The sequence below is a fragment of the Cupriavidus sp. UYPR2.512 genome (assembly GCF_000379565.1).
GTDB lineage: Bacteria > Pseudomonadota > Gammaproteobacteria > Burkholderiales > Burkholderiaceae > Cupriavidus.
In genome coordinates this window covers 1-56,271 of sequence record NZ_KB902909.1, presented here as the reverse complement: position 1 = coordinate 56,271, position 56,271 = coordinate 1, and the positions used below count along the sequence as shown (strand labels likewise).

Here is a 56,271-nt window from a genome sequence, read left to right as displayed (position 1 = left end):
CGCCGCGGCCCGGGGCTGCGGGCCGCGGCGGGCGGGGTTACTTGGCCAGTTGCACGTTGACCTTGTAGCGGCGCAGCGTGTCGACCAGGGTCTCGTTCTCGGGATCGGTGCGGACGGCCTCGGTCCAGGTCTTGCGCGCTTCGTCGTGCTCGCCGAGCTGCCACAGCACCTCGCCCAGGTGCGCGCCGATCTCGGCCTCGGGCGCCTTGGAATAGGCGTTGCGCAGCAGGTCGGCCGCCGGGCGCAGGTCACCCATGCGGAATTTGACCCAGGCCAGGCTGTCCATGATGTACGGATCGTCCGGCCCCAGCTCGGAGGCGCGCTCCAGCAGCTTGAGCGCCTCGGGCAGGCGCTCGTTGCGGTCGGCCAGCGAGTAGCCCAGCGCGTTGTAGCCCTGCTTCTGCTGCGGCTGCAGCGCGATCACCTTCCGCAGGCCCTTTTCCATGCTGTCGTAGCGCTTCTGGCGCTCGTCGAGCATGGCCAGCTCGTAGATCCAGTCGGCGTTGTCGGGCTCGGCCGTGACGCGGTCATTGAGCAGCTTGCGGGCGCGGTCATAGGCCTTGCTTTCCATCAGCGTGGCCACCTCGGCCTGGCGGATGGCGGTCACGCGCTGCGTGCGCTGGCCGGGATCGGGGATGTCCTCGGCGTCGGTGAGCATCTCGCCGAAGAGCGCCTGGGCGTCGTCGAGCTTGCCCATTCGCGCCAGCAGCTGCGCGCGCTTGGCGGTGGCCGCGGGCGCCAGCCGGATGTCCTCGATGCGGTCCAGCCACTGGATGGCGCCGGCGTAGTCCTTGCGCTCCTCGGCGATCTGCGCCAGGTACTGGTAGGCAATGTCGGGGTTGGCGGTGGGCTGCTTCTCGACCAGCTGCAGGTATTCCTTCAGGTACTGCTCGGCCTCGCTGTAGCTCTTGGCCTGCAGGCTGGTCAGGCCCAATGCCAGCGGCACGCGCGGGTCGCCCGGAGCTACCTTGCGCAGTGTCTCGAACTCTTCCCGGGCCGACTGCATGTCGTTGCGCAGCAGGTACAGCCGCGCCAGCGTGATATGGCCGTTGACCGAATCGGGTGTTTTGTCCAGGAAGCGCTTCAGGATGGCGACGGCTTCGTCGGGCTGCTTCTCGGCGCGCAGCTCGGCCGCCATCAGCGCGGCCGCTTCATAGCCCGGGCGCAGCCGCAGCGCCTGGTCGAGCGCGGCGAGCGCGCCGGCTTCGTCGCCGGCGACTTCCCTGGCGCGCGCCAGGGCCAGCTGCGTTTCAGGCAGCTTGGCGTCATTCCTGGTCAGGTCCTGCAGCAGTGTGGCCGCGCCGGCCGGATCGCTGGTGCGCGACAGTTGCTGCTGCAGCTGCAGGATGGCCTCGCCGCGATGGTTGGCCGGCACCGCCGCCAGCTGTTGTTGCAGCAGGGGCCGGGCATCGTCCCAGCGGCCGTTGAGCACCAGCAGCGTCGACAGCACCTGCGTTGCCGCGGGCGAAGTCGGCGAAATCTCCTTCCACAGGCGCGCGGAGTCCAGCGCCTGCTGCGGGATGCGCGCATTGAAGGCGATTTCGGTGGCGCGCTGCGCGAAGCGCGGGTCGCGGGTCTGCCGGGCCAGTTCCATATAGGTCCGGTAGGCCGGGCCGACCAGGCCGCGCTGCATGGAAATCTCTGCGGCCAGCACCATATAGACGATGTCGTCGGTCAGCTCCAGCGATGGCAGCGCGCTGCGTGCCGGCTTGCCGGCGGCGGGGCGCTCGCCTTCGGCCGCGGCCAGCTGCCGTGCCGCTGGCAATGGCATGGCGCCGGCAGGCGGCGCGGCGTGGCTGGCGCCGGCAGCCAGGGCCAGCAATGCCGAGGCGGCCAGTGCACGCGCATGGCGGCGGGGCGCCTGGAAAAACAGGGCCAAGGCGCCAGCCGTGCGCGCTGTGCGGGAAACGGCGCCTGGAAATGCGATCGGGAGGCCGCCCGCGGTGGCTTGCAATGTGGAGTCCGGCATCAGGTCCGGCATGAGGTCCGACATGTAGTGATTGCTCCGGCGCGCGCTGGCGAAGGATGGGAGAAAGCGCATTGATAAGGGCATTGTAGCCTGCCGCTACAATGCGCTGCTTGGCGCCGCAGGGCGGTGCCCGCAGGCGCCGCAAGAGTTTTGAGCGGTAACCAACGGAGAGGTTCGATGCCAGAATTGCCCGAGGTCGAGGTGACCCGGCGCGGCTTGCTGCCGCATGTGGTGGGGCGGCGCATTGCCGTGGTCACGGTGCGCCACCGCGGCCTGCGTTGGCCGGTCGATCCGGAACTGGAAACGCGGCTGGCCCAGCGCGTGGTGCGCCGGATCGAGCGCCGCGGCAAATACCTGCTGCTGGAATGCGTGAGCGAGGCGGCGGGCGAGCCGGCCGGCTGGCTGCTGGTCCACCTGGGCATGACCGGCACGCTGCGGGTGCTGCCCGACGCGCCGCCGCCTGGCGCGCACGACCACCTTGACCTGGTGCTGGCCCCCGGGCCCGGCGCCGCAGCGGACACCATCGTGCTGCGTTTCCGCGATCCGCGCCGCTTCGGCGCCATCCTGTGGAGCACGCTGCCCGAGGCCGAACTGCCGTCGCATCCGCTGCTGCGCACGCTCGGCATCGAACCCTTCGATCCTGCCTTCGACGGCGCCTGGCTGCACCGCCACACGCGCGGGCGCAGCGCCGCCATCAAGACCGTGCTGCTGGCCGGCGGCATCGTGGTGGGGGTGGGCAATATCTATGCGTCCGAAAGCCTGTTCCGCGCCGGCATCCGCCCGACCACCCCGGCCGGGCGCCTGAGCCGCGCGCGCTGCGACCGCCTGGCGCAGGCGGTGCGCGAGACCCTGGCGCAGGCGATCGAGCGCGGGGGCAGCACGCTGCGCGACTTTGTCGGCAGCGACGGCGCCAGCGGCTATTTCCAGCTTGATTGCCTGGTCTACGACCGCGCCGGCCAGCCGTGCCGGGTCTGCGCCACGCCGGTGCGCCAGATCGTGCAGGGCCAGCGCTCTACCTTCTACTGCCCGAACTGCCAGCACTGAGCCTTGGCGGCCGCCCCGGGCAGGCGCCGTGTGGCGCACAATGCGCGTCGCCGGCGATTGTCGATGGGTCGGCGCAACACTCCTTGCGCAAGGCATGAACGAGGGACGTGAATTCCACAAAACTACCGTGGAAACCTGTATCGTGTGCGCAGTTATAAAAAGTTACAAAATCGCCCAGGCGCTTGCAGGTAGACCGTGGTCGGGCCGGCATTGCGCAAACACGGGCGCAGCGCGAAAGCGGCGTGCCCCGAGGTAATACCAAGTCAGCCGAACAGCTCCATGACAACGCTCGCCCACCAATTCGAACAATACGGCGCCTGGAGAACCGGGGTCCTCCAGTCACTGGCCGAATTCCAGTCCTGGCTGCAGGAGCACGACCTGTATGACGCCCAGGCCGATGACCGCGTGCAGCGCATCCAGAGCGTGCTGCGCAGCGACCGCCTCAAGGTCGCGTTCATTGCCGAGTTCTCGCGCGGCAAGAGCGAGCTGATCAACGCCATCTTCTTTGCCGACTACGGGCGCCGCATCCTGCCGTCGTCGGCAGGGCGCACCACAATGTGCCCGACCGAGTTGCGCTATGACGAGGCCGAGCCGCCGAGCATCCGGCTGCTGCCGATCGAGACACGCCTGCAGGAAGCCTCTACCGCTGACTTCCTGGAGGCCGGCACCTCGGCTTCGCACTGGCATTCGGTGCCGCTGGACCCGTCTTCGCCCGAGGGCATGCTGGCTGCGTTCCAGCACGTGGTGCAGACTGTGCGCGTGCCGCCCGCGCAGGCTGAGGCGCTGGGCCTGTACCACGAGAACGATCCCGATGCCGCCTACGCGGTCGATGCCGAGGGCATGGTCGAGATCTCGCGCTGGCGCCATGCCGTCATCAATTTCCCGCACCCGCTGCTGCGCCAGGGCCTGGTGATCCTGGACACGCCGGGCCTGAACGCGATCGGCACCGAGCCCGAGCTGACGCTGCGGCTGATCCCCGACGCCCATGTGGTGGTGTTCGTGCTGGCCGCAGATGCGGGTGTCACCAAGAGCGACCTGGAACTGTGGCGCAGCCATGTCGGCGCCGGCCACCGGCGCGGCTGCCTGGCGGTGCTCAACAAGATCGACGGGTTGTGGGATCCGCTGCGCGAGCCGGGCGAGATCGCGCAGGAGATTGCGCGGCAGGTGTCCACCACCGCGCAGGTGCTGGGTATCGAGCAGTCGCGCGTCTATCCGGTGTCGGCGCAGAAGGGCCTGGTGGCCAAGGTCACGCACGACGACGAGCTGCTCGCGCGCAGCGGCCTGCCCGAGTTCGAGCACGTGCTGTCCGACCAGCTGATCCCGCGCCGGCGCGAGATCGTTTCAGACCAGGCGCACCGGCTGGTGCAGGACATGGCGCGCGCCGCGCAGCAGCTGCTGCAGAGCCGCCGCCGCGATATCGTCGAGCAGCTGTTCGAGCTGCGCGGCCTGCGCGGCAAGAACCACGCGATGGTCAAGCACATGCTGATGCGGGTGCAGGGCGAGAAGGAAGAGTTCGAGCAGAGCATCAGCAAGTTCCAGGCGCTGCGCCTGGTCTTCGGCCGCCACAGCGCCGACATCATCAAGAGCCTGCAGCTGCGCGACGTGCGCCACACCATGCGCAGCGCGCGCGAGCAGATGAAAGAGCGCTTCTTCTCACGCGGCCTGCGCGAGGACATGGACGCGCTGTTTGCGCAGCTGACCAGGCTGGTGACCGATGCCGACAACAAGATCGGCCAGCTGCACCAGCTGATCGAAAGCATGTACCGGCGCTTCAACGCCGAGCACGGCTTCACGCTGCCCGCGCCGATGCAGTTCACTTCCGAGCGCTACGTGGCCGAGCTCGAAGAAACGCTGCGCCTGGTGCATGCGCATTTCGGCACGGTCAGCATGCTGACGCGCTCGCGCCCGCAGCTGGTGCAGAGCGCCTTCAGCACCATGGCCAGCCGCGTGCTGGAGAACTTCCGCGACCTGAACCGCGATATCGAGGTCTGGCTCAAGTCGGTGATGACGCCGCTGGAAGCGCAGGTGCGCGAGCACCAGAAGCAGTTGCGCCGGCGCGTCGATTCGATCGAGCGCATCCACGAGGCCACCGACACGCTGGAAAGCCGCATTGCCGAGCTCGAGGAAGTGCTCAATGGCCTTGACGAGCGCAGCGGCCGCATCGAGGGCTACGCGCAGCGGCTGCTGCGGCCGACGGCCGCCGCCGACAGCGCGAGCCTTGCGGTGGCCTAGCCAGATCCTGAAGCCGGTATATCATGTGGCGCCGCACTTAGCGGCGCCTTTTTCTTTGGTGCGCCGCCGCGCCCCCGCGCTTCAGAACGTTTCACCCAGATGCCCCGCAAACCAGCCCCCCGCGCCGTTCCCGCCATCCCCGACGATATCCGCGTGCCGCCCGGCTTCGGCGCCCGCGTGGTTGACTGGCAGCGCCAGCATGGCCGGCACGACCTGCCGTGGCAGAACACGCGCGACCCGTACCGCATCTGGCTGTCGGAGATCATGCTGCAGCAGACCCAGGTGAGCGCGGTGATCGACTACTTCCAGCGCTTTGTCTCGCAGCTGCCCACGGTGCAGGCGCTGGCGGCGGCGCCTGCCGACCATGTCATGGCGCTATGGGCGGGGCTGGGCTATTACTCGCGCGCACGCAACCTGCACCGTTGCGCCATGCAGGTGGTGAGCGAGCACGGTGGCCATTTCCCGACCGATCCCGCGGTGCTGGCCACGCTGCCCGGCATCGGCCGCTCCACCGCTGCGGCGATTGCCGCGTTCAGCGCCGGCGTGCGCTCGCCGATCCTGGACGGCAACGTCAAGCGCGTGTTCGCGCGCTGCTTCGGCATCCACGGTCATCCGGGCGGGCGCGTGGTGGAAACGCGCATGTGGCAGCTGGCGGAGGTGGCATTGCCGGTGGCAGGCCCGCGCCAGGCCGAGGACATGATCGCCTATACGCAAGGGCTGATGGACCTGGGCGCCACGGTGTGTTCGCGCGGCAAGCCGGCCTGCCTGGCCGATGCCGGCGCGTGCCCGCTGTCGGCCGACTGTGTGGCGCGCCGCGACGGGCTCACCGGCGTACTGCCCACGCCCAAGCCACGCGCGGCCATCCCCGAGCGCAGCACGGTAATGCTGCTGGTGCGGCGCCAGCGCGAAGTGCTGCTGCGCCTGCGCCCCGGCAGCGGCATCTGGGGCGGATTGTGGAGCCTGCCGGAGATGCCGGTCGACACCGTGCCCTTCGACGCGGAAGCTGCCGAGGCGGCGGCGCTCGACTATGCCCGCGCCTTCGGCAAGCCCGCGCGCGCCGCGCTGACCGGCGAGCTGACCCATGTGTTTACGCATTTCCGCCTGCTGATCCGTGCCATCCGGGTCGATGTGAGCGCGGACGGCGCAAGCCTGATGGCGCGGGACAGCGCCGCGGAAGCCGCGCAGCGCTGGATCTCGCTTGATGATCTCGATGCGGTGGGGACGCCCGCGCCGGTGCGCAGGCTGCTGGAGGACCAGGCGCGCGGCGGGCTGTTCTGAGGCCTGGCGGGGTCTCGGGGATCCGCGCCTAGAGCATGTGGTTCTGGCGCATGTAGCGGTGCACGATCTCGATGCGCATGCCGGCATCGGGCAGCGCCATCAGCATCTGCTTGGCCTTGAGCGGAACCGGCAGCAACTCGCACAGCCGGTTGGCGACCCAGCTCGGGTCGTCCCACAGGTAGGGCTCGTCGAACGGCAATCGGTCGGGGTGCTCGGCATGCAGCCGCGTGACAATGCGCCGCAGCGCATCCAGGCATTCGCCCAGCAGCTCCAGCTTGCAGTCGATGATGTCGGGGGGCAGCACCTCGGCGCGGGCGACCAGCAGGCCGTCGTCGCGGGTGTCATGGCTGACAATATGGAAGCGCTCGCGGCCGCGCGCGCGGATCAGGAGCACGCCCAGCTGTTCCATGTTGCAGTCGACGATCTCTGCCAGGCAGCCAACCAGCTCGGGCACGGTGGGCTGGTCCGGCCGGGCCACTTCCTCGCCGCTTTCGATCAGGCAAACGCCAAAGGGTGTGCTATCGCGCAGGCAGTTGCGCACCATGTCGACATAGCGCGCCTCGAACACGCGCAATGGCAGCCGTCCACCGGGAAAGAGCACGGTGTGCAACGGGAACAGCGGCAGGTTGTCGAGCGTCCGTGGCGGATCTTCTGATGCCGTGGGACGGTAGAGGTCGGTCGAGGACATGCAGTGCCAGCTTGGGTATCGCGCAGCAATGGGCCAGCCGGCCAACGCGGCGCGCAGATGCCAGTTGGCAGTCCCGCCTGCGTCAGCCCGCCGGTGCGAGCTCTCGGTGTCTCACTAGCACATTACCATGCGCCCGGAAGTAGTTGGCAAGCCTTTCGGCAATATAGACCGAGCGATGCTGGCCGCCGGTGCAGCCGATCGCCACGGTCAGGTAGCTGCGGTTGTCGGCAATGAAACTTGGCAGCCACTTTTCCACATAGGCGCGAATATCCTCGGCCATTGCCAGCACCATTGGCTGGGCCTGCAGGAAGTCGATCACCGGCGTGTCGCGCCCCGTCAGCGGGCGCAAGGCCAAGTCGTAATAGGGGTTGGGCAGCGAGCGCACGTCGAACACCATGTCCGCATCGCTGGGCACGCCGTGCTTGAAGCCGAACGACTCGAACAGCAGCGTCAGCCGCTGGCTGTCTTCGCGGATCAGCTCCTTGATCCAGCTGCGCAGCGTATTGGTGCGCACATTGCTGGTGTCGATGCGGTGCGCGGCCTCGGCCAGCGGGCTCAACAGCGCGCGCTCCATCTCGATCGCTTCCATCAGCGCGGTGTCGTTGAAGGCGGGTTCACCGCCCGGGCCCGGCACGCCGTCGGTACGCACCGACAGCGGGTGGCGGCGGCGCGTCTCGGAGTAGCGCTGCACCAGTGCGTCGGTGCTGGCGGTCAGGAACACCACCTCGACCTGGTGCTCCGCGGCCAGCGCGCGCACGGTGTCGGGCAACTGGTCGAGGGACTCGCGGCTGCGGATGTCAGTGGCGACGCCCAGGTGCGTATAGCCCTGGCTGTCGAGGTAGCGGGTCAGTTCCGGGATGAACTGAGCCGGCAGGTTGTCCACGCAGTAGTAGCCTGCGTCTTCAAGCACGTTCAGTGCGACGGACTTGCCGGAACCGGATATGCCGGTGATGAGGATGATGCGCATAGCAACTGAAGCATAGCATCACGTGATGAAGGCGTCATGACACCACGCGCAAAGCAAGCATGGCGAACCTTGCGGTTCGCCATGCTCTTGTCGTCAGGTTGCGGCGCTGGCTGCGGCTCAGGCTGCCTTGGACAGGCATTCCTTCATGTAGGCCTTGTATTCGTCGCCCTTCTTGCCCTTGCCCGACTTGCTGCAGGAAGCCATTTTCTCCTGCTGGCTCTTGGACGCGCCCTTGGACAGGCATTCCTTCATGAACGCCTTGCGTTCGTCGCCCTTCTTGCCGGCGGCTTGCGTGTTGCAGGCCTTCATCTTGTCCTGCTGCGTATTGGCTGCCGCGGGCTTGTCGGGGGTAGCCGGGGTGGCGGGCGTGGCGGGCATGGCCGGCGTTGCCGGTGCGGTGGCCGCTGGCTTGGCCGGTGTAGCGGGGCTTGCCGGCGTGGCGGTGGTCTGCGCAAAAGCGCTGGCGGCAATCATCGGGGTGACCAGCGCGCACATCGCGATCAGTTTCTTCATGCTTGCTCTCCTGGCTGTGGAAAACTTCATGGCCGCGCGCCATTGCCGGCGTTGCAGCTTCCATAACGGGCGCCATGCCCATTACAGCACAAAACGGAGCACGCCTGAAGAACGTTGACGTTCTGTGTCAACGCCGTTGTAAGCAAATGAAAACGCTGGCGCTCAGAGCAGGCGGCCCTGGCCTCGCGAAACCGCATCGGCCTGCATCGCGGCGCGCTGCCGGTCCATGAAGTCGCGCAGCGTATCGATGCCGCGCAAGCGCAGGATGGTGTTGCGCACCGCGGCCTCGACCAGTACGGCCAGGTTGCGGCCGGCCGCCACCTGGATCTTGACCATGTGGATCGGCAGGCCCAGCACGTCCAGGTATTGCGAATCGAGCGGCAGCCGCTCGAACTCGCCGTCGTTGCGGCGCACCAACTGCACCACCAGCTTGATCTTCATCTTCCGGCGCACCGCGGTCTCACCGAAGATGGTCTTGATGTCGAGCAGGCCCAGGCCGCGTACTTCAAGCAGGTTCTGCAGCAGCGGCGGGCAGCGGCCTTCGATGAAATCCGGCCCCAGGCGCACGAAGTCCACCGCATCGTCGGCGACCAGCCCGTGGCCGCGCGAGATCAGTTCCAGGCCCAGTTCGCTCTTGCCCAGGCCCGATTCGCCCATGATCAGCACGCCCATGCCCAGGATGTCGAGGAATACCCCGTGCATGGTCACGCGCGGCGCGGAGATGCGCGACAGGTACAGGCGCAGGTGGTCGATCACCGCGGCCGACGACACCGGCGTGGTGAACAGCGGCGTGGACGAGCGCGTGCAGCGCAGCTCCAGGTCGGGCGGCGGCTCCATGCCGTCGGCGATCACCAGGAAGGGCGGCTCCAGCAGGATCAGCTCGCCCATCTGGCGCTTGCGGGTCTCGTCGTCCAGCCGCTGGTAATAAGTGATCTCAGGCTTGCCGAGCACCTGGATGCGGTTGGGGTGGATCAGGTTCAGGTGGCCCACCAGGTCGGCGGCTGAGGTGGCTTCGCGGGCGAACTCCACGTCGAAGGCGCGGTCCGCGCCCTCCAGGCCGGCCACCCACGAGAGTTTGATGTCGGCTGCGTTGTCGTCGAAGATGGACTGGGAGGTGACGCCGGTGAGTTCCATGCGCTATGACTGGTGGGGCGGTTTGCGAAGCGCCTGGCGCCTGCCCGGTCTGGTGCCGGCCCGCTTGGGGATCAGGGGATCAGGGATGCCATGCGATCAGCAACTGATGGACGGCATCGGGCGTGGGCAGCGTGGCCAGCCCTTCACGCATGTCGCGGTCGGAAAGCAGTTGCGCGATTTCTGACAGGATTTCCAGGTGTTGCTGCGTAGCCTGTTCGGGCACCAGCAGGAAGATCAGCAGCGATACCGGCTTGCCATCCGGCGATTCGAACGGAATCGGCTCGGCCAGGCGCATGAAGGCGGCCAGCGGCTGCTTCAGGCCCTTGATGCGGCCGTGCGGGATCGCCACGCCGGCGCCCAGGCCGGTGGATCCCAGCGACTCGCGCGCGAACAGGTTGTCCGTCACGATGGCGCGCGCCACGCCATGGTTGTTCTCGAAGAGGAGCCCGGCCTGCTCGAATACACGCTTCTTGCTGGTGACGCTGACGTCGAGGTTGATGTTGCCGGGTGGCAGCAATTTGGCCAAACGATTCATGGGCGATGCGCAGGATTTCAGTTAGCGGGCGGATCGTTCCGCCGGGCAGGGGCTGGCTCCGGGGCTGCCGTTGGCCTGGCCGGAGGCGTCCGGCCCATTATAGAGCAGCGACTACCCCCGCATTGTGCAGCGCAGCGGAGCAAGCCGGTGCAGAACGATACATAGTGATGCAATCGTGCCTCCGGGCCGGGAGCCGGCGCACCGGTGTGGGGCGCGGCCAGGATTCCCTCTCTTTGTATGGCGCAGCATACACCTTGGCGCCGCGCTTGCGAACACTCTTGCCCATTCGGGTGAAAAGCGTTGGCTCCGGCGCCACAGCCGGGCCGCACCACCAGTGCGGGCGCGGCATGCCGGCGGCAACCCGGATCGCGAGGGCGCAAAAAAGCCGCGCTTGGTGCGCGGCTTGCCTGTTGAATCCTGATTCAGCAGCCCGCTGCGGGGCTGCCGGGCACGGTCATTGCTGCATTTGCGCTGCGGCCATCTGGTACTTGACCGCTTCGCGGTCGTGGCCTTGCACGCGATCCTTGTAGCGGATCACCTGACGGTCCAGCTTGTCGACGAGTGCGTCGATCGCTGCATATAGGTCTTCGTGATGCGCCTCGACAAAGATGTCCTTGCCCTTGAGATGTAGATTGATTTCCGCGTACTGCCGCCGGTCCTTTTCCTTGTGGTTGTCGACAGAGAGCAGCACGCTAACGCCAATGACCTGATCGAAATGCCTGACGATTCGCTCCAGCTTCGTTTCCACGTACTCACGCAGAGGGGGCGTGATGTCCAGGTGGTGTCCACTGATCTTGAAGTTCATAGCGCTTCTCCTTCTGAAAGAGCCTCACCAGGCAGGCGGTGGGCTCGGCTACAAAGACTTGCGGAGATTGACTGCGGGGATCTTCAGGGCTTCGCGATACTTGGCAACAGTGCGGCGCGCAACAACAAAGCCTTGCTCACCCAGCAGTTCGGCAATGCGACTGTCGGAAAGGGGATTCCTCGGGTCTTCGGCTCCTATCAGTTGCTTGATCAAGGCGCGGATGGCCGTTGATGAAGCCGCGCCACCGGTTTCGGTGGACACGTGGCTGCCGAAGAAGTACTTCAGTTCGAAAGTACCCATCGGCGTTGCCATGTATTTATTGGTCGTCACCCGGGAGATGGTTGACTCGTGTAAACCCAGTGTATCGGCAATCTCCCGCAAAACCAAGGGGCGCATGGCGATTTCGCCGTGGCTGAAAAAGTTCTTTTGACGCTCGACAATGGCCTGCGAGACACGCAGGATTGTGTCGAACCTTTGCTGGATGTTCTTGATCAGCCAGCGAGCTTCCTGCAGCTTCTGCTGCAGCCCGGCCGTGCCGGACTCACCCTTCGCGCCACGCAGGATCTGTGCATACATATCATTGATGCGCAGCCTCGGCATCACATCCGGATTGAGCTGCGCGATCCAGCCGCCGCCGCTCTTGCGCACGAACACGTCCGGCACCACGAAGTCGGCCTCCGGGCGGCTGTATGCATGGCCGGGGTAGGGCGCCAGCGAGCGGATCAGTTCGTGTGCGGACTTCAGCGCCACTTCATCGACCTGCAACGCCTTCTTCAGCCGCGTGTAGTCGCGTACTGCCAGCAACTCGAGGTGGTTGGTGACGATGTTCAGTGCCAGTTCGCGCTGCGGGTGCGTCAGGCGCCGCAACTGCAGGCCCAGGCATTCGGCGGCGTTGCGCGCGCCCACGCCGGGCGGGTCGAAGCTCTGCAGCAGCGTAAGAACTGCGTGGACTTCCTCGATCTCGAACTCGAGTTCTTCCGGCAACTCCGTGCAGATCTCCTCAAGCGATGCGCTCAGGTAGCCATCGTCGTCGAGCGATTCGATCAGGAAGATGGCCAGGCCCTTGTCGCGTGTCGAGATCTTCAGCGGCGTGAGCTGCTCCATCAGGTACTCGCGCAGCGTGGGCTCGGCTTCGCGCAGCTGCATCGGTGTTTTTTCGTCCTCGTCGCCCTGGGGGCGGCGGGCAAAGTCGTCCAGGCTCCAGTCGCCGCTGCCATAGTCGTCGCCGTTGCCGCTGTCGCCATAGCTGTCATCGTCACCCGCGCCGTCGGCGCGGGCGTCGCCATTGCCCTGGGGCTCTGCCGGGGCGGGCGCCGGTGCGCTCTGCAGGTTCACCGAGCCGTCGGGCGCAACGCGCAGCGGGCTTTCAATCCAGTCGTTCTCGCGCTCGAGCAGCGGGTTTTCCGTCAGCGCCTGTTCGACCTCTTGCTGCAGTTCCAGCGTGGAGAGCTGCAGCAGCCGGATCGACTGCTGCAGTTGCGGGGTCAGGGCCAGATGCTGGGAAAGGCGGAGCTGTAGCGACGGTTTCATGCGACCTATTCTATGCGCATCTTTCCGTTGTTGGAACGGAAATTGCTATCGCTTGTGCGGTCTGATCGCCGCTGGCTGTGGGAGGTCCCACGCGCGCCCGCGAAGAGGCCTGCCGCTCCGGGCAGGCCGCTGCATCACATGCGGAAGTTCTCGCCCAGGTAGACGCGCCGCACTGCGTCATTGGCGATGATTTCCTCGGGCTGGCCCGCGGCCAGCACCGTGCCTTCGCTGATGATGTAGGCGTGGTCGCAGATGCCGAGCGTCTCACGCACGTTGTGGTCAGTGATCAGCACGCCGATATTGCGTGCCTTGAGGAAGCTGACGATGCGCTGGATCTCGCCCACGGCGATCGGGTCCACGCCGGCGAAGGGTTCGTCCAGCAGGATGAAGCGCGGCGACGACGCCAGCGCGCGCGCGATTTCCACGCGGCGGCGCTCACCGCCCGACAGCGACAGCGCCGGGTTGTTGCGCAGGTGCGCGATCTGCAGGTCGTCCAGCAATGTATCCAGGCGGCGCTCGATCTCGGCCTTGGCCAGAGGCTTGCCCTTGTCCAGCTGCAGCTCCAGCACCGCGCGGATGTTCTCTTCGACATTGAGCTTGCGGAACACCGAGGCTTCCTGCGGCAGGTACGACAGCCCCATGCGCGCGCGCTCATGGATCGGCAGGCCGCTGATGTGATCGCCGTCGAGCACAATATCGCCTTCGTCCAGCGCCACCAGGCCCACGATCATGTAGAACGACGTGGTCTTGCCCGCGCCGTTGGGGCCGAGCAGGCCGACCACCTCGCCGCTCTTCACGTCGAGCGAGACGTCCTTGACCACCGTGCGCGAGCCATAGCGCTTCTTCAGGTGGCGCACGACCAGCGTGCTGCCCCCGGGAAGGATCGAGGAGGCTTCGACGGAAGGCTTGTCGGCGATGGTTGCGGTATCGGTCATAGGCACAGTCAGGCGTTCAGGCGTTTCTGGCGCGGGCAGGCAGGCCGGCGCCAGGCGTCAGGGTTTGTTGGCAGGCGCGGGCGCCGGCTTCAGGTCCAGCGGCGAGCCGCCGCTGCCCGTGGCGCCGGCCTTCTGGTCCTGGCGCGGCGACAGCACCGCGCGCACGCGGCCGGACGGATTGGCGGCCGCGGCGTCGCCACTACCGCCGCCGGCGGCCGTGTAGAACTCCTTGCGGCTGTCGTAGGTCAGCACCGCGCCGCGGATCTCGTCGACCTGCTTGGCACCCTGCAGGCGCGCCATGCGGGCATTGCCGATCAGCTTGGAGTACTCCTGCTTGCCGTCGTACTCGATGCGGTCGCCCCAGCCGTCGATGTATTCGTCGACGCCTTCACGCTTCTGCCGGATGTAGGCCTGCTTGCCCGGCTTGGCGGTGGCCACCGCGAACTGGTAGCCCTCGGGGTCGGTGCGCAGTTCGGCGGCGTCGGACTTCAGAATCATGGTGCCCTTGGTCAGCACCACGTTGCCGCTCAGCGTATAGATCTGCTTGACGTCGTCGTAGCTGGCGTTGTCCGCCTCCAGCACCATCGGCTTGTCGCGGTCCGCGCGCTCGGCCAGGGCGGGCTGGGCCAGCAGGCCGAAGGCCATGGCCAGGGCGAGCAGGGCCGGGGCGGTGCGTCGACGGGACGATGTCGTCAGGGAAGCAGTCATGTTGGCAGGGGTTGCTTGAGGGCGTCTGGGTACGTTGGTGCGGGTTCGTGCGGACCGGCCGCGCATGCCGGCACTGCGTGCGCGGCCCCCGGGCCGGGGCTCAGGACCCCGGCGCGCGGCCCGGGGTCGGCCCGGTGATAATGGTGCCGCGTACATTGCCGAGCAATTGTACTTCGCGCGTGACGTTGTTGAAGATCAGGCCGTTGGCGGTCATCACCGACGGGCCGCGCGTAAGCTTGACCGGCTTGTCGGTCTTGACGATGTCGTCATTGACCAGCAGCTGGAAATAACTGGATGCGGCGGTCAGCTGCGGGTCCTTGGACACGTCCACGCCCTGCTGGCGCATGACGAAGCCGTTGCCGTACAGGTCGATCACCGAGCCCTCGGCGTTCATGCGGCCCATATCGGCGCGGGCTGTGACCGGCGGGCGGTCCGGCTCGTACGCGCGCATGGCGGGCCGGGTCACCTCGTAGGTCTGGTCGTCCTCGAAATGGACCATGCGATCGCCGGTGAAGCGGATCTTGGTGCTGCCGTCCGGCGCCAGCTCGGTGGCCGAGAAGCGGTCCATGAAGTAATCAGGCTCGTGCTTCCTGGTGCTTTGCGCGGCCAGGTCTTCCTTGGGGGAGTTGATCTGGACCAGCCAGAACGTGCTGCCCGCCACGAAGGCCATCAGCAGCAGCGGCAGCAGCCGCATGACGATGCCGCTGAGGGAGGCGAGGAGTGCCTGCATGGTGTCCTTGGCGTTGTGCCGGTTGCGGCGGGCCCGCGCCCGCTCAGATGACCTTGGCGCGGGTCAGGTCGTGGATATGCAGCGCGCCCGTCAGGCGGCCGTCGTCATCCACCACCAGCAGCTGGTTGATGCGGTTGGCTTCCATCACCTGCACCGCTTCGACGGCGAGCTGGTTCTCGTTGACCACGTGCGGGCTGCGGTGCATGACCTCGCCGATGGGCACGGTCTTCCAGTCGCGCGGGGTTTCCAGCAGGCGGCGCAGGTCGCCGTCGGTGAAGACGCCGATGGCGTGTCCGTCCGGGTCCACCACGGCAGTCATGGCCATGCCCTTGCGGGTGATTTCCATCAGCGCCTGGGCCAGCGGCGTGTTCTCACGCACCTCGGGCACGGCGTTGCCGGTGCGCATCACGTCGCGCACATGGGTCAGCAGCTTGCGCCCGAGCGCACCGCCGGGGTGCGAGCGGGCGAAGTCTTCCTCGCCAAAGCCGCGCGCATCCAGCACCGCCACCGCCAGCGCATCGCCCAGTGCCAGCGCCGCGGTGGTGCTGGCCGTCGGCGCCAGGTTCAGCGGGCAGGCTTCTTTTTCGACCGCCGCGTCCAGGTGGACGTCGGCCAGCTTGGCCAGGTTGGAGTCGGGGTTGCCGGTGACCGAGATCAGGCGCGCGCCGATGCGCTTGACGATCGGGATGATCGACAGCAGCTCGCCGGTCTCGCCGGAATTTGAGAAGGCGATCAGCACGTCGTCGCGCGTGACCATGCCCAGGTCGCCGTGGCTGGCTTCGGCAGGGTGCACAAAGAACGCCGGCGTGCCGGTAGAGGCCAGCGTGGCTGCGACCTTGCGTCCGATATGGCCGGACTTGCCGATGCCAGAGACGACCACGCGGCCGGTGCATTGCAGGATCAGCTGCACGGCACGCGCAAAGTCGCCGTTCAGGCGTCCGGAAAGTGCGGAAACCGCATCGGCTTCGGTCTGGAGAGTGTCGCGGGCGAGTCTGAGTGCTCGATCCGCATCGAAATTGGCTATCATGGCGACGAAGTATACCAACGAATGCGATGGCGCCTGGCCCGACCCATGGCGCACGTCGTGCTAGCCGTGCTCGCCGTATTTTGCCGGCAGGGTGCCCGTGCCGGGTCGGACGCGCGCCTGGCCGGTCACCCAGACCGCCTGATGCATTCTCCGCTGGAACTGACCCTGGTGCTGCTGGCCGCCGCCGTCTTCGGCGTGGTCGCATTCCGCATGCTGCAGCTGCCGCCGATGCTGGGCTACCTGGCCGTTGGCATCCTGATCGGCCCGCATGCGCTGGGGCTGGCCAGCGACACCGCGCAGACCAAGTATCTGGCCGAATTCGGCGTGGTCTTCCTGATGTTCTCGATCGGGCTGGAGTTCAACCTGACCAAGCTGCGCTCGATGAAGCGGCTGGTGTTCGGCCTGGGCGGCTCGCAGGTGGTGCTGTCGATGCTGGCAGTGGTGCCGGCCAGCTGGGCTTTCAACTGGCTGTTCCCGCTGTCCTGGCAGGCGTCCGTGGCGCTGGGCGGGGCGCTGGCGATGTCTTCCACCGCGATCGTCTCCAAGATGCTGTCCGAGCGCATGGAGCTGGAAAGCGAGCAGGGCCGCAATATCATCAGCATCCTGCTGTTCCAGGATCTGGCGGTGGTGCCGCTGCTGATCGTGATTCCGGCGCTGTCGCGCGATCCGGGCGACCTGATGGTGGCGCTGGGCCTGGCCACGGTCAAGATCGTGGTGGCCCTGGGCGCCATCTTCTTCCTGGGCCAGCGCCTGATGAGCCGCTGGTTCCACGTGGTGGCGGCGCGCCGCTCGCAGGAACTGTTCATGCTGAACCTGCTGCTGGTGACGCTGGGCATGGCGGCGCTGACCGAGCGGCTGGGCCTGTCGATGGCGCTGGGCGCCTTCATGGCGGGCATGCTGATCTCCGAGACACCCTACCGCCACCAGGTGGAAGAGGACATCAAGCCGTTCCGCGACGTGCTGCTGGGGCTGTTCTTTGTCACCATCGGCATGCTGCTCAATATCCGCGTGGTGCTGGACCACGTGTGGCTGGTGCTGGCGCTGCTGGTGGTGCCGGTGCTGTTCAAGCTGGTGCTGATCGCGCTGCTGGCGCGGGTCTTCGGCTCGCGCCAGGGGGTGGCCATCCGCACCGGGCTGGGGCTGGCGCAGGCGGGTGAATTCGGTTTCGTGCTGCTGAACCAGATCGACGGCCTGAACCTGGTCGACCCGGTGCTGATCCAGGTGATCCTGGCGTCGATGCTGCTGTCGATGCTGGCCGCGCCATTCCTGATCCAGTACAGCGACGCCATCGTGCTGCGCTTTGCCGCCAACGAATGGCTGATGCAGTCGCTGAACATGACCCGCATCGCCGCGCAGAGCCTGCAGACCGAGAAGCACGCCATCATCTGCGGCTTCGGCCGCAGCGGGCAGAACCTGGCGCACATGCTGGAGCGCGAGGGCATCAACTACGTGGCGCTGGACCTGGATCCCGACCGCGTGCGCGAGGCCGCCGCGGCCGGCGATACCGTGGTCTACGGCGACGCGGGCCGGCGCGAGGCACTGATCGCCGCCGGCATCCACCGGGCCGCCGCCCTGATCGTCACCTATGCCAACACGCCGTCGGCGCTCAAGGTGCTGCACCACGTGCAGGAGCTGGCGCCGGCGCTGCCGGTGATCGTTCGCACGGTGGACGATTCAGAGCTCGACACGCTGCAGAAGGCCGGCGCCACCGAAGTGGTGCCCGAGATCATCGAGGGCAGCCTGATGCTGGCCTCGCACGCGCTGGTGCTGCTGGGCGTGCCGATGCGGCACGTGCTGCGCGGCGTGCAGGAAGCGCGCGACGCGCGCTACAGCCTGCTGCGCGGTTATTTCCACGGCCGCGACGATGAGGAGGACATGGTCGAGCGCGATTCGGTGCGGCTGCATTCCGTGTCGCTCGGGCCGCAATCCACGGCGGTGGGGCGGCGCCTTGGCGTGCTGGGGCTGGAGCGGATCGGCGTGGAAGTGACCGCGGTGCGCCGGCGCGGCATCCGCGCCTTCGACCCGGAGCCCGAGACCGTGCTGGAACCGGGCGACATCGTAGTGCTGCGCGGCCCGCCCGAGGCGCTTGAGGCCGCGGAAACGCGCATCCTGAACGGCTGAGCCGGGGGCGCCGGGGCGGCGTCAGTGCGCACGCGCCTCGACCCAGGATTCCGGCAGGTTGTCGAGCACGGCGCGTGGGTCCAGCGAGCGGATCGGCACGCTGGTATCGGCCGGGATACGGCCCTCGCCCTGCAGCATCAGGTAGCGCAGGCAGCACACGCGCAGGAAGGACGAGAAATTGCCCGCCACCGCCTCGCTGCCGCGATGTTCGGTCAGTTCATCGTGCAGGCGCGTGATCAGCTGGTTGACGGACATGTTGTCGCGCCGCGCCAGTTCTTCCAGCACTTCCCAGAACAGGCTCTCCAGCCGGATGCTGGTGGCCACGCCATGCAGGCGCAGCGAGCGCGACTGGCTTTGGTACGACGCCGGGTTGGCGCGGATAAAGATTTCACACATGGATGCTCCCGAGCGGGCGGCGCGGCCGGCGGTCATGGGCACGGCTCGCCTTATGGGGCGGACCGTGCCTTCACGCATGGGGGGGCGCCGCGTGCGGAAAGCTCTAATGTACGATCCGCGTGCCCAGCACGGCAAGGAACTGCGCCAGCCAGGCCGGATGCGCGGGCCAGGCCGGGGCGGTGACGAGGTTGCCGTCGGTATGGGCCTGGTCGACGGGAATATCGGCATAGGCGCCGCCGGCCAGCTTCACCTCGGGCGCACAGGCCGGGTAGGCGGAGCAGGTCTTGCCTTCGAGCACGCCTGCCGCGGCCAGCAACTGGGCGCCGTGGCAGACCGCGGCGATCGGCTTGTCCGCCTGGGCGAAGTGGCGCACGATCTCCAGCACGCGCGCGTTCAGGCGCAAGTATTCCGGGGCGCGGCCGCCGGGGATGACCAGCGCGTCGTAATCGGCAGGGTCGATTTCGGCAAAGGTCGCGTTGAGGGTGAAGTTGTGGCCGCGCTTCTCGGTGTAGGTCTGGTCGCCCTCGAAGTCATGGATCGCGGTGGCGCAGGCGTCGCCCGCTTCTTTGTCCGGGCAGGCCGCGTGGACGGTGTGCCCGACCATCTGCAGTGCCTGGAACGGCACCATGGTTTCGTAGTCTTCGGCGTAGTCGCCCACCAGCATCAGAATCTTTTTTGCCATCGCGGTCTCCTGTATGGTTACGGGTGTCCGGCGGGTGCCGGACGCGGCAGCCGGCCCCCTGGCAGACTGTCGGGCCGGGAGGGCCGGCAGGGCCATTGTGCTGGCCGTCCCGGTGGCGCGGGTGGTAACTGGTTACCGCGCCGGCGGCCACCCTGCCGCGATCCACTGCGGCCCATTTCCGACCGGCGCGCCACGCTGCGCGCCTACCGTTTCCAGATCCCTATGGCAGATTCCATCATCCAGTCCCCCGAGCTCGGCGACGTCACCGGCTACCTGCGCGAGCGCATCCGCACCGTGCCGGACTGGCCCATGCCGGGCGTAATGTTCCGCGACATCACCCCGCTGCTGCAGAACCCCAAGACGCTGCGCGTGCTGATCGATGTCTTCGTGCACCGCTACATGGATGCGCAGCTCGACCTGGTGGCGGGCATCGACGCGCGCGGATTTATCCTGGGCGCGATCGTCGCGTATGAGCTGAACCTGGGCTTCGTGTCGATCCGCAAGAAGGGCAAGCTGCCGTTCCAGACCGTGGCCGAGGAGTATGAGCTGGAATACGGCAGCGCCACCGTCGAGATCCATGCCGACGCCTGCAAGGCCGGCGACCGCGTGCTGCTGGTCGACGACCTGATCGCCACCGGCGGCACCATGATGGCCGGACGCAAGCTGCTGGAGCGCCTGGGCGCGACGGTAGTGGAGGGCGCGGCCATCGTCGACCTGCCCGAGCTGGGCGGCTCGAAGCTGCTGCAGGACGGCGGGCTGCCGCTGTTCACCGTGTGCAAGTTTGAAGGTCACTGAGCCACGCTGACCGGCCTGCAAGATTTCCACGCAAGGAGACCCCATGCCTGACCTGCTGCTGTTCCTGCTGACTTCGATCGCGGTCACCGTGGCCCCCGGGCCCGACAACCTGCAGGTGCTGGCGCGCGGCATGGCGCAGGGACGGCGCGCGGGGCTGGTGGCGGCACTGGGCTTTTCGGTCGGGTGCCTGTTCCACACCGTGATCGCGGCGGTGGGGCTGGCCGCGGTGCTGCGCTCGTCGCCGCTGGCGTTCCAGCTGATCAAGTACGCGGGCGCGGCCTACCTGATCTGGATCGGCATCCAGGCGCTGCGCGCCAGGGGTGGGCTGGCGCAGGGCGGCGATGTCGACGCGGTGCCGCTCGCGCGCGTGTTCCGCCAGAGCGTGCTGGGCAACATCATGAATCCCAAGGTGACGCTGTTCTTCCTGGTGTTCCTGCCGCAGTTCGTGCGCGCCGATGCCGCGCACCCGGGGCTGCAGTTCCTGCTGCTGGGCGTGGTGTTCATGCTGCAGACGGCGGTCGTGTTCTCGCTGTTCGGGCTGTGCGCGGGCTGGCTGGGCGCCTGGCTGCGCCGCCGCCCGGCCACTGGCCGCTGGCTGGACCGCGCCGCCGGGGCGATCTTCGTCGGTCTGGGGATCAAGGTCGCGCTGCCCTGAGCGCCGTCGGCTGGTGCGCACCCGGGAGCTCGTTGCGGCATGCTTTGCCGGTATTGCCCGTGTTGCCCGCACGCTGCACCCATGCCGTTGCCGCTGTCGGGTGACGGGCGCATAATGCCCCATTGACAACTACACGATGACCGGGCCGAGCCTCCAGGGTTTTGCCGGCACTGGTCACACAAAGGCGCACAATGGGCGTACTCCTTCACCTGTTATCAGGCGTTGCCCTGCTCGTCTGGGGCACCAACATCGTCAAGGTCGGCATCCTGCGTGTCTACGGCGCGAACCTGCGCCATGTCCTGTCGACCAGCGTCTCCAACCGCTTCACCGCCTTCCTTGCCGGGCTCGGCGTCACCGGGCTGGTCCAGAGCAGCAACGCCACCGCGGTCATCGTGAGCTCCTTCGTCGGCCAGGGCCTGATCGCCGTGGCGCCGGCGCTGGCCATCATGCTCGGCGCCAACGTCGGCACCGCGCTGATGGTGCAGGTGTTCTCGCTGGACCTGTCATGGCTGTCGCCGTTGCTGATCTTCATTGGCGTGATCTGCCACCTGACCTGGAAGGGCAGCAAGCCCGGCCATGTCGGCCGCGTGCTGATCGGCCTGGGCCTGATCACGCTGGCGCTGGAACTGATCTCCATCGCCACCCGTCCCGTGGTGCAGGCCGCCGGCGTCAAGGTCCTGTTCGCCTCGCTGACCGGCGACTCGGGGCTGGACATGCTGGTCGGCGCCTTCCTGACCATCCTGTGCTATTCCAGCCTGGCCGTGGTGCTGTTCTGCGGCGCGCTGGCCTCGGCCGGCGTGGTGTCGATCCACGTGGCGCTGGCGCTGGTGCTGGGGGCCAACCTGGGTTCGGGCATCTCGGCGCTGCTGACCACCTCGGGCAACAACCAGCCGGGCAAGCGCGTGACGCTGGGCAACCTGCTGTCGCGCCTGCTGGGCTGCCTGGTGGCGCTGCCGCTGCTGGGCCAGGCCGAGGAGCTGCTGGCGCTGCTGGACCATGACCCGCAACGGCTGATCGTCAATTTCCACCTGCTGTTCAACGTCGCGCTGGCGGTGCTGCTGCTGGGCGCCACCGCGCCGCTGGCGCGCCTGTGCGAGAAGGTGCTGCCCGGGCGCAATACCGGCGACAGCCAGGTCACGCCGCGCCACCTCGATACGGCCGCGCTGTCCACGCCCACGCTGGCGCTGGCCAACGCCGCGCGCGAAGTGCTGCGCATCGGCGACCGCGTCGAGCAGATGCTGGACAACATGCTGCGCGTGCTGCGCACCAACGACGCCAAGCTGGCCGATGCCACCTGCCGCATCGACAACGAGGTGGACGACCTCTACACCGCGATCAAGCTCTACCTGACCCGCATCAGCCTGGAAGCGCTGGACGAGCGTGACGGCCAGCGCTGGACCGAGATCATCTCGCTCACCATCAACCTGGAACACGCGGGCGACATCATCGAGCGCATCCTGCTCGATACCAAGGACAAGAAGATCGCCCACAACCTGATGTTCTCCGAGGCGGGCATGCAGGAAATCGCCGAGATGCACGCACGCCTGGTCGCCAACCTGCGGCTGGGCTTGTCGGTGTTCCTCAACGGCGACCTCAAGAGCGCGCAGGCGCTGATGGCCGAGAAAGCGAACTTCCGCGAACTGGAGCGCAAGTACGCGCGCACCCACCTGCAGCGCGTGGCGGTGCAGACTGCCGAGAGCATTGAAACCAGTTCGCTGCACCTGGATGTGATCAGCGAACTGAAGCGGCTCAATTCGCTGTTCTGCGCGACGGCTTACCCAGTGCTGGAGCAGGCCGGTATTCTCAACCGCAGCCGGATGAAGGAAGACGATATGCCGCCGGTGCCCACGGTGCAGGCGGCACAGCACTGACCGGCGCGGCTACAGCTTGTAGCCAAACTTCCGCAACAGCGCCTTGCGATCCGCCACATCTGCGTCGGTCTCGATCCCCAGCGGCGAGGCCCCATCGATCACGCCCACCACGCCGCGCCCGGCATCGGTCTCGGCCACCAGCACCTGGGTCGGGTTGGCGGTCGCGCAGAAGATGCGGCAAACCTCCGGCACCGCCCGCACCGCGGCCAGCACGTTGACCGGGAAAAACCCGTCCCCCAGGAAGATCACGAAGGTATGCCCGGCGCCGATGGCGCGGGCGTTCTCGCAGGCGAGGTCGATCAGGTCTTCATCGGTGCCGGACCAGCGCACCAGGCGCTTGCCCGAGGCCTCGCAGAACGCCAGGCCGAAGCGGATGCCCGGCACGGTGCTTACCAGCGCTTCGTGCAGGTCTTCCACGGTCTTGATGAAGTGCGAATGGCCGAAGATGAAGTTGGTGGCTTCCGGCTTGGTGACCGGCACGACCGACAGTTCCATGGCAGGCTCCCGAATGGCCGCAGGGCTTGCCGCCATCGGGTTCATGGTAGGGCGCGGGGTAGCGAATGCAAGCCGCGCGGCGGCGCCGGCCTGCATGCGCCTACACATGCTTATGCGCGCTTGAGCAGCGGCGCCAGGTACTTGCCGGTAAAGCTCGCCTTGCTCCTGGCGACATCTTCCGGCGTGCCGCGCGCGATCACCTGCCCACCGCCGGCGCCGCCTTCCGGCCCCATGTCGATGAGCCAGTCCGCGGTCTTGATGACATCGAGGTTGTGCTCGATGATGACCACGGTATTGCCCTGGTCGCGCAGCTTGTGGATGACCTTGAGCAGCAGTTCGATATCGTGGAAGTGCAGCCCGGTGGTCGGTTCGTCCAGGATATAGAGCGTGCGCCCGGTGTCGCGCTTGGACAGCTCCAGCGACAGCTTGACGCGCTGTGCCTCGCCGCCGGACAGCGTGGTCGCCGACTGCCCCAGCCGGATATAGCCCAGCCCCACGTCCAGCAGCGTCTGCAGCTTGCGCCGCACCACCGGCACCGCGCTGAAGAACTCATGCGCCTGCTCGACGGTCAGGTCGAGCACCTCGGAGATGCTCTTGCCCTTGTAGAGGACTTCCAGCGTCTCGCGGTTGTAGCGCTTGCCGTGGCAGACGTCGCAGGGCACGTAGACGTCGGGCAGGAAGTGCATCTCGACCTTGAGCACGCCGTCGCCCTGGCAGGACTCGCAGCGCCCGCCCTTGACGTTGAACGAGAAGCGGCCCGGATCGTAGCCGCGCTCCTTGGCCGACGGCACGCCCGCGAACAGTTCGCGGATCGGCGTGAACAGGCCGGTGTAGGTGGCGGGGTTCGAACGCGGCGTACGGCCGATCGGGCTCTGGTCGACGTTGATGACCTTGTCGAAATGCTCCAGCCCCTCGATCCGGTCGTGCGCGGCCGGTTCCGGTGTGGAGCCGTACAGGTGACGCGCGACCGCGTGGTAGAGCGTGTCGTTGATCAGCGTCGACTTGCCTGAGCCGGACACGCCGGTGATGCAGGTCAGCAGGCCCACCGGCACCTCGGCGGTGACGTTGCGCAGGTTGTTGCCGCTGGCGTTGACGATGCGCAGCAGGCGCTCATCGTCGGGCGCGGCGCGTTCCTTCGGCACCTCGATGCGGCGCTGGCCGGACAGGTATTGCCCGGTCAGCGATGCCGGCGACTCCTCGATCTGCCGCGGCGTGCCCTCGGCCACGATCATGCCGCCGTGCACGCCGGCGCCGGGGCCGATGTCGACTACGTAGTCGCAGGCGCGGATCATGTCCTCGTCATGCTCGACCACCAGCACCGAGTTGCCGATGTCGCGCAGGTGCTTGAGCGTGCCGATCAGGCGGTCGTTGTCGCGCTGGTGCAGGCCGATCGAGGGTTCGTCCAGCACATACATCACGCCGGTCAGGCCCGAGCCGATCTGCGACGCCAGCCGGATACGCTGGGCCTCGCCGCCCGACAGCGTATCGGCGCTGCGCTCCAATGACAGGTAGTCCAGCCCGACGTTGTTCAGGAAGTTCAGCCGCGCGGAGATTTCCTTGATGATCTTGTCGCCGATCTCGCGCTTGGCGCCGTGCATGTCCAGCGTCAGGAAGTACGTCAGCGCGTCGCGCAGCGGCCAGCCGTTGATCTCGAAGATCGCGCGTGCCTGCTCGCCCTCGCCCAGCTTGACGTGGCGCGCCTCGGTGCGCAGGCGGGTGCCGTGGCAGACGGGGCAGGGCTGGTTGTTCTGGTACTTGGCCAGTTCCTCGCGCACCGCGACGGAATCGGTTTCGCGGTAGCGGCGCTCGAGGTTGGGGATGATCCCTTCGAACACATGCTCGCGTACGGTGGTGCGGCCGCGTTCGTTGATATAGGTGAACGGGATTTCCTGCTCGCCCGAGCCATGCAGCACCACCTGCTGGACGTTTTCCGGCAGGTCCTCGAACGCCGTTTCGGTGTCGAAGTCGTAGTATGCCGCCAGGCTTTGCAGCATCTGGAAGTAGAACTGGTTGCGGCGGTCCCAGCCCTTGATCGCGCCCGAGGCCAGCGACAGGTTGGGGAAGGCCACCACGCGCTTGGGGTCGAAGAAGGTGATCTGGCCCAGCCCGTCGCAGCTCGGGCAGGCGCCCATCGGGTTGTTGAACGAGAACAGCCGCGGCTCCAGCTCCTGCAGCGAATATGAGCAGATCGGGCAGGCAAACTTGGAGCTGAACGTATGCTCCTTGCCGCTGTCGAGTTCCAGCGCAAGCGCGCGGCCATCGGCCAGGCGCAACGCGGTCTCGAACGACTCGGCCAGGCGCTGCTTGATGTCGGCGCGCACCTTGACGCGGTCCACCACCACTTCAATGGTGTGCTTCTCGGTCTTCTTCAGTTTCGGCAGCGCATCGACCTCATAGACCTTCGCCTCGGCCTCGTGCGCGGCGCCGCCGCCCGAGCGGATGCGAAAGCGCACGAAGCCCTGCGCCTGCATGCTGTCGAACAGGTCCGAGTGCTCGCCCTTGCGGTCGGCCACCACCGGCGCCAGGATCATCAGCTTGGTGTCCTCGGGCAGGGCCAGCGCGGCGTCCACCATCTGCGACACGCTCTGCGCCTGCAGCGGCAGGTTGTGGTCGGGGCAGTAGGGCGTGCCGGCGCGGGCGTACAGCAGGCGCAGGTAGTCGTGGATCTCGGTGACGGTGCCGACCGTGGAGCGCGGGTTGTGGCTGGTGGCTTTCTGCTCGATCGAGATCGCCGGCGACAGGCCTTCGATCAGGTCCACGTCCGGCTTTTCCATCAGTTGCAGGAACTGGCGGGCATAGGCGGACAGCGACTCCACGTAGCGGCGCTGGCCCTCGGCGTAGAGCGTGTCGAAGGCGAGCGAGGACTTGCCCGAGCCCGACAGGCCGGTGATCACGATCAGCCGGTTGCGCGGCAGGTCGAGATTGATGTTCTTCAGGTTGTGGGTACGCGCCCCACGGATCTTGATTTCTTCCATATGCCGAAAAGTCGTCGCCAGACAGGCCGCCCTGCCAGGCTGGCAGGGCTGTCTGAAGAATCGCAGAACCCGAAACAAGCACCTAAATCGGCACTTCCGGCCGCTGGCGACGGCCGGAATGCGCGCCCGGGCACACGCCCGGGGCCCTCTGGCATGGCCAGGTGACCCGGGAAGCGCGAAGGAGCAAACCTGTTAATATACCCAACTTCGGTTTCCGGGGTGGCCCGCGCCATGCAGGCGCCCGGCGAAGCCGCCGCCGGCCCCGGGTTCCGGGCGGCAACTTCCCCCGCGATCCCGATCGAAACTGCCGTTGCGATGCATCGGCAGCCAGCCTGACAGATTCCACGATCCCACGATCGCAATGCCGTCGATCCAGTCTTCTTCCCCGGGTGCGGGTGCCGCTGACGCATCCCAGGCCCCCGCCCGCGAACGCATGACCCGCGCCGAATTGCGCGCCGCCGTGTCGCTCGCCAGCATCTTCGCGCTGCGCATGCTGGGCCTGTTCCTGATCCTGCCCGTCTTTGCCGAATACGCGCACAGCCTGCCCGACGGGCACGACGCCCAGCGCGTGGGCCTGGCCATGGGCATCTATGGTCTGATGCAGGCATTCCTGCACATCCCGCTGGGCTGGTTGTCCGACCGCATCGGGCGCAAGCCGGTGATGGTGGCCGGGTTGCTGCTGTTCATCGCCGGCGGGCTGGTGGCCGCCTTCTCCGACACGCTCAGCGGCATCATTGCCGGCCGCGCGCTGCAGGGCATGGGCGCGATCTCCGCCGCCATCACCGCCTGCATCGCCGACCTGACGCGCGAGCGCCATCGCACCAAGGCGATGGCAATGGTGGGCGGCAGCATCGGGCTGACCTTCGCGCTGTCGCTGGTGATCGCCTCGCCGCTGCTGCACAGCATCGGCATGTCCGGCATCTTCGGGCTGATGTCAGTGCTGGGGTTGGTGGCCATCGGCGTGACGCTGTTCCTGGTGCCGACCCCACCGCCGCCGCATCCGGTGCGCCTGCCGTTCCGCAAGGTGCTGCTCAACGCCGACCTGGCGCGCCTGAACGCCGGCGTGCTGGCGCTGCACGCTTCCCAGGTGGCCATGTTCATGGTGGTGCCCGCAATGCTGGCCGATGCCGGCATGCCGCTGGACCAGCACTGGAAGGTCTACCTGCCGGTGGTGCTGGTGTCCTTCGTGCTGATGCTGGGCCCGATGATGGCGGCCGAGCGCTACGGCCGCGTGCGCCCGGTGCTGCTGGGCGCGGTCGCGCTGATGACCGCGGTGCAACTGCTGTTTGCCGCGGTGCACGGGCTGTGGGCCATCGTCGGCGTCCTGCTGCTCTTCTTCGTCGCGTTCAACGTGCTGGAGGCGATGCAGCCTTCGCTGGTGTCGCGCTACGCCGCGGCGGCACGCGGGGCGGCGCTGGGCGTCTACAACACCACGCAGGCGCTGGGCCTGTTCCTGGGTGGCGCGGCCGGTGGCTGGCTGCTCAAGCACGAGGGGCGCAGCGCCGTGTTCGTCGGTTGCGCGGTGGTGCTGTTGCTCTGGCTTATAATCGCCTGGAGCATGAAGGCGCCGCCGCCGCGCGGGCAGGAAGCAGCACCGGCAACGCCAGCCTGATCCGCATCACATCGTAAAGAATCCGGCCCGGAAAAGGCCTAGCATGATCGCGCCACCCGACGTCTGGCCGGGGGCGCGATGTTCGTTTACGTCACCGCAGTATCGCGTCACACTACATTCGCTTTACCGTCATCGTATTGCCACGCTTTTCAACACAGCGCGTGGCTTTTGGAGAACATTCACATGGCATCGGTCAACAAAGTCATTCTCGTCGGCAACCTCGGCGCAGACCCGGAAACCCGCTACCTGCCCAGCGGCGACGCCGTGACCAATATCCGCCTGGCGACCACCGATCGCTACAAGGACAAGCAGAGCGGCGAGATGAAGGAGGCCACTGAATGGCACCGCGTCTCGTTCTTCGGCAAGATCGCCGAAATCGCCGGCCAGTACCTGCGCAAGGGATCGTCGGTCTATATCGAAGGCCGCATCCGCACCCGCAAGTGGCAGGACCAGTCGGGCCAGGACAAGTACTCCACAGAAATCGTTGCCGACCAGATGCAGATGCTGGGTTCGCGCCAGGGTGGTGGCGGTGGCGGTGACGAAGGCGGCGGCTACGGTGGCGGCGCAGGCGGCGCAGGCGGCGGCGGTGGCTACAGCCGCGAAGCGTCGGGCGGCGGCTACGGCGGTGGCCGCGGTGGTCAGGCGGGCGGCCAGGGTGGCGGCCAGGGCGGTGGCGCTGCGCGCCGGCCCCAGCAGCCGGCCTCGAATGGTTTCGAGGATATGGACGACGATATCCCGTTCTGAGCACGACCTCGCTTTAAGCATCACCCCGAAAGCCCGCTATGCGGGCTTTTTTGCGCCCGCATTCTCCGCGCATACCGCATTTCTTCATGCGCACATTCGTATGCGGATGCGCGGCTGCCCGCTATTTTGCATTCTTATTTTGTATGCAAAATAGCGGGCGGCGCATAAAGGAGCATCACGCCGGTACCGGCATGCCGGCCTCCCGTTCCCACTCCACGCAATTCCTGCCCTTGTTCTTGGCCGCATACAGCACGTTGTCCGCGCGCATCAGCAGCGCTTCCAGGTCTTCGCCGGGCCGCAGCGTGGCCACGCCAAAGCTGGCGGTCACCGTGTGCATGCCCGGCAGTACGTCCATTTCCGTGCTCTCCAGCGTCTGGCGCAACCGTTCGGCCAGATGCAAGGCTGCATCGGGCAGGGTATCGGGCAACAGCATGACAAACTCCTCGCCGCCCAGGCGCGCTGCGATATCGCGCCGGCGGATGCCGGCGGCGATGATCCGGCCGATTTGCGCCAGCACCGCGTCGCCGGCGCTGTGGCCGTAGTTGTCGTTGATGAACTTGAAGAAATCGAGATCGCACAGCAGCACGCTCAGCGGCTTGCCCTGAGGTGGCGGGATTTCCCGCGCGGCCAGCGCCTCCAGGCTGCGGCGCGTGTGCAGCTGCGTCAGCGGATCGGTATCGCGTTCATGCCGCAGGCCGTCGATCACGTCCTGCGTGGCCGCCGCCAGCAGCGCCAGCGCCAGCGTGAGCAGCAGCAATGCCAGCGTGGCCTGCAGCCACAGCCAATAGACCGAGCGGGTGAGGACGGCAGCCTCCTGTGCGGTGGCCGGAGCAATGGTCAGCACCGTGCGCGGCAGGAAATGGAGGGCAAACAACAGGAATACCCAGAACAGCACCCGGTCCGCGGTGCTGCCTGTGCGCAGGCGGGCAAGCGGCGCGATCCCCAGCAGCAGGATCAGCGCGATGCCGATATTCAGGATGTAGATGCGCGCAACCAGCTGGGGCTGCACGAAATCAAACCAGGCAAGCGCGGCAAACAGGGCCAGCGGCAGCGACACCAGCACGCAGGTATCGACACGCGCGCCGATGCGCGCCAGCATGCCACGCAGCATCAGCACGGCACTGCCCAGGTAGAGCGCACCAGTGACCGTGGCGTAGCCGCCGCCATTGCGCGGCAGCCAGACGATCTGCAGGCCGATGGCAACCGCGTACAGCAAATAGCAGGCACTGAGCTGCAGCAGGTAGTGCCGTGTGCGCTCATGATTCCAGGCCAGCAGGAAGCAGAGCGAAAGCAGAATGGCAATGGCGGGATTGACCAGGGCCAGGAATTGACCAGCATCGTGCAACACGGAGAGTCCCCTGTTTTCATGGTTCTCTGGCAGGGACGGGTGCCCGCGTGCGAAGCGCCGTGAACAGGGCGTGAGCCAGGGAACATCGAGGGCGGTGCGCCCGCAGCGGCGAGGCCGCGGCGCCGCGGCCCGCTGACAGACTGAGTAGCGGCCGCCCGTAACAAATTGTTTCTGTCAGGACCCATTCTAGTCATGGGTGACGTCAACGGCTCCCCCTCCAAGGGGTGCCAGCCCGCAAACAATTGTGAACAATCCGCAAGCGCGATGCATCCTCGGTCACATCGAGCGTCGTCGCCATGAATGGCGGATGCCGCAGTTGTCCGTATTTGTGACTAATCTGGTAAATGCTGTCCGGATCCTCCGGCAGTTCGGTTTTCCCGTACGCAAGGAGATCACGATGAAGACCAAGAAAGCGATGCCGGCGCTGTTGCTGGCGGCAAGCGTGCTGGCGGCGCCGTTTGCGATGGCGCAGGGCGGTGCCAAGTCCAAGCCCAAGCCGATGACGGATCCCATGGCCGCCTCCGAGCCGGCGGCGCAGAACTCGCCCTATATGCAGGTGCAGCAATGGAAGAAGGGTGACCGGCTGCCCACCGAGTTCAGGGACCGCCAGTATGTGATCGACGACTACAAGCAATACAACCTGCCCGCGCCGCGCAAGGGCACGCGCTGGGTCGGGATTGGCGCGGAATATTACCTGGTGGCGCCCAACGGCGTGATCCAGCAGGTCGGATCGGGTTCCTGACCCAGCCTGCTGCGGCGACGACCGCGGCAAAAGAAACAAAGCCGCCGCGCCAGGGCGCGTGGCGGCTCTTTTTTTGCGATGGGTATCAGATACCCAGGATCTTCTTCGCTTCGAGCAGCGATTTCATCGCTTCGTCATGCTTGCCGGCCTTGTGATAGGCCTCGCCGTCGGCGCGCAGCTTGGCAACCTTGGCGGAATCTTCCGGCGACAGCGCCGGCTTGGTCGACAGTTTGGCGTCGATGGCCTTCATTTCATTGGGGCAGTTATGGGCCAGCGCCAGGCCGGGGGCGCCGGCCAGCAGCAGTGCCATAAGGACAAGGACAGATTTGCGCATGATGGCCTCCGCGAAGATGCCGTTGTGATTTCCAGCATAGTCCATCGCCGCTCCGTCCTGCACCTGGCCGTGCGACATGAACGGGCTGGTTTGCCGGTCCTGCGCATATCCCCCGCGAACGGGTAAATGGCGATTTTTCGTTTCTTTTTTGAACTGCCCGGAGCCAGGCCAGCTCATCCGGAAATCAACCATTTGGGCGAGATATTCTCGGTATTTTCTGGCCGCACCGACCCGCACGGATGCGGGCGTGTGATGCTCGAATCCGATCGCTCTGAATTGGGACAGGCGTCCGCCGTGTTACCGCCAGGCACGGAAATCCGGGTATTTCCATAATCATTATCACGAGTTATCTTTATTTCAAACAGGCGATGATGTTATCAGGGTGCGGCAGTTTTTTGCTGCCCCGGAAATGCGCTTCATTAATGAAACAGCCCATGCGAATGCACGATTTATCGGAATCGCCGCGATCGCTAAATTGAACTCACCCGGCACCGATCGGGGCATGCCATGCAACCGCAATTTCAAATGGGGCGGCGGGCTGTACGTCAATCTCTCCTGCAAGAGCAGCAGCTGATCCATGCGGCGGCCAGCCGGCCGCCACCAACCCTCTGCCAGGGCTACGAGCACGGCCGCGCGCCAGCCGCACCCTGGTTTTCCTGCACGCCTTCCGGTGTTATTTTGGAGGGCGCTTTTTTTTCCTGCGCTTTTTCCTGATCCTCCCGGACACCGACCAGGCCTGCCGCTGCGCATGGAAACCTCCGCCGAACATTATTCGCTGGCCCTGCTGTGCGCGGCCGTGCTGACTGTGACCGTGGTCGGCATCCACTATGAGGCACTGCGGCTGCTGTCGGCGATTCATCCCCGGCGCTGGTCCGGGCGCATGAACATCGGCGTGCTGATCGTCTGCATCATCGTGGTCCATTGCCTGGAAGCGCTGGTGTTTGCGCTGGGCTTCTGGTTCGCCGACCACGTGCTCGGCCTGGGCGGGCTGACCGCGATGGGCGGCGCCGGCGCGTCCGGCGTCCACACGCAGCCAAGCGCGCTGGTCTACGCCTACTTTGCGCTGGAGACCTTCACCACGCAGAGCCTGGGCGATATCGTCCCGGTGGGCGCCAGCCGCCTGATCGCCAGCATCGAGCCGCTGGTCGGCCTGATCCTGATCGGCTGGTCCACTTCGTTCACCTATGTGATGATGCGCCGCGACTGGGAGCTTGAGCGCGATGAGGGAGGCGGGCGCCGCGCGCCCTAGCGGAATCACCGCTCATGTGGCCCAACCACGGGCCGCCCTCGGCGGCGGCCCGGCAACGGAAGGAGGAAGACCGGACACGGCAAGACTGGTGATGATCCTGCTGGGCGTGGACTACCTGCGCACGCGCTGGCGCGGCCTGCTGCGGCTGGGCTGCCTGAGCGTGCTGCTGGGGGTGGCCATGTTTGTCGTCGTCTCGGCCCGGGTGATACGGTTACGCACCTGGCGCCTGGCGGTAGCCGTGGGCGTGTTCGAGATCGCGCTGGCCATCGCGAGAACGACGTGGTTGGCATGTTCCAGCCGGATTACCAGACTGAATCGCGCGCCTGGTGCCCGTCGACCGTGCAGGTGCGCATCCGCAACTATGACCCCCGGGCGCCTGGACCGCTTCTGGACCGCCTACCGCCAGAACACCACCTACAACCTGACCGACCGCAACTGTTCCAGCACCGTCTCGCACGCGCTGGAAGCGGCGCTGGAAGGCGCGTCGGCCCGGTCTGGCGCCAGGCCAAGGGCTGGCGGCCGCTTTGGCGCCTGCTGACCATGCCGGAGTTGTGGGTGGCGGCGCAGATCCGCAAGCGCGCCAAGACCATGGCCTGGACGCCCGGCCTGACGCTGGACTACGCACGCGCGCTCAGCATGCTGGCCGATCCGCGGCCGTCCGGCTGGGCCAGCATGACCCGGCTGGCGCTGGGGCAGATGCGGCGCCAGCGCCAGGACTGGCGCGAGGCGGCGCGCACCCAGGCAGGCAATGCGGGCACCGGAGCCGTCGCAGGTGGCATCGACGCCACAAATGCTGGAAATGCCAGTAGTGTCAGACAGGCCGCGAGCGATTAAGCTGGCAACCTTTGCTTAAATCCATCGAGCCACAGGAGAGAAGTCATCATGCCGAGCCAGCGAACCCTGATCCGAATTGCCGCCATCGCTGCGCTGGCGATGGCCTGCAGCGCGCATGCGCAGAGGCCGGATGGGGACAGCGCCGCCGCCGCCATCAATGAAGCGGTGCAGCAGGGCACCACGCCCTACCGTCCCGACCCGGCCGCAACGCCGGGCAGCATCCAGTCGGACGAATGCCGCGCCCTGGCCGCGCAGATTGCCGAAGCGCCCAAGCGCGAATACCGCGCCACCCAGCCGGCCATCGAGACCGCCCAGGGCCGCATGATCCCGGAACTGGAGCGTGACCGGCCGAAGAAGTCGCTGCAGCAGGCGTACCGGGAGAAGTGCACGCAGTAAGCCGCGCGCGGCCGGCCGCAGCGGGCCGCAGCCGGCAATACACCCCGCGGGCGGCACAGCCGCCCGCTCCTTTTTCCGCCCAAGCATGCGAACTTCGAGCTGCTGATGAGCGAACCGCTGAAGAAGGCCTGCGCCAACCCCAATGACGAGGCTTTCGATCAAGCGCGGCGGGCCGGCTCAGCCGCGTCCGGCCGCCACGTAGGCGCCGGCCCGATGCAGTTCGCCCTCAGCCTGCTCCAGCGCGCGGATCGCGTCCTTGCCCTTGCGCGCAAGCAGCTGCTCGACCTGGGCTTCGACCACGGCCACGCCGGCGGTGACTGACGGGAAGAACGACGGGCTTTCCACCGAGAACAACAGCGTGCAGTCCGCCGCCAGCGCGATCGGCGCGACCGTGCTGTCGGTCAGCGCGATCACCTTGCAGCCACACTCGCGCGCGGCCGCGGCGACGCGGATGCTTTCCTGCGAGTAGGGGCAAAGCGACCACCAGCACCGCATCCTTGGGCGCCAGGCCGCGCAGCTTCATCTCCAGCGTGCCGGCATCGGCGCGGATCAGGTGCACCGTGCTGCGGAACAGCCGGTAGACATAATGGAAGGTGAACGCGATCGCGAAGCACGAGCGGAAACCCGCCACATGCACGCACTCCGCCCCGGGCGGCTCAGGGGTCCCCTAAGTGACGGATAACGTCCGCCGTGTATCTCCTGAGCAGATCTCGGTAACGCCACTGTCTGTTCGCTACAACGCCGGCCAACCGGCATCATATTTTCCTTACCCACTTAACAGATCGTGACTTACACTCCGCGCCATAACCTCCGGAATCTGGTCATCCGGAACATAATTGGTATCGGAGCGCGAGCATGGGACATAGAAGCCCGGCAGTGCGACACGGCGGGAGGGTCAACCCGTCGTTTCGGGTCATTGGGAAAGTTGGGGCAACCGGCAATCCATGCCGGGGTTGGCGCCTGCGCGGCGCCAGGGCAGCGCATGGCTTCACGCTGATCGAGGTGATGATCACCGTGGCAATCATCGCCATTCTTGCCACTATCGCCTATCCTTCCTACACGCAATATGTCGTCCGCAGCAATCGCTCCGCGGCGCAGAGTTTCATTCTTGGCGTGGCCAACCAGCAGGAGCAGTACAGCCTCGACGCGCGTCAGTACGCCGCATCGATTGGCGCGCTGGGCGTCACCGTGCCTGCCGAAGTCTCGCGCAACTACAACGTTACGCTGACCGCCGACAACACCGCTACACCGCCGTCCTACCTCGTAACGGCAACGCCCATCGGCGGGCAGTTGGTCAATGATGCGCAGTGCCTCAAGCTGACCGTCGACCAGACGGGCGCCAAAGGCATCAGTGGTCCCGGCCCTGTAGCCAACTGCTGGTGAACGCGATCATGGGCGCTTCCAAGCGGTTCTTCACAACAAGCGTGCTGGGATTGCCGGCGCGCCGGATCCTTGGCTTCACGCTGATCGAACTGATGGCGACTGTGATGATCGCAGCCATCCTGCTGTCGGTCGGCACACCGTATTTCCGTGAGTTCGTCGTCGGGCAACGGATACGGGCCGCCGCCTATGACCTGGCTTCAACCCTCACCTACGCGCGCAGCGAGGCGGTCAAGCGCAATGCCAGTGTCAGCATCGCGCCGGCGGCCGGCGGCTGGCAGAACGGCTGGACCGTGACGGCCGGCGCGGCCGTGCTGAGCCGGCATGAGGCGGTATCCGGGCTGACTGTGAGCGGCCCCGCCGGTGGCCTGGCCTACAACAGCAACGGGCGCCTGGCCGCATTGGCATCCCCGTTCGGTATTTCTGCGTCTGACAGCACCGCAACGCCCCGCTGCGTCAGCGTTGAGCTGAGCGGCATGCCGACCAGTCAGACGGGAGCCTGCTGATGCGCAGCAATCTGCGATTCCAGCGCCGCGCCCGCGGCTTCGGCCTGATGGAGGCGCTCGTCACGCTGATCATCCTGCTGCTTGGCCTGTTGGGGCTGGTGAGCTTGATGCTGGCCAGCCAGCGGGCCGAGGCCGAGTCCTACCAGCGCGCGCAGGCGCTTATCCTGCTGCAGGATATGGTCGAACGCATCAATGGCAACCGCTCGGCTGCCGGGTGCTATGCCGTCACCACCGATCCAGCCAACGGAGTGCCTTACCTCGGTATTGGGGCGGGCGCGCTGCCGTCCTGCTCGCTCGGCACGGTGCAGGCCTATACCCTGGCCAACAGCGATCTTGCTGCATGGAGCAGGCTGCTTGCCGGCGCCAGCGAACTCAGCAGCACCAGCAACGTCGGCGCCATGGTTGGCGCCCGGGGATGTGTCAGCTTCAACCCAGTATCGAACGTCTATGTCGTATCCGTTGCCTGGCAGGGCAAGAACAAGACCGCCGCGCCGGTGGCCGGTCTCGCGTGCGGCAAGGGACTGTACGGAGATGAAGCCCAGCGGCGCGTGGTAAGCGCCACGCTGCAGATCGCCAACCTCAACTGATTGCTCCGTGACGACTTCTGCTTCCCTGCGCCCGTTGTCATCCATGCGCCGCCGCCAGGCGGGCATGTCGCTGGTGGAACTGATGGTGGCCATCGCCATAGGTCTTTTCTTGCTGGCGGGAATCACGGTGCTGATCAGCCAGCAAAGCAGCGCGCGCGCGGAACTGGACAAGTCGGCCCGCCAGATCGAGAGTGGCCGCTACGCCATCACCTTGTTGCAAGACGAGATCGAGCATGCCGGATACTACGGCCAGTATGGCAGCGCCATGACGGCGCCGACCGCCTTGCCGAACCCGTGCGCCACGGACAAGGACAGCCTCGATAAGGCCCTGGGATTGCCGCTGCAAGGCTATGATGCCCCGGCGACCGTGCCGGCGCCGCTGTCTGCCTGCCTGGCCGATGCGGACCATGTACCGGGGACCGATATCCTGGTGACCCGCCGCCTGGACACCGGGGATATCCTGGCCACGCCCGCCAATGCCGTTCCCGGCCAGGCCTACGTGCAGACCACGCCGAGCAGCAAGGTCACTGGCATTGGTCCGGACGCGACGCCCGCCACGCCGGGCACCTACACCCTGCTGCAAAAGAACGGCACCACGCCGGCCGGTTTGTGGCGCTACGTGCAGTCCATCTACTTCGTCAGCCCGTGTAGCAAGTACGCAGCCGGCGCCACCACCTGCACGGCCGCGGCCGACGGTGGCAAGCCGGTGCCGACGCTCAAGCGGCTGGACCTGAGCGCCGCGGGCGGCGTGCCGGTCTTCGTCATGACGCCGCTAGTCAATGGCATCCAGGACCTGCAGCTCGACTATGGGATCGACGGACTCAACACAGGGGCGCCGGCCGTGCCGTTCGTCACCGCGCCGGGGCTGGCCGACTGGCCCAATGTCATGGCGGTGCAGGTCAACCTGCTGGCACGCAATACCGAGCCGTCTATCGGCCAGTCCGACAAGAAGACCTACAGCATGGGGATGGCTGGCACCGCGGGGCCGTTCTCGGATGGCTATAAGCGCCACGTCTATACCGGGACCGTGCGCGTGATCAATCCCAGCAGCCGGAGAGAATGAAGATGCGGCGCACTGCAACGCCCAACTGGCGCAAGACGCACGCCGGCCTCAGCCTGGTGATGGGCCTGGTCATGTTGATCGTGCTGACACTGCTGGTGGTCTCCGCCGTGCGCCTGGGCAACTCCAGCCTGCGCATCGTGGGCAACCAGCAGGCCAAGGCCGAGGCCAGCGCCGCGGCGCAGCAGGCCATCGAGAAAGTCGTCAGCACGGCGGCCAACTTCTATACGCCTGCCGCGCAGACCTTTGATATCGACGTCAACAATGACGGCGTGGCCGATTACACAGTACAGACCGCGAAGCCGGCGTGCCTGCAGATGGCGCCGGCCGATGGCTACAGCTATGACTTCGCGGGTTCCGCCCCGCAGGATACCTATTGGGACGTGATGGCCGTTGCCACGGACAAGCGTGGCAGCGGTGTCTCCGTTACCGTGCACCAGGGCGTCAGGGTACGGATGGATTCGACTGCCACCTGCTCATAAGGGCGGCAGCGCGTGGACCAGAACAAAAGAGAACTTATCAGAATCGCCGGGGGTTACGTGATGTCAATGTTCCGACTCTTGCGGGGCTTCGTGCTGGCCGCGCTGGTGGTCATGCCTGTTGTCGGCCATTCCGACGACACGGATATCTTTGCCCCGTCGACGAGCACCGCCCAGGCGGCCCCCAACATCCTGTTTGTTCTGGACAACACGGCGAACTGGTCCAAGGCCTCTCAGCAGTGGGTCGGTTCGCCGACCCAGGGGCAAGCCGAGCTGCTGGCCATCAAGAAATTCGTCGGGAGCCTGAAGAAGCCGACCAACGTTGGCCTCATGATGCTGACGGTCAACGGCTCCAGGCGAGATGGCGGGTACGTGCGATTCGGCATCCGCGACATGATGAACACCGCAAACAACCAGGCCTTCCAGGCTATGCTTGCGGGCGTTGCGAGCGACAACAACGACTACAACGTCAACTCGCCTGACGAGAAGATCGACCAAAGCTCGGGCAGCTACGCCAATGCCTTGTATGAGGCCTGGTTGTATCTGACAGGGGCGGAAAACAGCTGGGCGGGGATGGATCCGCTTGCGGACTACGCGGGCAACCCTGGCACCAGCAAGGACAACCTGACTACGTCGGCGATCGGCAAGCTTTCCAGCGGGTTTGCCTACAAGGGATCAGCCAACGGATCCGGATACAACAGCCCGCTGGGAGGCGGCTGCGCACAGACCTATATCATCTTTATCGGCAACAACCGGCAAGGTGTGATGCCGCCGGTGCCGGCGACCACGGATCCTGCCGTGACTACGCTGCGCAAGTACAACGTCTCGACCTCGCCGGATATCCAGTCGGCTTGGGCGCACTTCCTCAAGACGCGTCCGGATCTTGGCGTCAACACGACAGCAGCCACGAACGGATCGGTCATGACGTTCACGATCGACGCCTACAACGCCCAGAGCAATCCGGACTTCACCACTATGATGAAGAACATGGCGAGGCAGGGCACGGAAACCAACAGCGGCTACTTCCAGGCGGGCAGCGACGTGGAGCTGGAGACCGCGCTGAACAAGATCCGTGACCGGATCCTGGACACCAACTCCGTGTTCGCTTCCGTATCGCTGCCGGTGTCGGTCAGCGTGCGGGGCACCTACCTGAACCAGGTCTACCTGGGCATGTTTCGTCCCGATGCCCTCTCGAAGCCGAACTGGGTCGGCAACCTGAAGCAGTACCAGCTGGGCGTGGATAAATCGACTACGCCCCCCACCGTGTTCCTTGCCGATGCGCTGAATGCCGCGGTTGAGAACGCAAAGACCGGCTTCGTCAATCCCGATGTGACCAGCATCTGGACGACCGCCTCCACTTTCTGGGACGCCACAAACTACCCGGGCTCGCAGGGACGGGGCGGACCCTCGGACGCGCCGGACGGCGATCTGGTCGAGAAGGGGGGGGCGGCGCAGTTCCTGCGCACAACGTTCAAGTCGAGCCAGGCAACCCGGCAGGTCTATACCTGTACCGGCACCTGCATCGCTGGTTCGCAGTTGAAGAGCACGCCGTTCAGTACGGCGAACAGCGATATCGTAGCGACAACATTAGGATTGCAGAGCACCGCGAACAAGGAGCCCGTGATCAACTGGGTGCGAGGCGGCAATACCCTGGTCGATGACCCGGCCGTCGCCAACCCTTCGCCGGCGCCGACCTACAATATCCGCGGTTTCGTCCACGGCGATGTGCTGCATTCACGTCCGGCGGTGATCAACTACAGCCGGACTGCCGACGATGTGGTGGTGTTCTACGGATCCAACGACGGCATGCTGCACGCCGTCAAGGGCGGACCAGCCGGCAGCAGCGAACTCTGGAGCTTCATCCCTTCCGAGCATTTCCCAAAGTTTGCCCGCATGTATAACCATGATCCGGCCATTTCCTCGACATCGCCCAAGCCCTATTTTGTCGACGGCTCGGCAACGGTCTATACCTATTCAAGCAAGAGCGACGGCATCATCGATGCTTCACGCGGCGACAAGGCCTATCTGTTCCTGACCATGCGGCGCGGCGGCCGCTTCATCTACGCACTGGACGTAAGCGATCCCAGCGCGCCCAAGTTCCTGTGGAAGCGTAGCAATGCCAACAGCGATTCGACTGAACTTGGTCAGACCTGGTCGGATCTGCGCGTGGCCAAGGTGCGCACCAGCAACGATCCGGTGCTGATCTTCGGGCTGGGCTACGATCCGGACGCAAACGACCCGGTCGTCCAGACGCAGGCGAAGATGGGGCGCGGCGTGATGGTCCTGAACGCTCTCAGCGGCGAGGTCGTGTGGCAGGCCGGGCCTTCGGCCACGACCGGTGACAAAGGCTTGAACGTACCGGGTATGGCCTATGCGATGCCGGCCAACATGGCCATCATCGACTCTGACCGCGATGGCTATATCGACCGGATCTATGCGGCCGATACCGGCGCCAACATCTGGCGCATCAACATCAGCGATGCAGACACCAAGAAGTGGACGGTGGGCCTGCTGGCTTCCCTGGGCGGTACCGGCGCAGATGCGCGCAAGTTTCTCTATGCGCCCGATGTCGTGCCGCCCCCCGTCGGGACGAATCCTGCCTATGACACCTTGCTGATCGGATCCGGCGACCGCGAGCATCCGTTTGATACCACCATTCGGAACCGCTACTACATGATCCGGGACAATCACGCGCTCAACGATCAGCGCGCCACAGCGATTGCCGAGGGTGCGCTGGGGTCAAGCTCGGTGACTGACGGGCAACTCTATGATGCCACCGCCAACCTGGTGCAGCAGGGCACGACCGAGGAGCGGGCCCAGGCCAAGGCGGCCCTGACCGCGGCAAGCGGGTGGTATATCGTGCTGGGAGCCGGCGAGAAAGTCGTCAGTGGCTCGACCACTCTCTCGGGCACCGTGATGTTCGGCACCAACACTCCCAAGGCGGCTTCCGCAAACGTGTGCACCAGCGATCTGGGCATCGCCCGCATCTACCAGCTGAACTACCTCGATGGCTCCGCCACGGGCGAGCTCAACAAGACCACTGGCCTGACCAGCGACGACCGCTTCCAGGAACGCGCCGGCGGCGGGTATCCGCCCACGCCGGTGCCGGTGTCGGTGAGGATCGGCAACGATGACTACAACGTCGCCATCAGCGGCACGCAGGTGATCAGCCCCCCCGGCCCTAAACTCGGCCGTCGTTATCGCATCTATTGGCGCAGGGGCATTGATTGATCGGCGGGAGCGCTGGTCGCCCGGTCTTCCTCCCACCACCCACCCCCCAACGCCTGCAGCAGCGCCGCCGAATCCGCCAGCCGGTCGGCGCGCGCCTGCGCCAGTTCCAGCGACGCCTGGCGCGACTGCCGCTCGGCATCCAGCACCGCCAGCTGGCTGATGCCGCCGAGCCGGTACTGCTCCGACACCACCGCCAGCGTATCGCGCGCCTGCCGCGCGCTGTCGGCGCGTTCGCGCAGCGCGGCGGCATCGGCTTCTAGTGCACGCAGTGAATCGGCCACGTTCTGCAGGCCCTGCAGCACGGCTTGCCGATACGCGGCCAGCGACTGCTCATAAGCCGCCTCCGCTGCACGCTTGCGCGCCTGCAGCTCGCCGCCCCGGAATACCGGCTGCACCAGCCCCGCGGCCAGGCTCCATACGTTCAGGCTGCTGAACAGGTCGCGCGCCGCGGTGGCCTGCGTGCCGCCGCTGGCGCTCAGCGTGATCTGTGGATAGAGGTTGGCGGTGGCCACGCCGATATTGGCCGAGGCCTGGTGCAGCAGGGCCTCGGCTGCGCGGATATCGGGGCGGCGGCGTGCCAGCGTGGCGGGCAGGCTGACCGGCAGCGTGGCGGGCAGGTGCAAGTCGTCCAGGCGGAATTCGGGCAGGCCGGCCGAAGCCGGCGTCTGGCCGGTGTAGACCGCCAGCTGGTGCCGCGTGGCGTCGAGCTGGCGTTGCAGCGCCGGCACCAGTGCCTGGGTTTGCGCAAGTTCCGCACGCTGGCGCTGCACGTCGACACGCGCCACGCCGCCGGCGCGCAGCCGTTCTTCGGTGATGCCCAACTGGCGCTGCTGGGCTGCGGCGACGGCGACCGTATCGGCCAGCTGCGCGCGCAGGCCGGCTTCGCGGATGGCTGCGGTGGCCACGTTGGCGGCCAGCGCCAGGCGCGCGGCTTCCAGTTCATAGCGCTGGTAGTCCACCGCTGCCTGCAGTCCCTCCAGTTCGCGCCGCTGGCCGCCGAACAGGTCGAGCACGTACGACACCTGCACCGTCGCGCCGTACAGCGTGAACGGTCCCGGGCTGGGGATCGCGGTGATGCCCAGGGACTGGAAATCGACCTGCTGGCGCGTGGTGTTCAGCTTGGCGTCGACAGCAGGCCAGCGCGTCGCGCCGGTGCGCGCGGCCAGGTTCTCCTGCGCCTCGCGCAGCCGGGCGCGTGCCTGCCCGAGCGTCGGGCTGGCATCCAGCGCGCTGCGGATGGTGGCGTCCAGCGCCGGGCTGCGGAACAGCGACCACCACTGCGCGGGCACGTCGGCGCCGGCGGCCAGGGTTTGCACGTGGGATTGCCCGCCCGCGTCGGCGCTGTCGGCCGCAACGGTTGCCACCGGCTGCGGGCCCGGCACGTAGCCGGTGTCGTCCGGCGGCGCGGGCGCGCGGAAGTCGGGGCCTACGGCGCAGCCGCACAACAGTGCCGCGGCGGCAAACAGAGGCGTGAGTCGTTGCATGGCCACCCCCTTCAATCCAGCGTGCGGCGGTAGAAGCGCACCGCGATCGCCATCACCACCACGATGAACAGCGCCATCGGCCAGACATTGGGCCAAAGCTCCGTCCAGCCGTTGCCCTTGAGCAGGATGCCCCGGATGATGCGGTGGAAGTACGTCATCGGCAGGATGTTGCCGATGGCCTGCGCCCAGCCCGGCATGCCCGCGAACGGGAACATGAAGCCGGATAGCAGGATGTTGGGCAGGAAGTAGAAGAAGGTAAGCTGCATCGCCTGCAGCTGGTTCTGCGCCAGCGACGACAGCGTGATGCCGACCGTCAGGTTGGCCGCGATGAACAGCAGCGCCGCCATGTACAACACCAGGACGGAGCCGAAGAACGGCACCTGGAATACCCAGCGCGCGGCGATCAGCACGATGGTGGACTGGATCAGGCCGATGAAGATGTACGGGACGATCTTGCCGGTCATCACCTCGATCGGCTTCACCGGCGTGGCGAGCAGGTTCTCCATGGTGCCGCGCTCGCGTTCGCGCGTCATGGCCAGGCCCGTCATCATGACCATGGTCATGGTCAGGATCACGCCCATCAGCCCCGGAATGATGTTGTACTGCGTGATGCCTTCGGGGTTATAGAGCCGCTGCACTTGCACGTCGAAGGGCGCCTTGCCGCCGGCCAGCGGCGCGAGCGATCCTTTCAGGTCGGTGCGCGCGACGCTGAACGGCAACTGCGCGAGCGCCGCAATGGCGGCGCCGGTGGCCGACGGGTCGGTCGCGTCCGCTTCCACCACCAGCGCGGGCCGTTCGCCGCGCAGCAGCTTGCGCGTGAAATCGGGCGGTATGTTGACCACGAACTGCACGTTGCCCTTCATCAGCGCCTCGCGCCCGGCCTTTTCGTCGGGCAGCGTGCCCACCACCTTGAAGTAGGTGGAGTGCTCCATGCCGGCAATGAACGAGCGCGTGAACTCGCTCTGGTCCGCGGCGATCACCGCGGTCGGCAGGTGGCGCGGATCGGTGTTGATGGCAAAGCCGAACAGCAGCAACTGCATGATGGGCAGTCCGACGATCATGGCGAAGGTGACGCGGTCGCGCCGCAGTTGCAGGAATTCCTTGAGCACGATGCTCCACCACCGTTGCAGCGAGATGCGCTGCCGCGCGGCCGGCTTGCGGGCGGTTGTCATAGCGTGTCCCTGGCCTTGCGGGCCGCCATATTGTCTTCGGCCCCGCTCATCATGTGGATGAAGACGTCTTCCAGGCTGGTCTGGGTTTGCTCGACGCGCCGGCCCGGGCCGGCCAGCCGCGCGAGCGTGTCGGCCAGCGTCTGCGCATCGCGCCCGGTCACATGCAGCGCGGTGCCGAAGGCCACGGTCTGCTCCACGCCGGGCGCGCCCTGCAGCTGCTCGGACAGCACGGCGAGGTCGTCGCCTTCCACGCTCCAGGTCGACAGGTTCTGGCTGGCCACCACTTCATCGGCGGTGCCCTGCGCCAGCAGCTTGCCGTAGGCGATATAGGCCAGCTTATGGCAGCGCTCGGCCTCGTCCATGTAGTGGGTGCTGACCAGCACCGAGATACCGCGCGCGGCCAGTTGGTGCAGGTGTTCCCAGAAGTCGCGCCGGGCCTTGGGGTCCACGCCCGCGGTGGGCTCGTCGAGCAGCAGCAGCTCGGGCTCGTGCAGCAGGCAGGCCGCCAGCGCCAGCCGCTGCTTCCAGCCGCCAGACAGCGCGCCGGCCAGCTGCGCCGAGCGCGAGGCCAGGCCCAGGTCTTCCAGTGCGCGCTCGACTGCCTCGCGCCGGTTCGGCATGCCGTAGACGCGCGCGACAAAGTCCAGGTTCTCGCGGATCGACAGGTCGTCCCAGTAAGAGAACTTCTGCGTCATGTAGCCGACGCGGCGCTTGATCTCGTCAGATTCGCTCCGGATGTCGTAGCCCAGGCAGGTGCCCTCGCCGGAATCGGGCGTCAGCAGCCCGCACATCATGCGGATCGAGGTGGTCTTGCCGCTGCCGTTGGGGCCGAGGAAGCCGAAGATCTCGCCGCGCGCGACCTGCATGCTCAGGTCATTGACCACGTGCTTGTCGCCGAAGTGCTTGTTCAGGCCGCGCACGTCGATGGCGAGTGCGGCCGCGCCGCCGTTCGCTGTGGTGTTCATTGCCGCACCACTTCGACGGGCTGGCCCGGCCGCAGCTTGGGCGCATCGGCCGCCGCCGGGCGTGCTTCGACCAGGAACACCAGCTTGCGCCGCGTCTCGTTGCTGTAGATCACCGGCGGCGTGTATTCGGCCTCGTTGGCGACGTAGCTGATGGTGGCCGCCACCGGCGCGGCGCAGCCGTCGCAGCGCACCCGCACCGCCTGGCCGTTGCGCAGCGCGCCCACTACGGTCTCAGGCACATAGAAGCGCACCTTGACGTTGCCCGGCGGCAGCATGCGCACCACGGGGCTGCCCGCCGGCACCCATTCGCCGAGGCGGTAGGGCGTGTCGTAGACCAGCCCCGCCTGCGTCGTGGCCACGGTCTTGCGCGACAGCTTCCACTCGGCCTGCGCCAGCGCCGCGCGCGCGGCGGCCACCTGCGCGGCCTGCGCGGCTTGCTGCGCATCTCGGCCCGGCAGCCGGGCCACGTCGATATCGCGCTGCAGTTCGCGCACACGTGCGGCGTCGCTGCTGGCCTGTGCGCGCGATTCGTCGAGCTGCGCCTGCGCGATGCCGCCGATCTCATACTGGCGCTGGTCGCGCCGCAAGGCCGCGGCACTGCGCTGCGCCTGGGCCTGAGCCTGCGCCAACTGGGCGCGGCTGACCTCGACTTCGACCGGGCGCTTGCCGGTCTTCATGTCTTGCAGCTGTGCCTCGGCTGCGCGCAACTGGTCCTCGGCCTGCTGGCGCGCGGCGCGCTCGTCGTCGGATTCAAGTGCAAACAGCGCGGCGCCCTGGCCGACCTGCTGGCCGCGCTGCACCGACAGCGTGTCGAGGCGCCCGGCGAACGGCGAGGCCACGCTGACGAATTCGCCTTCGACATAGCCTTGCCAGGTGTCGGCGCGTTCACGGCTGCAAGCGGCGACCAGCAGCACCGCCGCCAGCGCGGCAAGCACCGCTGCCGGCAGTTGCGGGCGGGTGGGATGGGCGTGGTTCATGAGGACTCCGGAGAAAGCCTGGACGTGCCGGCGTCGGGCGCCGGTGCCAGCCCGTGCGTCAGCAGCGCGGATACATGGCGCACCAGCGTGTCGGTATCGACCGCTTCGCCGCCGGGCAGCCGGCGCCAGATATGGGTGGTGGCCAGCGGCAGCAGCGTCAGGCCGATCAGCGACGGCATCACCAGCGCCGGCTCCAGGCCGCTATTGAGCTGCCCGCGCGCGATCGCGGCCGCCAGCGGCGCGCTCAGTGCGCCGGCGCGCTGCAGCGCGAAGCGTTCCAGCGCGCGCTCGCGCAGGGCGCCGTCGGCGCTGGCGACTTCGCGGATCCACAGCCCGGGAAACCAGGGCGTGGCGGCCGCGGTGCGGATCAGCCGGCCGGCGATGCCGATCAGCATGGCCATCGGCTCGGCCTCTCCGGCGGCAGCGAAGACACTAGCCACCAGCGGCTGCAGCTTTTCCTCGACCACGGCGTCCAGCAGCAATTCGCGGTCGCTGAAGTAGTAATGGACCAGTGCTGGCGTCACGCCCGCCTGGGTGGCAATCGCCTTGACCGGGGTGCCGGCCACACCCTGGCGCGAGAACAGGTCGGTGGCTGCATCGAGGATGCGTTCGCGCTGGCCGGGCTGCCCGGCCGCAGGACGACCGGGGCTGCGGCGGGCGGAGGGTTTCGGTTTGGCGGACGGGCGCGGCATGGGCAAACGGATGCAAGCGGTCTCCATTGAATATTAATTTTTTCGTTAATTAATTCAAGGGCGGTTACAACGTCGGCCTTCCGGCACACTCTTGGCAGGTAGACATGTCATGAGCGCTTGGCTATGCTGCGGGCGCCGGCGCGCGCCGTTTCCGACACTTCCCTTGCTGACCGCCTCTGCCGATGCCGTTCCCGCTACTTGCCACCGCTCACGTTCGTGGAGCGCTCCGTTTTCGTCGTGTGCTGGCCGCGCTGACCTGTTGCGCGTGTCTGCCAGCGATGGCGCAGCAAGCGGAGCCGGTGCCAAGCCCGGCTGAAGCGGAGAGCCCGTTTGCCTTTCATGGCCAGAGCACCTACATCTGGCAGCGCAAGCCATCATTCGGCGCGGCATACTCCGGGCCCAACAGCCTGGGTACCGAACGGGCCAAGAGCTACTCGTTCAGCGCGACGCTGGATCTGGGACTGAAGCTGTGGCAGGGCGCGGAGTTCCACTTCAACCCGGAAGCCACGCAAGGCGTGCCGTTTTCCGGCTTGCACGGCCTGGGCGGCTTGTCCAACGGTGAACTGGGCAAGGCCGCCAGCACCAACCCGGTGTTCTACAGGGCGCGCGCCTTCGTGCGGCAGACCTGGGGCCTGGGCGGCGGCAGCGAAGCGCTGGAGGCGGATTTCAACCAGTTTGCGCGCACCGTCGACCAGCAGCGCGTGGTGCTGACGGCGGGCAACTTTGGCGTGCTGGATGTCTTCGACCAGAATGAGTTCGGCTCGGACCCGCGCACGCAGTTCATGAACTGGTCGTTCATGGCGCATGGCGCCTTCGACTATCCGGCCGATGCGCGCGGCTATAGCTGGGGCCTGTCGCTGGAATACATCGGCGACGGCTGGTCGGCGCGCATCGGGCGCTTCCTGCAGCCGCTGGAATCCAACGGGCTGCGGCTAGACACCCGCATGTTCGAGCACTACGGCGACATCATCGAAGTGGAGAAGCGCTACCAGCCGGCCGGCCGGCCCGGCACCGCCCGGCTGCTGTGGTTCCGCAACAAGGCGCGCATGGGCGCGTTCAGCGATGCCATCGGCTTCGGCATGGCCAATAGCACTACCCCGGACGTCGCCGACGTGCGGCGCGAGCACGCCAAGAGCGGCGTGGGCGTGACACTGCTGCAGCAGGTCACCGATTCACTGGGGATGTTTGCGCGCGCCAGCCTGTCCGACGACAAGACTGAGACCTATGCCTTCACGGAGATCGGCCGCCAGGTGTCGGCGGGCGGCGTGCTGAAGGGCGATGCGTGGGGACGGGCGCGCGATGCGCTGGGCGTGGCGGTGGCGATCAACATGCTCGGCCCGAACCACCGCAACTACCTGGCCGCGGGCGGGCTGGGCGCGTTCCTGGGCGACGGTGCGCTGCGCTACGGGCCCGAGCAGATCCTGGAGATCTACTACAGTTTCCAGCCGGTGAAGTACCTGAGCATCAGCCCGGACTTTCAGTTCGTGCGCAACCCCGGCTACAACCGCGACCGCGGGCCGGTGAAGTTCTACGGGGTGCGGTTTCACGGGGAGTTCTGAAGCTCCCCGCCAGCGCCTACTGCCGCGCGTTGCGCTTGTTATCCGGCCACGCCGTGTTGTAGTTGGTGCGGAACGGATTGATATCGAGCCCGCCGCGGCGCGTGTAGCGCGCGTAGACCGCCAGCTTGACCGGCTTGCATTCGCGCATCACGTCCATGAAGATCCGCTCCACGCACTGCTCGTGGAACTCGTTGTGGTTGCGGAACGAGATCAGGTACTTGAGCAGCCCTTCCTGGTTGATCGGCGCACCCACGTAGCGGATCTGCACGCTGCCCCAGTCCGGCTGGCCGGTGACCAGGCAGTTGGACTTGAGCAGGTGCGACACCAGCGTTTCCTCCACCGGGGCTTCTTCCTGGTCCGCGCCGAGCAGCTCGGGCGCGGGCTCGTAGCGGTCCACCTCGATATCGAGCCGGTCCAGCAGCAGCCCGTCGAGTTCACCCATCTTCTGCGTGCCCAGGTCCGCCTCAGTCACCAGCCGCACCTGCACGGTGCCGCCGGTGGCTTCGGACAGGTCGTGGTGCAGCAACTGCTGCAGCGCCTCGGGTGAAGCAATCCTGGTCTGGTTGAACGAGTTCAGGTACAGCTTGAACGACTTGGACTCGATGATATTGGGCGTGTCCGACGGGATGATGAAGCTGGCCAGCGCCACCTGCGGCTTGCCCTTCAGGTTCAGCCACGACAGTTCGTACGCGTTCCAGATATCGACGCCAAAAAACGGTACCGGCTTGCCTTCGGGCAGGCCGATCTCAGTGCGCTTGGGCTGGCGCGGGATCGGGAACAGCAGTGAGGCGTCGTATTCGGTCTTGTAGGCCGAGGGCTTGCCCAGCGGCGAGTGTTCAGGGAGGCTCATGGGGCGCTCAGCAGGTGTCAGGACAGGAACAGCTTGTACACCGGGTTGTCAGTTTCGTCCCAGTGTACGTAACCCAGGGTCGAAAGGAAGGCGCGGAAGGCGCGCTTCTCGTTCTTCGGCACCTGGATGCCGACCAGGATGTTGGAGGTATCCGCACCCTGGTTGCGGTAGTGGAACAGGCTGATGTTCCAGTTCGGGCTCATGCTGGACAGGAATTTCATCAGCGCGCCGGGCCGCTCCGGGAACTCGAAGCGGTACAGCAGCTCGTCATGCGCCAGCGCCGAGCGCCCGCCCACCATGTAGCGGATATGCTGCTTGGCCAGTTCGTCGTTGGACAGGTCCAGCGTGTCGAAGCCATGCTTGCGGAAGCTGGCGGCGATCTTGTCGTTCTCGGCGCGGCTGGCGATCTGCACCCCGACGAAGATGTGCGCCATGCTGGTATCGGCGATGCGGTAGTTGAACTCGGTCACGTTGCGTGTGCCCACCAGCTCGCAGAAGCGCTTGAAGCTGCCGCGCTCCTCGGGGATGGTGACGGCGAACACGGCTTCGCGGGCCTCGCCCACCTCGGCGCGCTCGGCGACAAAGCGCAGGCGGTCGAAGTTCATGTTGGCGCCGCAGGCGATCGCCACCAGGTGCTGGCCCTTGAGTTTCTCGCGCTCGGCGTAGGCCTTCAGGCCCGCCACGGCCAGCGCGCCGGCCGGCTCCAGGATGCTGCGGGTGTCCTGGAACACGTCCTTCAGGCCCGCGCAGATGGCGTCGGTGTCCACCAGGATGATGTCGTCGACCAGCTCGCGCGTGATGCGGAAGGTCTCCTTGCCGACCAGCTTGACCGCGGTGCCGTCCGAGAACAGCCCCACTTCCTTCAGCTCGACGCGCTTGCCGGCGTCGACCGAGCGCTTCATCGCGTCGGAGTCCACCGTCTGCACGCCGATCACCTTGATCTCGGGGCGCACCGCCTTGATGTACGAGGCGATGCCAGAGATCAGCCCGCCGCCGCCGATGGCGACGAACACGGCATGGATCGGGCCCGGGTGCTGGCGCAGGATCTCCATGGCGATGGTGCCCTGGCCGGCGATGACCTCGGGATCGTCGAACGGATGGATGAAGGTCAGCTTGTGCTTTTTCTCCAGCTCCGCGGCATGGTTGTAGGCGTCGCTGTAGGACTCGCCGTGCAGCACGATTTCCACCCACTGGCCGCCGCGTTCGCGCACGGCGTCGATCTTCACCTGCGGCGTGGTGACCGGCATGGCGATGATGGCCTTGCACTGCAGGCGCGCCGCGGACAGCGCCACGCCCTGCGCGTGGTTGCCGGCCGAGGCGGCAATCACGCCGCGCTTGAGTTCTTCCGGCGTCAGCGAGGCCATCTTGTTGTATGCGCCACGCAGCTTGAAGGAGAAGACCGGCTGGGTGTCCTCGCGCTTGAACCAGACCGAATTGCCGGTGCGCGCCGACAACAGGTGCGCGTAGGTCAGTTCGGTTTCCTGCGCCACGTCGTAGACCTTGGCGGTCAGGATCTTCTTGAGGTAGTCGGGTCGGGCGGCGGACATGCGGGTCATGGTCTCAGGGCGGGCCGTGGGGCGGCGCAAAAAAAAGGCGGAAATTCTGACGGAAACCGTCAATGATAAAGGATGGCGGCGACTTCCACCCGACCCGGGCGACGCTCCCGCCGCCCGCGGAGGGCGGCCCGGGCCGCGCGGAGGGTGCTTCTCGTGTGGATGACGATGCACTCGCGAGGATGCGGCGAGCCAGGGCGAAAGCGGGGCCACGGACCGGCCCCGGACTTGCATCGAGGCCGGATTGCGTGGGCGCCATGTAGGACGGCGCCCGGTGGACGCCGGTCAAAACCACGTGTTACGGTGTAACGCGATGCCACAGCTACCGCTAATCGAACCCAATACCGCCCTGTTTCTCGACTTCGACGGCACCCTGGCCGACCTGGCCCCGCGCCCGGAGCTGGTGCAGGTCGAACCCGAACTGGTCGGCACGCTGCACACGCTATTCGAGCGTCTGAACGGCGCGCTGGCCGTCATCTCCGGACGGCCGATCTCTGAACTCGACCACTTCCTGCAGCCCCTGCGGCTGCCGGCCGCCGGCGTGCACGGTGCTGAATTCCGCACCGACGGCGGCATGGTGTCCAAGACTTCCGCCCCCGGCCTGGAACCGCTGATCCCCCACCTGGAAGCGCTGGTGCGCGCCTATCCCGCGCTGCGGCTGGAGCGCAAGTCCGTTGCCGTCGCCATCCATTACCGCCAGGCGCCTGAACTGGCCGGCGTGGTCGATGCCGCGGTCACCGAAGTGCTGCGCCATGCCGTCGGACTGGAGGCGCTGCCCGGCAAGATGGTGGTCGAGATCAAGCCGGCCGGCGTCGACAAGGGCGACGCCATCGCCGCATTCATGAAATCTGCGCCCTTCGCCGAGCGCGTGCCGCTCTTTGCCGGCGACGACCTGACCGACGAGCCAGGTTTTGCTGCCGTGCGCAAGCTCGGCGGGCTGGGCGTGCTGGTGGGCCAGCGCGAGACCGTGGCCAGCGTCAGCGTGTCCGGGCCGGCCGCGCTGCGCAGCTGGCTGCACCGCTCGGCCCGCGCGCTGGAAGGCGCCGGCGGCCAGCCCCGCGCCGTGCCGAATGAGGCCGAGCCAGGCCCGGCCCGGCGCACAACGACATCCTGAGGGAGATATCGCTGTGACCAATCCGAGCAGCCCGAGCGAACCGGGCCAGCCGCCGACCGAAGGCGTGCACAAGACCGTGGACGGCGGCAGCCGCTTTGCCAATCCGTCGTTGTCGCTTGGCATGATCGGCAACTGCGCCATCTCTGCGCTGGTAGACTGCCGCGGGCGCATTGTCTGGTCGTGCCTGCCGCGCTTTGACGGCGACCCGGTGTTCAACGCCCTGCTCGACCCGAGCGAGAACGCCGGCCATTTCTCGATCGAGATCGAGGACTTCCAGTCGGCGCGGCAATGGTACGAGCCCAATACCGCGGTGCTGCGCACGCGGCTGACGGACATCCACGGCAACTGCCTGGAAATCACCGACTTTGCGCCGCGCTTCTTCCGGCTGGGGCGCTATTTCCGCCCGACCGCGCTGGTCCGGCGTATCCGCCCGGTGCGCGGCGCGCCGCGGGTGCGCGTGGTGGTGGCGCCGCGCTTCGAATGGGGCCGCAAGGTGCCGGACATCACGCGCGGCAGCAGCCATGTGCGCTACATCGGCGAAGCCATGACGCTGCGCATGACCACCGACGCGCCGATGGCCTATGTGCTGTCGCATACGCCGTTCCTGGTCACGCGCGGGCACAACTTTATCCTTGGCCCGGACGAGACCCTCGCGCACGGCGTGGAAGAAACCGCGCGCGACTTCGAGCAGGAGACCACCGCCTACTGGCGCCTGTGGAGCCGCCGCCTGGCGGTGCCTTGCGAATGGCAGGACGCGGTGATCCGCGCGGCCATCACGCTGAAGATGTCGCTGTTCGAAGAAACCGGCGCCATCGTCGCGGCGATGACCACCAGCATCCCCGAGGCGCCGGGCAGCGGCCGCAACTGGGACTACCGCTTCTGCTGGCTGCGCGACGCCTTCTTCGTGGTGCGCGCGCTCAACAGCCTGTCCGAGGTCGGCACCATGGAGGATTACCTGCGCTGGTTGTCCAACGTGGTGATGCAGTCGCAGGACGGGCATATCCAGCCGCTGTACGGCATCGGCCTGGAGCGCGAGCTGCCTGAAAGCATGCTCGACCATCTGCCCGGCTACCGCGGCATGGGCCCGGTGCGCGTGGGCAACCAGGCGCAGGAGCACTTCCAGCACGATGTCTACGGCAACGTGGTGCTGGGCGCGGCCCAGGCCTTCCATGACCACCGGCTGCTGCACCGCGGCGGCCCCGCTGAATTCCGCCGGCTGGAAGAGGTGGGCGAACAGGCAGTGAAAGTGTTCGGCACCCCCGACGCCGGCATGTGGGAGCTGCGCACGCGGGCGCGCGTGCATACGTCATCGGCGCTGATGAGCTGGGCCGCCTGCGATCGCCTGGCCAAGGTTGCAGACAAGCTGCAGCTGCAGGCGCGCGCCGCCTACTGGCACGACCATGCCGACCGCATGAAGGCGCGCATCCTGGCCGAATCCTGGAGCGAAGAGCGCCAGGCCTTCGCCGAAAGCTTCGGCGGGCGCGAGCTGGATGCCAGCGTGCTGCTGATGGCCGAGGTCAATTTCATCGAGCCGCGCGATCCGCGCTTCATCGCCACCGTCAAGGCGCTGGAGGCATCGCTGTGCAACGGCCCTTATATGCGCCGCTACGAGGCGCCCGACGATTTCGGCAAGCCCGAGACCGCATTCAACATCTGCACGTTCTGGCGCATCGATGCCCTTGCGCGCATCGGCCGGCGCGAAGAAGCGCGCGAGATCTTCGAATCGATGCTGGCCGCGCGCAATCCGCTGGGGCTGCTGTCCGAGGATACCCATCCGGTGACCGGCGAGATGTGGGGCAATTTCCCGCAGACGTATTCGATGGTCGGACTGATCAATGGCGCGATGCGGCTGTCGGCGCCGTGGGACACGGTGATCTGAACCGCCTGCGCCCACGGGATCCACGGCAACCAGAACAGAGGACTCCAAAAACAACATATGCCAAGACTTGTAGCGGTATCCAACCGGGTTGCCGATCCCCGCAACGTGGCGGCGGGCGGCCTCGCCGTCGCGCTTTCCGAAGCCCTGCGCCAGACCGGCGGCATGTGGTTCGGCTGGAGCGGCAAGGCGCTGGAAACCGCCCAGGGCGGCACGCCGGGTGAGGGCGACCTGCACCTGCAGCAAGCCGGCAACGTGACGCTGGCCACAGTCGACCTGAGCCGCGAGGACCACGACGCCTACTACCTGGGCTACAGCAATGGCGTGCTGTGGCCGGTGTTCCACTACCGGCTGGACCTGGCGGATTTCGACTCCAACTTCCTGAACGGATACCGGCGCGTGAACCAGCTGTTCGCGCGCAAGCTGGCGCCGCTGCTGCAGCCCGACGACATTATCTGGATCCATGACTACCACCTGATCCCGCTGGCGTCAGAGCTGCGCGCCATCGGCTGCGGGCAGAAGATCGGCTTCTTCCTGCATGTGCCGCTGCCGCCGCCGCTGATCCTGGCCGCCATCCCGCAACACGAGTGGCTGATGCGCGCGCTGTTCGCCTATGACCTGCTCGGCTTCCAGAGCCATGCGGATGTCGAGCACTTCTCGCGCTACGTGCAGGCCGAAGCGCAGGCCGAGCCCATGGGCGAGCACCGCTACCGCGCCTTCCACCGCACGGTGCGGGCGCAGGCCTTCCCGATCGGCATCGACGTCGACGAGTTCATGGAGCTGGGCCGCGGCGCGGATGCGCAGGAAACCTACGAGATGATGTGCGCGCAGTACGCGCGCCGGCGGCTGCTGCTGGGGATCGACCGGCTTGACTATTCCAAGGGCCTGCCGCATCGGCTCAAGGCGTTCTACCGGCTGCTGGCCGAGTATCCCGAGAACCGATCGAGCGCAACGCTGGTGCAGATCGCCGCGCCCTCGCGCGAGTCGGTGGATGCCTACGTCGACCTGCGCCGCGAGATGGAGCAGTTGAGCGGCGCCATCAACGGCGAGTTTGGTGAGCTGGACTGGATGCCGGTGCGCTATATCCACCGCACCACCGCGCGCAAGCGCCTGCCCGGCCTGTGCCGCGCCAGCCGCGTGGCGCTGGTGACGCCGCTGCGCGACGGCATGAACCTGGTGGCCAAGGAGTTTATCGCCGCGCAGGATCCGGAGGATCCGGGGGTGCTGGTGCTGTCGCGCTTTGCGGGCGCCGCCGAGCAACTGCGCGAGGCGCTGCTGGTCAATCCGTACGATACCCGCGCCACCGCGCAGGCGATCCAGCAGGCGCTGCACATGCCGTTGGCCGAGCGCCAGCAGCGGCACCAGAAACTGCTGGAGCGCATCCGCGCGCAGGACGTGCACTGGTGGAGCGGTGAGTTCCTGCGCGCATTGACTGAGACCGAAGGGGCCTGAGGCGCGGGCTGTTCTTCCGGTCGGGGAGCATGACCATGAGTGAAGACCTGGCAGCGCAATCGTGCACGCCTTGCCGTGGCGGAGTGCCGCCGTTGACGCCGGCCGAAGCCGAGGTTTTATTGCAGCAGGCGCCGGGGTGGGAGCTGGTCGATAGCGCGACGCGGCTCGAACGGCGTTTCACCTTCAGCAATTTTGCGCAGGCGCTGGCGTTCGTGAACGGCGTCGGGCAACTGGCCGAGGCGCAGGGGCATCATCCGGAGATCAGCTTTGGGTGGGGGCATGCCACGGTGTCGTGGCGGACCAAGAAGATCAAGGGCTTGCACCGGAATGATTTCGTCATGGCGGTGAAGACGAATGGGGTGGCGGAGGGGGTGGGGTGAGTTGTAGGGGGAGGCGTGCGCTTGGGTGCTTGGGCTTGTGGGGATGCGGTCGGGTGTTGCCCTTGGCAGGCGCGGCTGTTTCGCCGGCGTAGCCGGCGAGTCACTTTTTGTCCGAGCGACAAAAAGATGGAATGAACGCGCCCCTGCCTCCGAGCAAAGCACCGGGAGTTTCAGTTGTGTATCTGGGGACCGTGACAGGGGAAGGCGGGCCCCCCATCACGAAACGGCATCGATGTGCCAGAGTGGGAGTGTGACCAACCACGCGAGGATGGAGGGCCCGAAATGAATACTACGACTTACGGCCTGGACATTGCAAAGACTGTGTTCCAGCTCTACTGGGTCGAGCCTTCCGGGAAGTGTTTCAACCGACGCTTCAGCCGGCCGAAACTGATCGAATTCCTTGCCCAGCGCGAGCCGGGACGCATCGCGCTCGAGGCGTGCGGCAGTGCCCACTGGTGGGCCCGCCAACTGGAGGGCTTGGGGCATGAGCCGGTGCTGCTGCACGCCAAGTACGTGCGTCCGTTCGTGCAGACCAACAAGACCGATGCGGCCGATGCCAAGGCCATCTGGACCGCAGCGCAGCAGCCGGGCATGCCGGTGGTGGCCGCCAAGACCGAGCCGCAGCAGTGCGTACTGGGCCTGCACGCGCTGCGCCAGCTGCGCGTGAAGATGCGCACCATGCTGGTCAACCAGCTGCGTGGCATGCTGTTCGAGTTTGGTATCCAGGTCCAGCCCGGGTTGCGACGCGGGCTGCAGGAAATCGTGCAACGGATGGACGAACTCGAACAGAGCGTGCCGCCGTTGCTATTCGAGTTCGTGCGCGAGCAATTGCAGAGCATCGAACGGCTCGACGAGGAGATTGCCCGCCTGGAGCAACGCATCGACGCCTGGGGTCGGCAAAGCCGATCCTGCCGGACCATTCTGGCCATCCCGGGCGTCGGCATGCTCACTGCCACGGCCATGGTCGCCACCATTGGCGACGTGCATACCTTCAAGTCGGGGCGGCAACTGGCGGCGTACCTGGGCCTGGTGCCCAAACAGACCGGCACGGGCGGCAAGGTCTGGCTGGGCGGCATCAGCAAACGCGGCGCCCCCTACCTGCGCACCTTGCTCGTTCACGGCGCTCGGGTCGTGCTGAGCCATCTGCGCAGAAAGAACCAGCCTAGCTGGAGCCTGACGCTCGCGCAGCGACGGCCGACGAATGTCGCGGCGGTTGCCCTGGCCAACAAGACGGCGCGCACGGTGTGGGCGCTCTTGGCGCATGAGCGTACCTATGACCGAGACTACGTCTCGGTCAGGCCTGCCTGACGGCAGGCTGAGCTAGCAAGGAAGGAGGAAAGGAAGGAACCCGTCCACAGGTTGCAACGGTAACGTCAACGTGATGGCAAAACAGGTTGGACCGCGGGAGTGCAAGCCCAATTGGTTACTGGTGCCTGCAAGCACGGCAAAAAGATAGGGACACTCCCGGCGCAATCCATCAGGGCCCGCAGGCTGAGCCTGCACCGCAAGGCCGGATATAAGGCTGCAGCCAATCCTGTCCACGCTTGATGTTGGCTTTACCTGGCAAACCGGGGCGCGTTCATATAAGTAACCAAAAAACGCGTCGCCTG

General features: G+C 66.7%; 50 protein-coding genes and 2 pseudogenes. 25 read left to right on the top strand and 27 right to left on the bottom strand.

Translation table 11 applies throughout. From position 1 onward, the window contains the following. Positions 1-37: 37 nt before the first annotated feature. The gene (locus A3A5_RS0110260) at positions 38-1,993 is read right to left on the bottom strand and encodes a tetratricopeptide repeat protein (protein WP_018310494.1); all 1,956 of its coding nucleotides are present in this window, start codon (positions 1,991-1,993) and stop codon (positions 38-40) included. Between the two features lie 153 nt (positions 1,994-2,146). Between A3A5_RS0110260 and mutM the strand changes: the two genes are divergently transcribed. The 3 genes from mutM to mutY all read left to right on the top strand — a co-directional run bounded on the left by mutM (position 2,147) and on the right by mutY (position 6,523). Next, positions 2,147-3,013 (top strand): bifunctional DNA-formamidopyrimidine glycosylase/DNA-(apurinic or apyrimidinic site) lyase, encoded by an 867-nt coding sequence (mutM, locus tag A3A5_RS0110255; protein ID WP_018310493.1) that lies wholly within the window; start codon positions 2,147-2,149, stop codon positions 3,011-3,013. Positions 3,014-3,292: 279 nt separating this feature from the next. Further along, on the top strand, positions 3,293-5,245 hold the full coding sequence (locus A3A5_RS0110250; RefSeq protein WP_018310492.1) for a dynamin family protein: 1,953 nt from the start codon (positions 3,293-3,295) through the stop codon (positions 5,243-5,245). A 99-nt stretch (positions 5,246-5,344) separates the two neighbouring features. Then, positions 5,345-6,523 (top strand): A/G-specific adenine glycosylase, encoded by a 1,179-nt coding sequence (gene mutY, locus A3A5_RS0110245; RefSeq protein ID WP_018310491.1) that lies wholly within the window; start codon positions 5,345-5,347, stop codon positions 6,521-6,523. Positions 6,524-6,551: 28 nt separating this feature from the next. On the opposite strand, the gene A3A5_RS0110240 is transcribed toward mutY, so the two are convergent. The 11 genes from A3A5_RS0110240 to A3A5_RS0110190 form a co-directional block, all read right to left on the bottom strand. Further along, positions 6,552-7,211, bottom strand: a complete 660-nt coding sequence (locus tag A3A5_RS0110240) for an LON peptidase substrate-binding domain-containing protein (protein ID WP_018310490.1) — start codon at positions 7,209-7,211, stop codon at positions 6,552-6,554. 82 nt (positions 7,212-7,293) lie between these two features. Further along, on the bottom strand, positions 7,294-8,178 hold the full coding sequence (gene rapZ / locus A3A5_RS0110235) for an RNase adapter RapZ (RefSeq protein ID WP_018310489.1): 885 nt from the start codon (positions 8,176-8,178) through the stop codon (positions 7,294-7,296). A gap of 117 nt (positions 8,179-8,295) precedes the next feature. Then, the gene (locus tag A3A5_RS0110230) at positions 8,296-8,691 is read right to left on the bottom strand and encodes a PsiF family protein (protein WP_018310488.1); all 396 of its coding nucleotides are present in this window, start codon (positions 8,689-8,691) and stop codon (positions 8,296-8,298) included. 162 nt (positions 8,692-8,853) lie between these two features. Further along, positions 8,854-9,825, bottom strand: coding sequence for an HPr(Ser) kinase/phosphatase (gene hprK / locus A3A5_RS0110225; RefSeq protein ID WP_010814384.1), 972 nt, complete (start codon positions 9,823-9,825; stop codon positions 8,854-8,856). 79 nt (positions 9,826-9,904) lie between these two features. Further along, positions 9,905-10,360, bottom strand: coding sequence for a PTS IIA-like nitrogen regulatory protein PtsN (ptsN, locus tag A3A5_RS0110220; RefSeq protein ID WP_018310487.1), 456 nt, complete (start codon positions 10,358-10,360; stop codon positions 9,905-9,907). A gap of 454 nt (positions 10,361-10,814) precedes the next feature. Next, positions 10,815-11,165, bottom strand: a complete 351-nt coding sequence (gene hpf / locus A3A5_RS0110215; protein WP_010814386.1) for a ribosome hibernation-promoting factor, HPF/YfiA family — start codon at positions 11,163-11,165, stop codon at positions 10,815-10,817. Positions 11,166-11,213: 48 nt separating this feature from the next. Next, entirely contained in the window at positions 11,214-12,695 is a 1,482-nt protein-coding gene (locus A3A5_RS0110210) for an RNA polymerase factor sigma-54 (protein ID WP_018310486.1), read from the bottom strand. Positions 12,696-12,829: 134 nt separating this feature from the next. Then, positions 12,830-13,630, bottom strand: a complete 801-nt coding sequence (gene lptB / locus A3A5_RS0110205) for an LPS export ABC transporter ATP-binding protein (RefSeq protein WP_018310485.1) — start codon at positions 13,628-13,630, stop codon at positions 12,830-12,832. A gap of 57 nt (positions 13,631-13,687) precedes the next feature. After that, positions 13,688-14,338, bottom strand: coding sequence for a lipopolysaccharide transport periplasmic protein LptA (gene lptA / locus A3A5_RS0110200; protein ID WP_026200642.1), 651 nt, complete (start codon positions 14,336-14,338; stop codon positions 13,688-13,690). Between the two features lie 100 nt (positions 14,339-14,438). After that, complete coding sequence (gene lptC / locus A3A5_RS0110195) at positions 14,439-15,068, bottom strand: LPS export ABC transporter periplasmic protein LptC (protein WP_018310483.1); 630 nt, start codon at positions 15,066-15,068, stop codon at positions 14,439-14,441. A 43-nt stretch (positions 15,069-15,111) separates the two neighbouring features. Beyond that, a complete protein-coding gene (locus tag A3A5_RS0110190) occupies positions 15,112-16,095 on the bottom strand; it encodes an SIS domain-containing protein (protein ID WP_026200641.1) in 984 nt (327 codons plus the stop codon). Positions 16,096-16,236: 141 nt separating this feature from the next. Here A3A5_RS0110190 and A3A5_RS0110185 point away from each other — a divergent pair, with 141 nt between their 5' ends. Beyond that, positions 16,237-18,216: a monovalent cation:proton antiporter-2 (CPA2) family protein gene (locus tag A3A5_RS0110185; protein WP_026200640.1), complete on the top strand. Its 1,980-nt coding sequence runs from the start codon at positions 16,237-16,239 to the stop codon at positions 18,214-18,216. Between the two features lie 21 nt (positions 18,217-18,237). Here the strand turns inward: A3A5_RS0110185 and A3A5_RS0110180 are convergent, their stop codons facing one another. After that, the gene (locus A3A5_RS0110180) at positions 18,238-18,612 is read right to left on the bottom strand and encodes a ribbon-helix-helix domain-containing protein (protein WP_026200639.1); all 375 of its coding nucleotides are present in this window, start codon (positions 18,610-18,612) and stop codon (positions 18,238-18,240) included. 103 nt (positions 18,613-18,715) lie between these two features. Continuing rightward, a complete protein-coding gene (locus A3A5_RS0110175) occupies positions 18,716-19,294 on the bottom strand; it encodes a DJ-1/PfpI family protein (RefSeq protein ID WP_018310479.1) in 579 nt (192 codons plus the stop codon). A gap of 222 nt (positions 19,295-19,516) precedes the next feature. Here A3A5_RS0110175 and A3A5_RS0110170 point away from each other — a divergent pair, with 222 nt between their 5' ends. The 3 genes from A3A5_RS0110170 to A3A5_RS0110160 all read left to right on the top strand — a co-directional run bounded on the left by A3A5_RS0110170 (position 19,517) and on the right by A3A5_RS0110160 (position 22,615). Then, positions 19,517-20,089 carry an adenine phosphoribosyltransferase gene (locus A3A5_RS0110170; RefSeq protein WP_018310478.1) on the top strand — a complete coding sequence of 191 codons (573 nt, stop codon included), beginning with the start codon at positions 19,517-19,519 and terminating at the stop codon, positions 20,087-20,089. A 43-nt stretch (positions 20,090-20,132) separates the two neighbouring features. Then, positions 20,133-20,744 (top strand): LysE family translocator, encoded by a 612-nt coding sequence (locus tag A3A5_RS0110165; protein WP_018310477.1) that lies wholly within the window; start codon positions 20,133-20,135, stop codon positions 20,742-20,744. Positions 20,745-20,935: 191 nt separating this feature from the next. Beyond that, positions 20,936-22,615: a Na/Pi cotransporter family protein gene (locus A3A5_RS0110160; protein WP_018310476.1), complete on the top strand. Its 1,680-nt coding sequence runs from the start codon at positions 20,936-20,938 to the stop codon at positions 22,613-22,615. 9 nt (positions 22,616-22,624) lie between these two features. Here A3A5_RS0110160 and A3A5_RS0110155 read toward each other — a convergent pair whose 3' ends face one another. Together A3A5_RS0110155 and uvrA are read right to left on the bottom strand one after the other, a co-directional pair. After that, the gene (locus A3A5_RS0110155; protein ID WP_018310475.1) at positions 22,625-23,110 is read right to left on the bottom strand and encodes an adenosine-specific kinase; all 486 of its coding nucleotides are present in this window, start codon (positions 23,108-23,110) and stop codon (positions 22,625-22,627) included. A gap of 110 nt (positions 23,111-23,220) precedes the next feature. Continuing rightward, entirely contained in the window at positions 23,221-26,085 is a 2,865-nt protein-coding gene (uvrA, locus tag A3A5_RS0110150) for an excinuclease ABC subunit UvrA (protein ID WP_018310474.1), read from the bottom strand. Between the two features lie 361 nt (positions 26,086-26,446). On the opposite strand from uvrA, the gene A3A5_RS0110145 reads away from it, so the two are divergent. Together A3A5_RS0110145 and A3A5_RS0110140 are read left to right on the top strand one after the other, a co-directional pair. Continuing rightward, on the top strand, positions 26,447-27,697 hold the full coding sequence (locus tag A3A5_RS0110145; protein WP_026200638.1) for an MFS transporter: 1,251 nt from the start codon (positions 26,447-26,449) through the stop codon (positions 27,695-27,697). A 183-nt stretch (positions 27,698-27,880) separates the two neighbouring features. After that, positions 27,881-28,441 carry a single-stranded DNA-binding protein gene (locus A3A5_RS0110140; protein WP_018310472.1) on the top strand — a complete coding sequence of 187 codons (561 nt, stop codon included), beginning with the start codon at positions 27,881-27,883 and terminating at the stop codon, positions 28,439-28,441. A 175-nt stretch (positions 28,442-28,616) separates the two neighbouring features. On the opposite strand, the gene A3A5_RS0110135 is transcribed toward A3A5_RS0110140, so the two are convergent. Continuing rightward, entirely contained in the window at positions 28,617-29,789 is a 1,173-nt protein-coding gene (locus A3A5_RS0110135; protein WP_026200637.1) for a diguanylate cyclase, read from the bottom strand. A gap of 397 nt (positions 29,790-30,186) precedes the next feature. On the opposite strand from A3A5_RS0110135, the gene A3A5_RS0110130 reads away from it, so the two are divergent. Continuing rightward, entirely contained in the window at positions 30,187-30,531 is a 345-nt protein-coding gene (locus A3A5_RS0110130; RefSeq protein WP_018310470.1) for an RcnB family protein, read from the top strand. A gap of 85 nt (positions 30,532-30,616) precedes the next feature. On the opposite strand, the gene A3A5_RS0110125 is transcribed toward A3A5_RS0110130, so the two are convergent. Beyond that, entirely contained in the window at positions 30,617-30,865 is a 249-nt protein-coding gene (locus tag A3A5_RS0110125) for a hypothetical protein (protein ID WP_026200636.1), read from the bottom strand. A 357-nt stretch (positions 30,866-31,222) separates the two neighbouring features. After that, on the bottom strand, positions 31,223-31,444 hold the full coding sequence (locus A3A5_RS43165) for a hypothetical protein (protein ID WP_157637182.1): 222 nt from the start codon (positions 31,442-31,444) through the stop codon (positions 31,223-31,225). Between the two features lie 169 nt (positions 31,445-31,613). On the opposite strand from A3A5_RS43165, the gene A3A5_RS0110120 reads away from it, so the two are divergent. From A3A5_RS0110120 to A3A5_RS0110105, 3 genes and pseudogenes are all read left to right on the top strand, one after another. Further along, positions 31,614-32,114, top strand: a complete 501-nt coding sequence (locus tag A3A5_RS0110120; RefSeq protein ID WP_018310468.1) for an ion channel — start codon at positions 31,614-31,616, stop codon at positions 32,112-32,114. A gap of 267 nt (positions 32,115-32,381) precedes the next feature. Further along, positions 32,382-32,948, top strand: a pseudogene (locus A3A5_RS38155) (DUF308 domain-containing protein); the annotation flags it as partial. 48 nt (positions 32,949-32,996) lie between these two features. Next, positions 32,997-33,344, top strand: coding sequence for a hypothetical protein (locus A3A5_RS0110105; protein WP_018310467.1), 348 nt, complete (start codon positions 32,997-32,999; stop codon positions 33,342-33,344). Between the two features lie 177 nt (positions 33,345-33,521). Here A3A5_RS0110105 and A3A5_RS38150 read toward each other — a convergent pair. Continuing rightward, a pseudogene (locus tag A3A5_RS38150) lies at positions 33,522-33,990 on the bottom strand (MurR/RpiR family transcriptional regulator); the annotation flags it as partial. 209 nt (positions 33,991-34,199) lie between these two features. Between A3A5_RS38150 and A3A5_RS38145 the strand changes: the two are divergent. The 6 genes from A3A5_RS38145 to A3A5_RS0110070 are packed head-to-tail and all read left to right on the top strand — an operon-like array spanning position 34,200 to position 40,587. After that, positions 34,200-34,727, top strand: a complete 528-nt coding sequence (locus tag A3A5_RS38145) for a type IV pilin protein (RefSeq protein ID WP_035812224.1) — start codon at positions 34,200-34,202, stop codon at positions 34,725-34,727. Positions 34,728-34,735: 8 nt separating this feature from the next. Next, positions 34,736-35,230 carry a GspH/FimT family pseudopilin gene (locus A3A5_RS0110090; protein ID WP_063829956.1) on the top strand — a complete coding sequence of 165 codons (495 nt, stop codon included), beginning with the start codon at positions 34,736-34,738 and terminating at the stop codon, positions 35,228-35,230. Beyond that, complete coding sequence (gene pilV, locus A3A5_RS0110085) at positions 35,230-35,817, top strand: type IV pilus modification protein PilV (protein ID WP_018310463.1); 588 nt, start codon at positions 35,230-35,232, stop codon at positions 35,815-35,817. The genes A3A5_RS0110090 and pilV overlap by 1 nt, the downstream gene beginning before the upstream one ends. A gap of 7 nt (positions 35,818-35,824) precedes the next feature. Beyond that, the gene (locus A3A5_RS0110080) at positions 35,825-36,880 is read left to right on the top strand and encodes a PilW family protein (protein WP_232431308.1); all 1,056 of its coding nucleotides are present in this window, start codon (positions 35,825-35,827) and stop codon (positions 36,878-36,880) included. Between the two features lie 2 nt (positions 36,881-36,882). After that, entirely contained in the window at positions 36,883-37,359 is a 477-nt protein-coding gene (locus A3A5_RS0110075; RefSeq protein WP_157637181.1) for a PilX N-terminal domain-containing pilus assembly protein, read from the top strand. Positions 37,360-37,371: 12 nt separating this feature from the next. Beyond that, positions 37,372-40,587 (top strand): pilus assembly protein, encoded by a 3,216-nt coding sequence (locus tag A3A5_RS0110070; RefSeq protein ID WP_232431307.1) that lies wholly within the window; start codon positions 37,372-37,374, stop codon positions 40,585-40,587. Here A3A5_RS0110070 and A3A5_RS38140 read toward each other — a convergent pair. From A3A5_RS38140 to A3A5_RS0110045, 5 genes are read right to left on the bottom strand one after another with little or no spacing between them, the layout of a single operon-like run. Continuing rightward, entirely contained in the window at positions 40,563-42,071 is a 1,509-nt protein-coding gene (locus A3A5_RS38140; protein ID WP_035812236.1) for an efflux transporter outer membrane subunit, read from the bottom strand. The genes A3A5_RS0110070 and A3A5_RS38140 overlap by 25 nt on opposite strands. A gap of 11 nt (positions 42,072-42,082) precedes the next feature. Further along, on the bottom strand, positions 42,083-43,243 hold the full coding sequence (locus A3A5_RS0110060; RefSeq protein WP_018310458.1) for an ABC transporter permease: 1,161 nt from the start codon (positions 43,241-43,243) through the stop codon (positions 42,083-42,085). Continuing rightward, positions 43,240-44,208 carry an ABC transporter ATP-binding protein gene (locus A3A5_RS0110055; RefSeq protein WP_018310457.1) on the bottom strand — a complete coding sequence of 323 codons (969 nt, stop codon included), beginning with the start codon at positions 44,206-44,208 and terminating at the stop codon, positions 43,240-43,242. Before A3A5_RS0110055 ends, A3A5_RS0110060 begins: the two co-directional genes overlap by 4 nt. After that, positions 44,205-45,185, bottom strand: coding sequence for an HlyD family secretion protein (locus tag A3A5_RS0110050; protein ID WP_018310456.1), 981 nt, complete (start codon positions 45,183-45,185; stop codon positions 44,205-44,207). The genes A3A5_RS0110055 and A3A5_RS0110050 overlap by 4 nt, the downstream gene beginning before the upstream one ends. Then, entirely contained in the window at positions 45,182-45,877 is a 696-nt protein-coding gene (locus tag A3A5_RS0110045; protein WP_018310455.1) for a TetR/AcrR family transcriptional regulator, read from the bottom strand. Before A3A5_RS0110045 ends, A3A5_RS0110050 begins: the two co-directional genes overlap by 4 nt. 182 nt (positions 45,878-46,059) lie before the next feature. Here A3A5_RS0110045 and A3A5_RS0110040 point away from each other — a divergent pair, with 182 nt between their 5' ends. Continuing rightward, positions 46,060-47,436 carry a carbohydrate porin gene (locus tag A3A5_RS0110040; RefSeq protein ID WP_035812222.1) on the top strand — a complete coding sequence of 459 codons (1,377 nt, stop codon included), beginning with the start codon at positions 46,060-46,062 and terminating at the stop codon, positions 47,434-47,436. A gap of 16 nt (positions 47,437-47,452) precedes the next feature. Here the strand turns inward: A3A5_RS0110040 and queF are convergent, their stop codons facing one another. Continuing rightward, positions 47,453-48,286 (bottom strand): NADPH-dependent 7-cyano-7-deazaguanine reductase QueF, encoded by an 834-nt coding sequence (gene queF / locus A3A5_RS0110035; RefSeq protein WP_018310453.1) that lies wholly within the window; start codon positions 48,284-48,286, stop codon positions 47,453-47,455. A 17-nt stretch (positions 48,287-48,303) separates the two neighbouring features. Next, a complete protein-coding gene (gene ilvA / locus A3A5_RS0110030) occupies positions 48,304-49,842 on the bottom strand; it encodes a threonine ammonia-lyase, biosynthetic (RefSeq protein WP_018310452.1) in 1,539 nt (512 codons plus the stop codon). A gap of 310 nt (positions 49,843-50,152) precedes the next feature. Here ilvA and otsB point away from each other — a divergent pair, with 310 nt between their 5' ends. The 5 genes from otsB (at position 50,153) to A3A5_RS0110005 (ending at position 55,969) form a co-directional block, all read left to right on the top strand. Then, entirely contained in the window at positions 50,153-50,953 is an 801-nt protein-coding gene (otsB, locus tag A3A5_RS0110025; RefSeq protein WP_013955517.1) for a trehalose-phosphatase, read from the top strand. Positions 50,954-50,966: 13 nt separating this feature from the next. After that, a complete protein-coding gene (locus A3A5_RS0110020) occupies positions 50,967-52,832 on the top strand; it encodes a glycoside hydrolase family 15 protein (RefSeq protein WP_018310451.1) in 1,866 nt (621 codons plus the stop codon). 57 nt (positions 52,833-52,889) lie between these two features. Continuing rightward, positions 52,890-54,281: an alpha,alpha-trehalose-phosphate synthase (UDP-forming) gene (otsA, locus tag A3A5_RS0110015; RefSeq protein WP_026200632.1), complete on the top strand. Its 1,392-nt coding sequence runs from the start codon at positions 52,890-52,892 to the stop codon at positions 54,279-54,281. A gap of 35 nt (positions 54,282-54,316) precedes the next feature. Further along, positions 54,317-54,661 carry a 4a-hydroxytetrahydrobiopterin dehydratase gene (locus A3A5_RS0110010; protein ID WP_026200631.1) on the top strand — a complete coding sequence of 115 codons (345 nt, stop codon included), beginning with the start codon at positions 54,317-54,319 and terminating at the stop codon, positions 54,659-54,661. Positions 54,662-54,943: 282 nt separating this feature from the next. Continuing rightward, positions 54,944-55,969: an IS110 family transposase gene (locus A3A5_RS0110005; protein ID WP_018310448.1), complete on the top strand. Its 1,026-nt coding sequence runs from the start codon at positions 54,944-54,946 to the stop codon at positions 55,967-55,969. The last annotated feature ends 302 nt before the right edge of the window (positions 55,970-56,271 follow it).

Bases quoted from the DNA above. Each gene is read 5' to 3' on its own strand.
- A3A5_RS0110260 (WP_018310494.1), bottom strand. From the start codon at position 1,993: ATGTCGGACCTCATGCCGGACCTGATGCCGGACTCCACATTGCAAGCC.
- mutM (WP_018310493.1), top strand. From the start codon at position 2,147: ATGCCAGAATTGCCCGAGGTCGAGGTGACCCGGCGCGGCTTGCTGCCG.
- A3A5_RS0110250 (WP_018310492.1), top strand. From the start codon at position 3,293: ATGACAACGCTCGCCCACCAATTCGAACAATACGGCGCCTGGAGAACC.
- mutY (WP_018310491.1), top strand. From the start codon at position 5,345: ATGCCCCGCAAACCAGCCCCCCGCGCCGTTCCCGCCATCCCCGACGAT.
- A3A5_RS0110240 (WP_018310490.1), bottom strand. From the start codon at position 7,211: ATGTCCTCGACCGACCTCTACCGTCCCACGGCATCAGAAGATCCGCCA.
- rapZ (WP_018310489.1), bottom strand. From the start codon at position 8,178: ATGCGCATCATCCTCATCACCGGCATATCCGGTTCCGGCAAGTCCGTC.
- A3A5_RS0110230 (WP_018310488.1), bottom strand. From the start codon at position 8,691: ATGAAGAAACTGATCGCGATGTGCGCGCTGGTCACCCCGATGATTGCC.
- hprK (WP_010814384.1), bottom strand. From the start codon at position 9,825: ATGGAACTCACCGGCGTCACCTCCCAGTCCATCTTCGACGACAACGCA.
- ptsN (WP_018310487.1), bottom strand. From the start codon at position 10,360: ATGAATCGTTTGGCCAAATTGCTGCCACCCGGCAACATCAACCTCGAC.
- hpf (WP_010814386.1), bottom strand. From the start codon at position 11,165: ATGAACTTCAAGATCAGTGGACACCACCTGGACATCACGCCCCCTCTG.
- A3A5_RS0110210 (WP_018310486.1), bottom strand. From the start codon at position 12,695: ATGAAACCGTCGCTACAGCTCCGCCTTTCCCAGCATCTGGCCCTGACC.
- lptB (WP_018310485.1), bottom strand. From the start codon at position 13,630: ATGACCGATACCGCAACCATCGCCGACAAGCCTTCCGTCGAAGCCTCC.
- lptA (WP_026200642.1), bottom strand. From the start codon at position 14,338: ATGACTGCTTCCCTGACGACATCGTCCCGTCGACGCACCGCCCCGGCC.
- lptC (WP_018310483.1), bottom strand. From the start codon at position 15,068: ATGCAGGCACTCCTCGCCTCCCTCAGCGGCATCGTCATGCGGCTGCTG.
- A3A5_RS0110190 (WP_026200641.1), bottom strand. From the start codon at position 16,095: ATGATAGCCAATTTCGATGCGGATCGAGCACTCAGACTCGCCCGCGAC.
- A3A5_RS0110185 (WP_026200640.1), top strand. From the start codon at position 16,237: ATGCATTCTCCGCTGGAACTGACCCTGGTGCTGCTGGCCGCCGCCGTC.
- A3A5_RS0110180 (WP_026200639.1), bottom strand. From the start codon at position 18,612: ATGTGTGAAATCTTTATCCGCGCCAACCCGGCGTCGTACCAAAGCCAG.
- A3A5_RS0110175 (WP_018310479.1), bottom strand. From the start codon at position 19,294: ATGGCAAAAAAGATTCTGATGCTGGTGGGCGACTACGCCGAAGACTAC.
- A3A5_RS0110170 (WP_018310478.1), top strand. From the start codon at position 19,517: ATGGCAGATTCCATCATCCAGTCCCCCGAGCTCGGCGACGTCACCGGC.
- A3A5_RS0110165 (WP_018310477.1), top strand. From the start codon at position 20,133: ATGCCTGACCTGCTGCTGTTCCTGCTGACTTCGATCGCGGTCACCGTG.
- A3A5_RS0110160 (WP_018310476.1), top strand. From the start codon at position 20,936: ATGGGCGTACTCCTTCACCTGTTATCAGGCGTTGCCCTGCTCGTCTGG.
- A3A5_RS0110155 (WP_018310475.1), bottom strand. From the start codon at position 23,110: ATGGAACTGTCGGTCGTGCCGGTCACCAAGCCGGAAGCCACCAACTTC.
- uvrA (WP_018310474.1), bottom strand. From the start codon at position 26,085: ATGGAAGAAATCAAGATCCGTGGGGCGCGTACCCACAACCTGAAGAAC.
- A3A5_RS0110145 (WP_026200638.1), top strand. From the start codon at position 26,447: ATGCCGTCGATCCAGTCTTCTTCCCCGGGTGCGGGTGCCGCTGACGCA.
- A3A5_RS0110140 (WP_018310472.1), top strand. From the start codon at position 27,881: ATGGCATCGGTCAACAAAGTCATTCTCGTCGGCAACCTCGGCGCAGAC.
- A3A5_RS0110130 (WP_018310470.1), top strand. From the start codon at position 30,187: ATGAAGACCAAGAAAGCGATGCCGGCGCTGTTGCTGGCGGCAAGCGTG.
- A3A5_RS0110125 (WP_026200636.1), bottom strand. From the start codon at position 30,865: ATGCGCAAATCTGTCCTTGTCCTTATGGCACTGCTGCTGGCCGGCGCC.
- A3A5_RS43165 (WP_157637182.1), bottom strand. From the start codon at position 31,444: ATGGATCAGCTGCTGCTCTTGCAGGAGAGATTGACGTACAGCCCGCCG.
- A3A5_RS0110120 (WP_018310468.1), top strand. From the start codon at position 31,614: ATGGAAACCTCCGCCGAACATTATTCGCTGGCCCTGCTGTGCGCGGCC.
- A3A5_RS0110105 (WP_018310467.1), top strand. From the start codon at position 32,997: ATGCCGAGCCAGCGAACCCTGATCCGAATTGCCGCCATCGCTGCGCTG.
- A3A5_RS38145 (WP_035812224.1), top strand. From the start codon at position 34,200: ATGGGACATAGAAGCCCGGCAGTGCGACACGGCGGGAGGGTCAACCCG.
- A3A5_RS0110090 (WP_063829956.1), top strand. From the start codon at position 34,736: ATGGGCGCTTCCAAGCGGTTCTTCACAACAAGCGTGCTGGGATTGCCG.
- pilV (WP_018310463.1), top strand. From the start codon at position 35,230: ATGCGCAGCAATCTGCGATTCCAGCGCCGCGCCCGCGGCTTCGGCCTG.
- A3A5_RS0110075 (WP_157637181.1), top strand. From the start codon at position 36,883: ATGCGGCGCACTGCAACGCCCAACTGGCGCAAGACGCACGCCGGCCTC.
- A3A5_RS38140 (WP_035812236.1), bottom strand. From the start codon at position 42,071: ATGCAACGACTCACGCCTCTGTTTGCCGCCGCGGCACTGTTGTGCGGC.
- A3A5_RS0110060 (WP_018310458.1), bottom strand. From the start codon at position 43,243: ATGACAACCGCCCGCAAGCCGGCCGCGCGGCAGCGCATCTCGCTGCAA.
- A3A5_RS0110055 (WP_018310457.1), bottom strand. From the start codon at position 44,208: ATGAACACCACAGCGAACGGCGGCGCGGCCGCACTCGCCATCGACGTG.
- A3A5_RS0110050 (WP_018310456.1), bottom strand. From the start codon at position 45,185: ATGAACCACGCCCATCCCACCCGCCCGCAACTGCCGGCAGCGGTGCTT.
- A3A5_RS0110045 (WP_018310455.1), bottom strand. From the start codon at position 45,877: ATGCCGCGCCCGTCCGCCAAACCGAAACCCTCCGCCCGCCGCAGCCCC.
- A3A5_RS0110040 (WP_035812222.1), top strand. From the start codon at position 46,060: ATGCCGTTCCCGCTACTTGCCACCGCTCACGTTCGTGGAGCGCTCCGT.
- queF (WP_018310453.1), bottom strand. From the start codon at position 48,286: ATGAGCCTCCCTGAACACTCGCCGCTGGGCAAGCCCTCGGCCTACAAG.
- ilvA (WP_018310452.1), bottom strand. From the start codon at position 49,842: ATGACCCGCATGTCCGCCGCCCGACCCGACTACCTCAAGAAGATCCTG.
- otsB (WP_013955517.1), top strand. From the start codon at position 50,153: ATGCCACAGCTACCGCTAATCGAACCCAATACCGCCCTGTTTCTCGAC.
- otsA (WP_026200632.1), top strand. From the start codon at position 52,890: ATGCCAAGACTTGTAGCGGTATCCAACCGGGTTGCCGATCCCCGCAAC.
- A3A5_RS0110010 (WP_026200631.1), top strand. From the start codon at position 54,317: ATGAGTGAAGACCTGGCAGCGCAATCGTGCACGCCTTGCCGTGGCGGA.
- A3A5_RS0110005 (WP_018310448.1), top strand. From the start codon at position 54,944: ATGAATACTACGACTTACGGCCTGGACATTGCAAAGACTGTGTTCCAG.